Source organism: Aestuarium zhoushanense (assembly GCF_056431045.1).
The window spans coordinates 234,613-292,283 of record NZ_JBWKMA010000015.1 but is presented as its reverse complement, the minus strand read 5'-3'; the positions used below and the strand labels follow the sequence as shown (position 1 = coordinate 292,283).

Below are 57,671 nucleotides of genomic sequence, written 5' to 3'. Positions count from 1 at the left end.
CGTTGTTCGCCGCGAGGAATTTGGCCTGTGAGCCGACATTGGCAAACGGCGCGGGCTTTTCTTCGCAATATTCGACGACGAACTCATCGAACGTAATGCCGCGCGTGCTGTTCTTGCTTCCAACCAAATCGTCGCGATTGCGGTAGCGATACCAACTCGAAAGCCAATCAATCGGATGACGGACGACGGCAACGGTTTGCAGACCTTCGGCACCAGCCTTTTCCAGCATCGGAAGAACGAACCGTTTGTAGCGGTAGTAGGGCGTATGTTTGAGAATCGGTGGATCGCGGAACACGGCTTGGGCACGCGGCGCGAGTGCCCCCTCAATCGCCGTTGTGCCCGTCTTGGGCACGGCCAGAAAAACAAGCTTTTCGTTCCAGAAAACAAGCATATCGATGCAAAATCCCACTCTCGGTTTGGATGTAAACTACTCTTTAATCTCTCGCGAATGAAAGTAGCCCAAGAAAATAATTCTTGAAATGTTCTCTTTTTGATCTCATAACGAATGAGAACAAGAGGCGAACAAAGGCAATGATTGCCGCACCCCTTACGGTGTGAAATAAGGATCGCAAAGATGGCAATGGCAGATATTTTGAGCATGACTGACAAGAAAACCGCCGACAAGCAAAAGGCGTTGGAATCCGCACTGGCCCAGATCGAACGTCAGTTCGGCAAAGGGTCTATCATGAAGCTCGGCAAGGATAGCCCTGTCCAAGAGATTGAGGCGACATCGACAGGCTCGCTTGGCCTCGATATCGCGCTCGGGATCGGCGGTTTGCCCAAGGGCCGGATCATCGAAATCTATGGTCCTGAATCGTCTGGTAAAACCACGCTGACCCTTCATGCGATTGCGGAAGAACAGAAAAAGGGCGGTGTTTGTGCATTCGTCGACGCCGAACATGCTCTGGACCCGATCTACGCGAAAAAACTCGGCGTTGATCTGGACGAACTTCTGATTTCGCAGCCTGACACGGGTGAACAAGCACTGGAGATCGTCGATACCCTCGTACGTTCTGGCGCTGTGTCGATGGTCGTCGTCGATTCGGTTGCGGCTTTGACGCCGAAGTCCGAACTCGAAGGTGACATGGGCGACAGCAACGTGGGCGTTCATGCGCGTTTGATGTCGCAGGCGATGCGCAAACTCACAGGTTCGATCTCAAAATCGAATTGTATGGTGATCTTCATCAACCAAATCCGGATGAAGATCGGCGTCATGTTCGGCTCGCCCGAAACCACAACTGGTGGTAACGCGCTCAAATTCTACGCCTCCGTTCGCCTCGACATCCGTCGTATTGGCGCGATCAAAGACCGTGATGAAGTGGTCGGTAACTCGACCCGCGTTAAAGTCGTAAAAAACAAGGTAGCTCCGCCGTTCAAGCAGGTCGAATTCGACATCATGTATGGCGAGGGGATTTCTAAAACGGGCGAACTTCTGGACCTCGGCGTAAAAGCTGGCGTTGTTGAAAAGTCTGGTGCGTGGTTCTCATACGGGGATGAGCGGATCGGCCAGGGCCGTGAAAACTCTAAAACCTTCCTCAAGGAAAATCCGCAGATCGCTCTCGAAATCGAAGACAAAATTCGCGCCGCGCATGGTCTCGATTTCCACATGGATGACAATGACAGCGATGATGATCTCGTCGAGATGTAATGGATCAAATTCTGACGAAAGGCCGCTCTTTTGGGCGGCCTTTTTCATTGGGCTTTACGCGGAGTAGATGGAGGGGTATTCCACCACGGACACTTTGAATTCAAGGACCGCCATGACGAGCCTTTCTGATATCCGCTCTACCTTCCTCAGCTATTTCGAACGGAATGGTCACACCATCGTTCCGTCGTCTCCGCTGGTTCCGCGCAACGACCCGACCCTGATGTTCACGAACTCGGGCATGGTGCAGTTCAAGAACTGTTTTACCGGCGTTGAAAAGCGCGATTACGTGCGTGCGACGACATCTCAAAAATGCGTGCGGGCAGGGGGCAAACACAACGACCTTGATAACGTTGGCTACACGGCACGCCACCACACGTTCTTTGAAATGCTCGGGAACTTCTCCTTTGGTAACTATTTCAAGAACGAAGCTATTCCGTTCGCTTGGGAACTGATCACCAAAGATTTTGACATCGATCCCAAACGTCTTTTGACGACCGTCTACCATACCGACGACGAAGCGTTTGAAATCTGGAAGAAAGTCGGCGTTCCTGAGGATCGCATTATCCGCATTCCGACGTCGGATAACTTCTGGCAGATGGGGCCGACTGGTCCGTGCGGTCCGTGCACCGAGATTTTCTACGATCACGGCGATCACATCTGGGGTGGCCCTCCGGGTTCGCCCGAGGAAGATGGCGACCGTTTCATCGAAATCTGGAACGTCGTTTTCATGCAGAACGAACAGTTCGAAGACGGCTCGATGAAAGCGCTGGACATGCAGTCCATCGACACGGGCATGGGTCTGGAACGTATTGGCGCGTTGCTTCAGGGCAAGCACGACAACTACGATACCGACCTGATGCGCGCTCTGATCGAAGCGTCGGCCAACGCCACCAGCGTTGACCCGGATGGCCCAGGTAAAACGCATCACCGTGTGATTGCAGACCACCTGCGTTCGACCTCGTTCCTGATCGCGGATGGTGTGATGCCGTCCAACGACGGTCGTGGCTATGTTCTGCGCCGCATCATGCGCCGCGCGATGCGCCACGCGCACCTTCTCGGTGCGACTGACCCGCTGATGCACCGTTTGGTTCCTGCGCTCGTTCGCGAAATGGGCGCTGCTTATCCAGAACTCGGTCAGGCTCAGGCCTTGATCGAAGAAACGCTCCGCGCGGAAGAAACCCGTTTCAAGCAAACCTTGGATCGCGGCCTGAAACTGCTGGATGACGAATTGTCTGATCTGCCAGAAGGTGCCAACCTACCGGGTGAGACCGCGTTCAAACTCTATGACACCTACGGCTTCCCGCTCGATCTCACTCAGGATGCGCTGCGTGAAAAAGGCCGCGCCGTAGACACCGACGGTTTCGACGCTGCGATGGAAGAGCAGAAGGCCAAAGCGCGTGCTGCTTGGTCTGGCTCTGGCGAAGCAGCTGATGCGACCGTTTGGTTCGAAATGGCGGATAAATTCGGCGTAACCGAATTCCTCGGCTATGACACCGAAACCGCCGAAGGCCAGATCCTCTCGGTCGTCAAAGTCTCTGACGTCGTCGAAACCGCAGCGACGGGCGAAACCGTTCAGATCGTGGTCAACCAAACGCCATTCTATGGTGAATCCGGCGGTCAGGTTGGCGATACGGGCTTTATCCGCACCGAAACGGGCACGGCTAAGGTCACTGACACGAAAAAGTCTGCTGGCATCTTCATCCACTTTGCGGAAGTCACCGAAGGCTCGATCAGCCGCGGTCAGGCTGCAAAGCTTGAGGTGGAACACGAACGCCGTGGCGACATTCGCGCGAACCACTCCGCAACCCACCTTCTGCACGAAGCCCTTCGTGACGCGCTCGGTGATCATGTGGCGCAGCGTGGATCGTTGAACGCGCCAGACCGTCTGCGTTTCGACTTCAGCCACGGCAAGGCGCTATCCGCCGAAGAGCTGTCGCAAGTCGAAGCCGATGTAAACGCGATGATCCGTCAGAACACGACCGTCGAAACCCGTATCATGACGCCAGACGACGCACGTGCCCTCGGTGCGCAGGCTCTGTTCGGTGAAAAATACGGTGACGAAGTGCGCGTTGTGTCGATGGGCCGCTTGCTTGGTTCGGGCAAGGGTGCGGACGGTAATGTCTATTCGCTCGAACTCTGCGGCGGTACGCATGTTCGTCAAACGGGCGATATCGGTGCGTTTGTTGTGCTCTCTGACAGCGCATCTTCCGCTGGTGTTCGCCGCGTTGAAGCCCTGACTGGTCAGGCGGCAATCGCTTACCTCAAAGACCAAGAGGCGCGTCTGAACGCTGTTGCCGCAGTGCTCAAAGCGCCAGCAAGCGAAGCCGCTGATCGCGTCAAAGCGCTCATGGATGAACGCAAGGCACTCGCAAACGAAGTCGCGCAACTGCGTCGCGAACTTGCGATGTCCGGCGGTGCAAAAGCCGAAGAGCCTGCCAAAGAAATCAATGGTATGGCGTTTAAGGCTCAAGTGCTTTCTGGCGTAACAGGCAAAGACCTTCCTGGCATCATCGATGAGATGAAAGGCCAGATGGGGTCGGGCATCATCCTCCTCATCGCAGATGCGGACGGTAAAGCTGCCGTTGCGTGTGGCGTCACCGCTGATCTGACAGGCAAGGTTTCGGCCGCAGATATCATTCGTGCGGTCACACCAGAGCTTGGCGGCAAAGGTGGCGGCGGTCGTCCTGACATGGCGCAGGGTGGCGGTGCATCGGTTGAAAATGCGGAGGCTGCAATCAAAGCAGCTGAAGCCGTAGTTGCAGGAGCATAATCATGGCTGGAGCCTATTGGATCGCACACGTCAACGTAACGGACGAGGCGGCGTATAGCGAGTATGCCAAACGCGCGACCGTCGCGATTGCGGACCACGGCGGGAAATTCCTCGCACGTGGTGGCAAGTATGAAATCCTCGAAGGCAAAGAGCGCGCACGCCACGTCGTCGCGTTCTTCCCAAGCCTCCAGATTGCTCATGATTGCTACTATTCGGACGCGTACCAAGAGGCGCTCAGCTACGCCAAAGGTGCCAGCGAACGCGATCTGCTGATCGTTGAAGCAGCCGAATAAGCACCTAAAATATTTTTAAACAAAGGGCGCGGCGTTTCTAAACGTCGCGCTCTTTGCCTTTGTGCCTCAAATATCCTGGGGGAGCGCGGAACGCGCGGGGGCAAAGCCCCGAAATGAAAAACGGACCCCGGAGGGTCCGCTTTTTTATCCGTATTATGCGGAGCGCGATTGGCGCTTCCGCTCATGCGGATCGAGGTAACGTTTGCGAAGGCGAACAGCGTTCGGGGTCACTTCCACCAGTTCGTCATCGTCGATGTAAGCAATTGCTTGCTCGAGCGACATAACGGTCGGCGGTGTCAGCTTAACCGCTTCGTCGGTGCCGGAGGCACGAACGTTGGTCAGCTTTTTACCTTTGAGCGGGTTCACTTCCAGATCGTTGTCACGGCTGTGTTCGCCGATGATCATGCCAGTGTAGACAGGATCTTGCGGGTTGATGAACATCTTGCCGCGATCTTCGAGGTTCCAGAGTGCATAGGCCACAGCGGTGCCGTTCTCCATAGAGATCAGAACGCCCTGACGACGGCCTGCGATTGGGCCTTTGTGAGCAACCCAACCGTGGAAGAGGCGGTTCATGACGCCCGAACCACGGGTGTCCGTCAGGAATTCGCCGTGGTAGCCGATCAGGCCGCGCGAAGGGACGTGAGCCACGATGCGGGTCTTGCCGTTGCCACCTGGGTTCATCTCGACCAGATCGCCTTTGCGCGGGCCAGTGAGTTTCTCTACGACAACGCCAGTGTATTCGTCATCAACGTCGATGGTGACTTCTTCAACGGGTTCCATACGAACGCCGTCTTCGTCTTTAAAGATAACCTGCGGACGCGAGATCGACAGCTCAAAGCCTTCACGACGCATGTTCTCGATCAGAACGCCCATCTGAAGTTCGCCGCGGCCCGAAACGATGAACGCTTCACCGCCTGGGGTGTCTTCGATTTTGATTGCGACGTTGGTTTCAGCTTCTTTCGACAGGCGGTCACGGATGACGCGCGACTGAACTTTCTTACCGTCACGACCGGCGAGAGGGGAGTCGTTGATGCCGAACATGACAGAGATGGTCGGCGGATCGATCGGCTGCGCAGGGATCGCTTCGTTCACCGAGGTGTCAGCCAGCGTATCAGCAACGGTCGCTTTGGTCATACCAGCGATGGTCACGATGTCGCCTGCTACGGCTTCATCGATCGGCTGCTGGGACAGGCCACGGAACGCGAGGATTTTGGTGCAGCGGAAGTTTTCGATCTTCTTACCGTCGCGCGACAGTGCGTGCAGAGAGTCACCTGTTTTCAGGGTACCAGCTTCAACGCGGCCCGTCAGAATACGACCGATGAACGGGTCAGCAGACAGGGTGGTCGCAAGCATGCGGAACGGTTCGTCTTTTGCGGCCAGCTGCTTTGGCGGCTCAACGTGTTTCACAACCAGTTCGAACAGAGCGGTCAGGTCTTTGCGCGGACCGTCGAGTTCGGTGTCACACCAGCCCGAACGGCCAGATGCGTAGAGGTGCGGGAAGTCCAGCTGTTCTTCGTTCGCGCCGAGGTTCGCAAAGAGGTCGAAACATTCGTCGAGCGCGCGATCCGGCTCTGCGTCTGCTTTGTCGACTTTGTTCAGAACAACAATCGGCTTCAGGCCGAGAGCCAGCGCCTTGGAAGTTACGAATTTGGTCTGTGGCATCGGGCCTTCAGCCGCGTCAACCAGCAGAACAACGCCGTCTACCATGGACAGGATGCGTTCAACTTCACCGCCAAAGTCTGCGTGGCCGGGGGTGTCAACGATGTTGATCCGTGTGCCGTTCCATTCGACGCTGGTTGCTTTTGCAAGGATGGTGATCCCGCGCTCACGCTCAATGTCGTTCGAGTCCATTGCCCGTTCAGCAACAGCCTGATTTTCACGGAACGCGCCGGATTGCTTTAGAAGTTCGTCTACCAGCGTCGTTTTGCCGTGGTCAACGTGCGCGATAATCGCGATATTACGGATATCCATAGTGCAGCCTTAAAAGGAGAGTTGGCTGCGCCTTACCGTGCAATCGCAGCAAAAGCCACCCCTAAAGGGCTTAATGCGTGCCCGTTGTGTTGGAAAAGACGTTAATCACCACAATTCCGCCTAAGATCATCGCCAGCCCAAGGATTGCGGGGAGGTCGAGGTACTGTTTGAACCAAACCCAGCCGATGATCGACACAAAGATAATACCCATGCCCGACCACAGCGCATAGACGATGCCCACGGGCATAAAGCGCACTGTATAGGCCAACAGATAGAACGAGATCGCGTAGCCAATCACGACGACTGCCGTCGGACCGAGCTTTGTGAATTGGTCTGATGCTTTCAATGCAGAGGTAGCAACGGTTTCCGCCATAACAGCAAAAACCAGCGCGATAATATGGGTTGGCATGAACGGGCCTTTAGGTGGCTATATAGCGATCTTTGCGATGGTTAATGGCGATCACGAGGTTCACAACCAGTGCGCCTAAGAAACTGTAGGCGACTGTCGGCAGATCGCGCAAGCCTAGGGCCACGATAAAGAGTGCGGCATCAAACAGTAGTTGTGTCCATCCCGCACGGAAGCCTGTCTTCTCTTGGATATAGAGCGCGAGAATACCGATCCCACCAAGGCTCGATCCATGACGAAAGAGCGCCATAAGCGCCGCGCCTGTGACAAACCCAAAGAGGATCGCGCCAACCGCCGGCGTAAGAGTGGCGAAAACGATATGCGACGGCAGGATGGTCGTCAGAACAGAGAGCGAGGCCACCGCCACAAAGGTCTTGATCATAAACCGCAGGCCCATTCGTTTATACCCGAGCCAATAAAACGGCAGGTTCACGGCAAAGAACACGGGGCCAAAACCCCAGCCCGTTGCATAAGAAATCAGAATGGCGAGGCCCGCCGTTTGCCCCGTGACAAAGCCGAGGTGCGTCAGGACCAAAACACCGAACGACGCCATAGAGACGCCGAACGCGATACCTTGTGCGTCTTCGATGAGAGAGTGTTTTTCGGTGGCAGTCATAATTTACGTTCCAATGTAGCGGTCACGGCGGTGGTTGAAGGCGATCACACCGTTCAAAACCAGAGCGCCGAGAAGCGAAAACCCAACGACCCGTAGCGGGAGGAGTGCCGCAGCCGTAGCGAAAATGAGGATGTCAGCGGCGATCTGCACATAGCCTGCGCGAAACCCCGTTCGGTCTTGGACCATCAGCGCAATCACGCCCAAACCGCCCAGTGATGCATTGTGGCGAAACACGCCCAAGAGGCCGAACCCGCAGAGCACACCAAAGGCAATCGTGCCGAACAGCGGGTCCAGGTGATCAAAGGTCATCAGGTGCGGGATGTAGGCCACCATCACCGATAGGGCGGTCACGCAAATCAAGGATTTGATGGTAAACGCAGCGCCCATTCTGAACCAAGCAAACACGTAGAATGGGAGGTTGATCAGGAAAAACGCCCAGCTGAAACTGATACCTGAAATGTAGCTGACGATCAGTGCGACGCCTGCCGTTTGTCCCGTCACGAACCCCAAAGATTTGAGCATTGTCAGCGCAATAGAGGTGGTAATTAAACCAATCGACAGCCCTTGAAGGTCTTCGAGCGGGGTATGTGGGACACTATTTTGCGGGACAGGAATCGGTGCTGGCATGACCGATATATAGGTCAGTAGTGCTTACCTGTCCATCAGGCGCGTGATCTGCACCACGCGCCTGACCTTTGGTTACCCGATGAGGGCTTTGTTCAGGTATTCGTCGAGCTTTTCGAGGAAGCCAATCGTTGTCAGCCAGCCCTGATCAGGACCAACAAGCAGGGCGAGGTCTTTGGTCATATGACCATCCTCAACGCATTGAACCGTCACACGTTCCAGCGTCTCGGCAAAGCGCATCAGTTGCGCGTTCTCGTCCAGCTTTGCACGGTGTTTCAGCGCGCCAGTCCACGCATAGATCGTCGCGATAGAGTTGGTCGACGTGGCTTTGCCCGCCTGATGGTTGCGGTAGTGGCGGGTGACGGTGCCGTGCGCGGCCTCGGCCTCAACGATCTTGCCATCGGGTGTCATCAGCTGCGACGCCATCATGCCCAGCGATCCATAGCCCTGCGCCACGGTATCGGACTGCACATCGCCGTCGTAGTTCTTACACGCCCAGACAAAGCCGCCATTCCATTTCAACGCACAGGCCACCATGTCGTCGATCAGGCGGTGTTCGTACCAGATACCAGCCTCTTTGAATTTCTCAGCGAATTCAGCCTCATAAATCTCTTGGAAGAGATCCTTGAACCGACCGTCATAGGCCTTGAGAATGGTGTTCTTCGTCGACAGATACACAGGCCATTTCAGAGAAAGACCGTAGTTGAACGACGCGCGCGCGAAATCGCGGATCGAACTGTCGAGGTTATACATCCCCATGTAGACGCCCGCAGACGGCGCATCATAGACGTCGCGTTCGATCACGGTGCCATCCTCGCCAACGAATTTCATCGTCAGTTTGCCAGCGGTTGGGAAGTGGAAATCTGTCGCTTTATACTGGTCGCCAAAGGCATGGCGGCCAACAACAATCGGGCGCGTCCAACCGGGGACAAGGCGCGGAACGTTTTTGCAGATGATCGGCTGGCGGAACACAACGCCGCCAAGGATGTTGCGGATCGTGCCGTTCGGCGACTTCCACATCTGTTTCAGACCGAATTCCTCAACACGGGCTTCATCTGGGGTGATGGTCGCACATTTGACACCAACGCCATGCTCTTTGATTGCGTAGGCCGCGTCGATAGTGATCTGGTCGTCGGTCCGATCACGCTCTTCGATGCCGAGGTCATAGTATTTCAGGTCGATATCGAGATAGGGCAGGATCAATTTCTGTTTAATAAAGTCCCAGATGATCCGTGTCATCTCATCGCCGTCGAGTTCGACAACGGGGTTAGCTACCTTGATCTTGGTCATGGGATGCTCCGCAAACTAAAGTGTTTGCGCGCACATTAGACGAAAGTCGGACGGAACTCCAGAACTGTATGCAATTGTATACAGTTATTTTTGAAATTCTTTCGCAAACCATGGATGGGCACGAATGCGGGTATCGACCTCAGCCCAAACTGCAGGCGCACCCTTTGCGATCTTATCGCCCACGCGTCCGACCAGCTGCGCATAGCTAACGTTATAGTCAGGCCATGACCCGCCGCCGTTCTCAAGGTTTGAGGCCAAAGGCTGCACGCGGTCGATAGACTTGGCAAAGATCGCGTCATCGCTTTCCGCCGCCTCAAACTCTTCCCAGAGCGCACGTAGTTTCGCACCTTGGGCGGGCGGCAAAAGGCCAAAGAGACGATCCGCCGCCAGTCGTTCGATCTGTTCTTGTTCGGCAGGGTCAAAGTCACCGTGGATCGGCGTATCACCTGCGTCGATCTCGACCAGATCATGGATCAGCAACATGCGGATCACGCGGCCGATGTTCACGGGCTTGATCGCATGAGAGGCCAGCGTCATCGCATAAAGCGCGATATGCCAACTGTGTTCGCCAGAGTTCTCGTGCCGCGATCCGTCGCAGAGTTTTGTCGCGCGGTAGACGGACTTTAGCTTGCAGGCCTCTAACAGGAACGCCAATCGCAGCAGGTAGTCAGTGGACGCGGTCGAGGCTGTCCCATCGAGCATCGATTTCGCATGGGAATAAGCCTCAGGCCAACTCTCGGCCAAGGGACGCGCCCGTCCGGTCGTCAGATTGCCGCGCACGACCTCAACATGATCAGGCACAGGGTTGGGCGCACAGAGCGTTTGATACATCGGCTGCGCTGTATCCAACCGTTTGGCAAACTTAGCCGTTGGGGTTTGGGCGGCTTCGAATTCGTCCCAGATGCCGCGAAACTCTTGGGCTTGGGGTAGGGGCAGCAGGCCAAAGATACGGTCGGCAGCTTTGCGTTCGGCCACGGCCACCGCGTCCCAATCGTGTGCCTCATGGATGGGGTGATCGCCAGCGTCGATCTCTACGATGTCATGAAGCAGCAGCATCGCAATAGCGCGGTCCACGTCCACATCGGGCGCGGTGGTATCGCCAAAGACCAACGCGTAAAGCGCAAGGTGCCAGCTATGTTCGGCGCTGTTCTCCGGTCGGCTGCAATCAATCAGCAGATTGGCGCGGTCTACGGATTTGAGCCTGTCCGCCTCGTTCAGGAAAGTAAACTGAGCGGACAGGGTTGATGTCATTGGGATGATGCCTCGAATTGGGCTTTGCGTTGCGCGAGAAGGTCGCGCGCTCGGGCTTCGGCGCGGCGCACACGGATGGCCGTGTTGAACGCTTCTTGAAGCGTCTGTGACGACGCTCCAAGGATTTCTGCCACTTTGCGAACGATCTGATCGTCCCCGCTGCGGGCCTCGTCTTCTAGCGCCAATTGCGCCAGTTCGTCGGCCATATCATCCAGTAAAGCCATGGATCAGCGCGTGTTTTCCGTCAGGCGACGGCGCACGTAGCCCTGAACAGAGTTGATCATCGTGTCCATGTGCGGGTCTTCAAAGAAGTGACCAGCGCCATCCACCACGTCATGCGTGATGGTGATGCCTTTTTGGTCGTGCAGTTTGTTCACAAAGGTTTCGGTATCTGCGGGCGGTGCCACGCGGTCAGCCGAACCGTTGATGACCAGACCCGACGACGGGCAGGGCGCAAGGAACGAGAAGTCGTACATGTTGGCAGGCGGAGCCACCGACACAAAGCCAGTGATCTCTGGGCGGCGCATCAAAAGCTGCATACCGATCCACGCGCCGAACGAGAAACCAGCGACCCAGCAGTGTTTTGAACCAGTGTTCATCGACTGTAGGTAGTCGAGGGCCGACGCCGCATCAGACAGTTCACCAATGCCCTGATCGTATTCACCTTGGCTGCGGCCTACGCCACGGAAGTTGAACCGCAGAACGGTAAAGCCGAGGTTATAGAACGCATAGTGCAGATTATAAACCACACGGTTGTTCATCGTGCCGCCAAACTGCGGGTGCGGGTGCAAAACGATTGCAATCGGTGCGTCACGATCTTTTTGCGGATGGTAACGGCCTTCAAGCCGGCCTTCGGGACCGGGGAAAATCACTTCGGGCATGGTGCTCCCTGCGCGTTATGTAGGGTGTCGGAATTCTTGACTATAATTCTCGGACACCTTAGAAGGATTCTAAATTATCAGGACGGACGTCCTGTGGGCTGTGTCGGAGTTAATGAGGCAGACCGCTTACGTCAATGATCTTGCGCATGAAATGGGCGTTCTGACAGGGGTATATGTATGAAACTGAGCACCAAAGGCCGTTATGCGGTGGTTGCACTGGCGGATCTGGCCCTTCAGCCCGAAGGATCGCTCGTCACTTTGGCCGAGATTTCCAAGCGTCAGGACGTGTCGCTGCCCTATCTCGAGCAGCTTTTCGTCAAGCTGCGCCGCGATGGATTGGTCGACTCTGTCCGTGGTCCAGGTGGCGGATACAAGCTGTCCCGTCCAGCCTCTGAAATCCGCGTGTCGGACATTCTGACCGCCGTCGATGAAACCGTCAGCGCCATGCACAAAGGGGCAGGGGCATCGGGTGCGAACTCTGGCAGCCGTGCGCAATCCCTGACCAACCGCCTGTGGGAAGGCCTCTCTGCCCATGTCTACGTCTTCCTTCATCAGGCGCGTTTGTCGGACGTGATCAACAACGGCCTTGCGCCGTGCCCTGCCGTTCCTGCCCTGTTCGAGGTGGTGGACGAGTGACCCGCACGTATCTGGATCATAACGCGACGGCGCCATTACGTGCTGAGGCCAAAGAGGCCATGATTGCCGCGATGGATATCGTCGGCAATCCGTCGTCTGTGCATTCAGAAGGTCGTGCGGCGAAGGCTTTGCTTGAAAAATCCCGTCTGCAGATTGCTGAGGCTTTGGGTGCAGGCAATGCTGATCTGGTGTTTGTCTCTGGCGCGACAGAGGCGGCGGCGCTGGCCTGTGCCGGTCGCACGCTTAAAGGTGCGCAGATTGAACATGACGCGGTTGGCGCATGGCTCGATATGTCGTTGCCTGTTAATGCAAACGGCATTGTAACTGTCGACGATCCCACGAATAGCTGTCTGCAACTGGCAAACTCCGAAACGGGAGTCATTCAGAGCCTCCCTAATGGTTTGGCGGTATCTGATGTGACCCAAGGGTTCGGCCGCATTCCGTTTGCCTATAGCTGGGCGGGCGTTGAGATGGTCTTTGCCTCCGCGCATAAAATCGGCGGGCCCAAAGGCGTCGGTGTTCTCGTGATCCCGCAAGGTCACGACCTCAAGGCGCAGTTGTTGGGCGGTGGTCAGGAAATGGGACGCCGTGCTGGGACTGAGAACCTGATCGGCATCGCGGGCTTTGCGGCTGCTGCGGTGGCGGGGCAGAAAGACCTCGCTGATGGGCGCTGGGACGAAGTCGCAGAATTGCGGAATTTGTTAGAGGCACGTATTGCCGATGCCTCAAAAGAAACTATTTTTGTCGGGAATGCCGTTACGCGGTTGCCCAACACCTCGTGCTATGTGACACGGGGCTGGAAAGGCGAAACCCAAGTAATGGCGATGGACCTCGCCGGATTTGCGATTTCAGCAGGATCAGCGTGTTCATCCGGCAAGGTAAAAGCCAGCAGAGTTTTGCAGGCGATGGGATTGGACGAAGTCGAAGCCGCTAGCGCGACGCGGATTTCGCTTGGTCTGGAAACAACGAAGGCCGAAGTGCTGGCATATGCCGATGCTTGGGCTGATCGATACAAAAAGATGCGCGCACGCGCCGCTTAAGAGAGGAAAGGTCATGGCTGCACTAGACCGCCCCGAGTTGGACGTAAAAGAAGGTGTCGATCAAGACACCGTAGATGCCGTTGCAAAGCTTTCGGGCAAATATAAATACGGTTGGGAAACCGAGATCGAGATGGAATACGCCCCCAAGGGCGTAAACCCCGATATCGTGCGCCTGATCTCTGAAAAGAACGAAGAACCAGAGTGGATGACCGAATGGCGTCTGGCTGCGTTTGAGCGTTGGGAGACGATGACTGAGCCCAAATGGGCGATGGTCAACTATCCCGAGATCGATTTTCAGGACCAGTATTACTACGCCCGTCCGAAATCGATGGCTGAGAAGCCCAAGTCGCTCGACGACGTCGATCCGAAACTCCTTGAGACCTACAAAAAGCTCGGTATCCCGCTCAAAGAGCAGATGATCCTTGCGGGCGTTGAGGGCGCTGAGGACTACAAAGAAGGCGAACGTAAGGTCGCCGTCGATGCGGTCTTTGACTCTGTGTCGGTCGGTACAACGTTTAAGAAAGAGTTGGAAAAGGCTGGCGTCATTTTCTGCTCGATCTCTGAAGCGATCAAAGATCACCCTGAGCTGGTCAAAAAATACCTCGGCTCTGTGGTTCCTGTGTCTGATAACTACTATGCCACGCTGAACTCTGCCGTGTTCTCTGACGGGTCGTTTGTCTATATCCCGCCGAACACCCGCTGCCCGATGGAATTGTCGACCTATTTCCGTATCAACGCGGAAAACACGGGCCAGTTCGAACGCACGCTGATCATCGCGGATAAGGGCTCTTATGTGTCTTACCTCGAAGGCTGCACCGCGCCGCAACGCGATACCGCACAGCTCCATGCTGCGGTCGTTGAGATCATCGTCGAAGAAGACGCAGAAGTGAAATACTCCACCGTTCAGAACTGGTTCCCAGGTGATGAAAACGGCAAAGGCGGCATCTATAACTTTGTGACCAAACGCGCAGACTGCCGCGGTGATCGGTCCAAAGTGATGTGGACGCAGGTCGAAACAGGCTCTGCCGTCACTTGGAAATACCCGTCCTGCATCCTGCGTGGTAACGATAGCCAAGGCGAGTTCTACTCGATCGCGATCGCCAACAACTACCAGCAGGCCGATACGGGCACAAAGATGATCCACCTTGGCAAAAACACCAAGAGCCGGATCGTGTCCAAAGGCATCTCGGCAGGTAAGGCGCAGAACACCTACCGTGGTCTGGTGTCGATGCACCCGAAAGCTAAAAACAGCCGCAACTACACCCAATGTGACAGCTTGCTGATAGGCTCTCAGTGTGGCGCGCATACCGTGCCTTACATCGAGGTTAAAAATAACTCGTCCCGCGTGGAACACGAGGCAACCACCTCCAAGGTTGATGACGATCAACTCTTCTACTGCCGCCAGCGCGGTATGGACGAAGAAGAGGCCGTTGCTCTGGTGGTGAACGGGTTCTGTAAGGAAGTGCTTCAGGCGCTGCCGATGGAATTCGCTATGGAAGCCCAACAGCTCGTCGCGATCAGCCTCGAAGGCTCCGTCGGTTAATCTTAACGTTAATTGGTTTTACAGGTAGGCATTCTCATGATCATCACAACCACACCCAGCGTCGAAGGACATAAAATTGTGGCCTACAAAGGCTTGGTTGTTGGTGAAGCGATCATGGGTGCAAACATTGTGCGCGATTTCTTTGCTAGTATCACCGACATTGTGGGCGGACGATCCGGAGCCTATGAAGCCAAGCTCCAAGATGCACGTGACACTGCGATCAGCGAACTTAAAACACGTGCGCTTCAGATGGGGGCAACGGCTGTCGTCGGCGTGGATCTAGACTACGAGGTGGTTGGTGACTCGATGCTCATGGTATCCGTTTCCGGAACCGCAGTTGTTTTGGAGTAGGGTGAGATCATGTCACGACAACCAAGGCAAATGCGGCGTCGCCTCGCGTATCTCAGTAAGATACTGAATACCGAGCGCATGACAGAGATTGTTGATATCGGTTCAAACCCGATGAACACTCCTGATTACGATCAGATGGCCAAGGCTGGCATCGTTCGGGTCACTGGTTTTGAACCGCAGCCTTCAGCTTTTGAAAAACTGAAAGAACAAGAAACTGAAATTGAACGTCATTTGCCATACGCGATAGGTGATGGGGAAGCGTCAGTTCTGAATGTGTGTCGTTCTCCGGGCATGACCTCTTTGTTGGAGCCCGACCCAATGTCGTTTGCCTTTCTGAACCGTTGGGCGCGCGCAAGCCGCGTCATTGAGAAGTTCCCAATGTCGACACATCGTTTGGACGACTTGGATGAAATCGTACATATGGATCTGCTTAAGATCGACATTCAGGGCGGAGAACTGACTGTTTTTCAACATGGCAGAAAGAAACTAAAGACAGCCTTGGCGGTAATGACTGAAGTGGGATTTATGCCGCTGTATAAAGATCAGCCATTGCTGGACGATCAGATGGCTGAACTGCGTGAACAAGGTTTCATGCTCCACAAGTTTGCCTTCGCAAAACAGGTGCCTCTGGGGTCGGGTTTTGAAATTCCACTTCGTCCGAGCGCTCTCAGCAGCCAGCTGGTTGACGGTGATGCAATTTTTATCAAGGACCTTCGTGACCCAGAGAAATGGGAGACTGAAGACCTCAAGCACTTAGCTCTCTTGGCTGACGGTTGTTTCTTCAGCTTCGATTTGGCGGTGCGCTGTTTGTCCATCCTGATGAAGCGTAATGTCATAAGTCGACAGAACATCATCGATTATATTGACCACCTGCAGGTAGCGGAGGTCGTTCAATGACGTCTGCAGCTTTTGGGGTCCGCGAGGCAACTTTGACCAAGAATATGGTCAAAACTAAACACTACTCCGCTGCGTACTTCAAAGAAGTAAACTACGCGGCATGTTCAAGCTATATGTCGGTCGCGCTGCAAGTGGCCGGAAACAAGATGTGGAAGGAAATTTAATGCTGGAAATCAAGAACCTGCATGTCAAACTTGAAGACGAGGACAAGCAGATCCTCAAAGGTGTGAACCTCACGGTCGAGGCTGGCAAGGTCCACGCGATCATGGGTCCGAACGGGTCGGGTAAATCGACGCTGTCTTATGTCCTTTCGGGCCGCGATGGCTACGAGGTCACCGACGGTGAAGCAACGCTTGATGGTGCTGACCTGCTCGATCAGGAACCCGAAGAGCGCGCCGCTGCAGGCCTGTTCCTCGCGTTCCAATACCCCGTAGAAATCCCGGGCGTTGGTAACCTCACCTTCCTGCGCACCGCTGTGAACGCACAGCGCAAGGCACGCGGCGAAGAAGAACTGTCCAGCGCAGATTTCCTCAAGGTCGTGCGTGAACGTGCAAAGACCCTGAAAATCGATGCGGATATGCTGAAACGCCCTGTGAATGTTGGTTTCTCGGGTGGTGAGAAGAAACGCAACGAAATCCTGCAGATGGCGATGCTCGAGCCGAAAATGTGCATCCTCGATGAGACCGACTCTGGTCTCGACGTGGACGCGATGAAACTGGTGTCCGAGGGCGTGAATGCGCTGCGCTCTGAGGGACGTTCGTTCCTCGTGATCACGCACTATCAGCGTCTCCTCGACCACATCAAACCAGACGTTGTGCACATTATGGCGAATGGCCGTATCATCAAAACGGGTGGCCCAGAGCTAGCGCTCGAAGTTGAAAACAACGGTTACGCCGACCTCTTGGCGGAGGTGGAATAATGGCTCTTCCCAAGATCAAGGCCGACGCGACCGACGCGCGTCTAGCGGCCCTGACCTTGCCGGATGGGGCAGGTTGGGCGACCGAGGCGCGTCAGTCCGCACTCTCTCGTGTGGCGGCGATGGGTCTGCCGATCAAACGTGACGAATATTGGCGCTACACCGATCCGAACTCGCTGACGTCGATTGACGCGCCCGAGGCTGCGGTATTTGAGAACGACGAGGCACCTGTTTTCAACGATCTCGACCGCCTGAAAATCGTTTTCGTTGATGGCGTATTCGATGCCGAGGCGTCAGACGATCTGTCGCTCGAGGGTGTAGAAATCGAACGTCTCTCGGATGCGATGGGCCGCGATATTCACTGGGCCAAAGACCTCTACGGTGTTCTGGAAACCCGTGGTCAAACACCGGTTCAGCGTCCGCTGGCCGCGTTGAACACCGCCTTCGCGACCGATGGGATCGTGATCCGTGTGACCAAAGAGGTGAGCAAGCCGATCAACCTGACCTACTTGCACAAAGACGTGTCCTCTGACGCGATCCTCCACAATTTGGTAAAGGTCGAAGAGGGCGCATCGGTCACTCTATTGGAAAACGGCCCTGGGGCTGCGCGTTTCAACAAGGTGCTTGAGGTCGAAGTCGCTGATAAAGCGTCCTTCCACCATGTCCGCGCCCAAGGTCGTGACCACGAACGCCGTGCTGTGACTGGCATCTTTACCCGCCTCGGCACAGAGTCCGCGTTTAAGTCCTTCACCCTGACCGTGAACGGCGTTCTGACTCGCAACGAGACCGTGATTGAACTCACAGGCGATGACGCGATTGCGCATGTTGCTGGTGCCTGCGTTGGCGATGGCCACGATTTCTTGCACGATGATACGGTGTTCATCACCCACGATGCAGAACGTTGTGAAAGCCGTCAGGTGTTTAAAAAGGTGCTCCGCAACGGAGCGACGGGCGTGTTTCAGGGCAAAATTCTTGTCAAAGACGGTGCTCAGAAAACCGACGGTTACCAGATTTCCCAAGGTCTCTTGCTGGATGACGATTCAAACTTCCTCGCGAAGCCTGAATTGGAAATCTATGCCGATGACGTGGCTTGTTCGCACGGCTCGACCTGTGGCGCACTCGACGATACAGCGCTCTATTACCTGCGCTCGCGCGGTGTTCCAAAGGGCGAAGCCACGGATATGCTGACGCTCGCGTTCCTCGCCGAAGCTCTGCAAGAGATCGAAAACGAGGAAATCGCGGATGAGCTTGGCCAACGTCTTGAACAATGGTTGGGGCGTCGTCGGTGAGCGTCACCCGCGATATGGTCGCCACATGGCGCGGACCGCGTGCGGTGATGGACAAACTTCTGTCCATGGGTCACCGCGAGGACCGCGCCTTGGCTTTCCTCATGGGGGGCTGTGCGCTGAACTTCCTCGCCACATGGCCCTACGCCGTGCGGGTCGAGGAAATTACGGGCGTCAGCTCGCGTGAACAGATCACGGGGGCGCTGTTCCTCTGGGTCTTTATCGCGCCGCTGTTTTTCTACGCCCTCGCCGCTGTCAGCCATCTGGTCGCTAAGGCAATGGGCGGCAAAGGCAGCTTCTACTCTGCCCGCGTTGCGCTGTTTTGGTCCATCCTCGCGACCACACCGCTCGCGCTCTTTTACGGGCTGCTGCGTGGCTTTAACGGTGATGTGGCTGCGACCAATATCATTGGTGGACTTTGGGGACTGTCGTTCCTCTTTATCTGGGTCAAGAGCCTGATTGAGGCTGAAAAGGACGTCTGACATGTATGACGTGAATGCCATCCGCAAGGATTTCCCGATCCTCTCGCGCACGGTCAATAATAAGCCGCTGGTCTACCTTGATAACGGTGCCTCTGCGCAAAAGCCGCAGGTGGTGATTGATGCTGTGACCCGCGCGTATTCCGAAGAATATGCGAACGTCCACCGCGGTCTGCATTTCCTGTCGAACCTCGCCACCGACAAATACGAAAGCGTGCGTGGCGTTGTGGCAAAGTTCCTGAACGCCGCTGATGAGGACGAGATCATCCTAAATTCAGGCACGACCGAGGGTATCAATATGGTGGCCTACGCTTGGGCTGCGCCGCGCCTTCAGGCGGGGGACGAGATCGTTTTGTCGGTCCTCGAACACCATGCGAATATCGTTCCATGGCATTTCCTGCGCGAACGTCAGGGTGTTGTCCTGAAATGGGTTGAACCTGATGCCGACGGCAACCTTGACCCGCAAGCTGTGATTGACGCCATTTCGCCCAAAACCAAACTCGTCGCAATTACGCAATGCTCCAACGTGTTAGGCACCGTTGTTGATGTGAAAACCATCTGCCATGCGGCCCGCGAGAAAGGCGTTCCCGTTCTCGTCGATGGCAGCCAAGGCGCGGTTCACATGCCTGTCGATGTCCAAGACATCGGCGCGGATTTCTATCCGATCACAGGGCACAAACTCTACGGCCCGTCAGGCTCTGGCGCGATCTATGTGCGCAAGGAACGTCAGGCGGAAATGCAGCCCTTTATGGGCGGGGGCGACATGATCCGTGACGTGACCCGCGATGCGGTGACCTATAATGACCCACCGATGAAGTTTGAGGCGGGTACTCCAGGTATCGTGCAAACCATCGGCATGGGCGTCGCGCTCGACTATCTGATGCAAATCGGGATGGAGAATATCGCGGCCCATGAACGTGACCTTCGTGATTATGCGAACGAACGCCTGCGCGGTTTGAACTGGCTGAAACTTCAGGGCAACCCGAAGGACAAAGCAGCGATTTTCTCGTTCACGTTGGACGGTGCAGCCCACGCGCATGACATCTCGACTGTGCTTGATAAAAAGGGCGTCGCCGTCCGTGCGGGCACCCATTGCGCCATGCCCTTGATGGAGCATATGGGCGTTGGCGCGACCTGCCGTGCGTCGTTTGGCATGTATAACACCAAAGCCGAAGTCGACGTTCTCGTGGATGCGCTAGAGTTCTGTCACGAACTTTTCGGTTAAGATTTGCCAAGTGGCGATTTCGCATTGCGACCAGAAATCGCCACGGCTATAGAACGCCCTAGGCACCCGTAGCTCAGCTGGATAGAGCGCTGCCCTCCGAAGGCAGAGGCCACAGGTTCGAATCCTGTCGGGTGCGCCATTTACCTCTGAATATCGAACTCTGGCGGCGCGAGGGTGAAGCCTTCGAACTGGAACGCGGGCGATACCGTGCAGCCGACGAGCGTCCAATCACCAGTTGTTTTCGCGGCCTGCCAGTGATCTTTGGGCACGACGATTTGCGGGGCTTCACCAGCGAGCAGATCAGGGCCGAGGATGTGATCAACGGCTGGTCCATCATCATCCGCAGCCATCGACAGAACGATCGGGGCACCCGCGTAGTAGTGCCAAATCTCAACCGCATCGACCTTGTGCCAATGACTGCTTTCGCCTGATTTAAGCAGGAAATAGATGCACGTCCCCTCGGGACGGCCTTCACCATCAGCAATCCACGTTTCACGGTAATACCCGCCTTCGGGATGCGGTGTCAGGTCCAGGTGCGCAATGATTTCGTCGGATGTCATGTCCTTAGCCTATGACGCAACCAGTCGTCCTACAACGAAAAAGCCCCGCACAAGGCGGGGCTTCTCAATCAGTTGTCGACCTGATTACTTCAGGATCGAACGACCTGCGTATTGAGCGGTCGCACCCAGCATTTCCTCGATACGGATCAGCTGGTTGTATTTTGCCAGACGGTCAGAGCGCGAGAGCGAACCAGTTTTGATCTGGCCACAGTTGGTTGCAACTGCGAGGTCAGCGATTGTCGCGTCCTCGGTTTCGCCCGAACGGTGCGACATTACGTTGGTGTAACGTGCACGATGCGCCATATCGACGGCCTTCAGGGTTTCGGTCAGCGAACCGATCTGGTTCACTTTCACCAGCATGGAGTTCGCAACGCCCTGAGCGATACCATCTGCCAGACGGGCAGGGTTGGTCACAAAGAGGTCGTCGCCAACCAGCTGAACCTTGTCGCCGAGCTTTTCAGTCAGCAGTTTCCAGCCAGCCCAGTCGTCTTCTGCCATGCCGTCTTCGATCGAGATGATCGGGTAGTCAGCGCAAAGAGCGGCGAGGTAGTCAGCGTTCTCTTCAGAGGTCAGCGATTTGCCTTCGCCTTTCATCTCGTATTTGCCATCGATGAAGTATTCGGTCGATGCACAGTCGAGAGCGAGGTAGATGTCTTCGCCAGCTTTGTAGCCTGCTTTTTCAATCGCGGTCAGGATGAAGTCGAGAGCCTTACGGGTCGATTCCAGTGCAGGTGCGAAACCACCTTCGTCGCCGATACCAGTGTTGTAACCAGCAGCAGAGAGTTCTTTTTTCAGGGTGTGGAACACCTCAGAACCCATGCGGATCGCTTCTTTCACGTTCGTTGCCGAAACTGGCATGATCATGAATTCTTGGATGTCGATTGGGTTGTCTGCGTGCTCACCGCCGTTGATGATGTTCATCATCGGAACGGGCAGAACGCGTGCAGAGGTGCCGCCAACGTAGCGGAACAGCGGCTGGCCAGTGTATTCTGCCGCAGCTTTCGCAACGGCGAGCGATACGCCGAGGATCGCGTTTGCGCCCAGACGACCTTTGTTCGGGGTGCCGTCGAGTTCGATCATCGCTTCGTCGATCTCAACTTGTTCCAGAACGTCGTAGCCGACGAGTGTCTCAGCGATTTCGCCGTTGACTGCAGCAACCGCTTCGAGAACGCCTTTGCCCATGTAACGGGATTTGTCGCCGTCACGCTTTTCTACGGCTTCATGTGCGCCGGTCGATGCGCCCGAAGGAACCGCAGCGCGGCCCATGGTGCCATCTTCGAGGATGACGTCGACTTCGACAGTCGGGTTGCCGCGGCTATCAAGGATTTCGCGGGCGTGGATGTCGATGATTGTGCTCATGAAGACAGGTCCTGTGCTGAAATGTCGTTATTTTCGTCCGCTCTATAACCGTCAACTTGACGAAGGGGAAGCGGAACGAGAGCGGGATTCGCGGTAGAACGTATAAATCCCCGATGTAATGACAATAAGAACGCCCAAGAGCATGACGCCATTGATCGAGTCACCTTCGTCAAACACGATCAGACCAACGGCCAGCGCAAAGACAATTCGCGTGTAACGGAACGGTGCGATCACCGCCATGTCACCAAGCCGCGAGGCCATGATCAAAAGATAATACGCGCCCGTGCCGATCAGAACGCCCGCAACGATATAGACCCATTGCAGCGTCGTTGGACGGACGAAGCTCTCGCCGGAATAGAGCAGAATGGCCCAACCCAACGGAACGATGGTCAAAAACCCCCAAGCGGCAAGCTGGAGCGAATGTAGGTGTCCCTTAAGCGCTCGTGTGGTCACATCGCGCATCGCCATACCGAGAACCCCGATAAACGCGAGGATCAGCAGCGGATCGTAGTTCGAACTCCCTGGTTGGATCACGAGGAGAACCCCGAAAAAGCCCACGCCAATCGCGGTCCAACGCCGCCAGCCGACCTTCTGACCAAGGAACAGCGCAGCCCCCATCGTCACAAACAAGGGCAGGGCCTGCATGACCGATGAGGTCGCCGCCAATGCACCGCTCGTGAAGGCAAGGACATAGGCCCCCGTGCCGATGAATTCGCCAATGTTGCGGATCACCACGCCTTTTTCGATCAGTTTGGGCGAGAGGAGGCGAATCCCCTTAGGCAACATGAACGCCCAATAGGCCATCGTGCCGAGTGCGCCGAGGATGATTAGAACCTGACCGGTCGGCATGCCGTTCTCGCTGGCCAGCTTGATAAACATATCCTCAAGCGCAAAGCCTGCCATCGCGATGGTCATCAATATCGCGCCGCGGATGTTTTCCATGGTCTCGCCCCAAATATGTTCGCGCTATCGACTTAACTGGAAATTTGATCAAACGGAATAGAGTGTCGCAACTTAACCACGAAAAAGGGCGGCCCACTGGACCGCCCCGTTATTCGGTTCTGTCAGATCGTTTAACCGATCATCACCAGCGCATGGCGTTTCTTACCAGCCGAGAGCTTGAGCGGCTCGGCCAGATCAGCCGCGCTGAACATACGACCCGCATCCGAGCAAGGCTCATCGTTCACGCGCAAGCCACCTTCAGAGATCAGGCGCTTGCCGTCCTTACCCGTTTTGGCGAGGCCCGAACGGACAACGAGTTGCGCTAGCGAAATACCATCGGCCAATTCGCCCGCGTCGAGCGTCAGCGTCGGTAGATCGTCACCTACGCCGCCTTTTTCGAATACTTCGCGTGCGGTGGCCTCAGCCGCAGCCGCAGCCTCAGCCCCATGCAGAAGGGTCGTGACTTCGTTTGCGAGGATGATCTTCGCCGCGTTGATCTCGGACCCTTCAAGAGCACCAAGGCGTTCGCACTCTTCCACTGGAAGTTCAGTGTAGAGCTTCAGGAAACGACCCGTGTCCGCGTCGGTGGTGTTGCGCCAGAACTGCCAGAATTCGTAGGGCGACTTCATGTCAGCGTTCAGCCAGACTGCACCGTCCTGCGATTTGCCCATCTTCTTGCCGTCCGAGGTGGTCAGAAGCGGCGAGGTCAGGCCAAAGATCTGTTCGTCCACAACGCGGCGCGTCAGGTCGATACCGTTGACTATGTTGCCCCACTGGTCCGATCCGCCCATCTGCAACAGACAGCCATAACGGCGGTTCAGTTCGAGGAAGTCGTAAGCCTGAAGGATCATATAGTTGAATTCTAGGAACGACAGCGATTGTTCACGGTCGAGGCGCGATTTCACCGATTCAAACGACAGCATTCGGTTGACCGAGAAGTGGCGACCGATATCGCGCAGGAACTCGAGGTAATTCAAACCATCGAGCCACTCTGCGTTGTTGAGCATCAGCGCTTTGTTCGGCGCGTCTGTATCGTAGTCGATATAGGCCGCGAACACCTTCTTGATGCCTGCGATGTTGTCGTTGATCTGGTCTTCGGTCAGCAGCGGGCGTTCGTCCGCGCGGAACGACGGGTCGCCCACCTTTGTCGTGCCGCCGCCCATCAGGGTGATCGGCTGGTGACCGGTCTTCTGCAGCCAACGCAGCATCATGATCTGGATCAGCGATCCGACGTGCAGCGACTTCGCCGTTGCGTCAAAGCCGATATAGGCCGGTACCACGCCCTTGCTCAGTGCCTCATCGAGGCCTTGATAATCCGTGCAGTCCGAAAGGAAGCCGCGTTGCATCATGACAGCCATGAAATCGGATTTGGGATGGTAGGTCATCGTCTTGTCCTTGGTTTTCGTTCGCGGCACTCTATAAGCGGCTCAACGGGTGAGGGAAAGCGTATGTTGAAGTCTGGGGCAATTCGGGCGCTAGGTGCGATGTCTGGGACATCGTTAGACGGCGTGGATGCGGCTGTTTTGGTGACAGATGGCGTCACGATCACCGAATTCGGCCCCTCCGATTTCCGTCCCTATTCCAAAGAGGAATCAGCGGTGCTCCGCGCGGCCTTGGGGAAATGGGACGGCGCAGAGGTCGAAGCCGCCGCTGAAGTCATCGAAACCGCCCATGCGCAAATCTTGTCAGGGTTCGAAGATGTCGACCTGATTGGCTTCCACGGCCAAACCGTTGCCCATGACCCAGCGAACCGTGGCACGCTCCAAATCGGGGACGGCGCGCTGTTGGCCGAGGTGCTGGAGCGGCCCGTCGTTTGGGACTTCCGCAGCAACGATGTGAAACTGGGCGGGCAGGGTGCGCCACTCGCGCCGTTCTATCACTTCGCGCTCGCGAAATTCATCGGCGCCACCGCGCCCGTTGCATTCCTGAACCTCGGCGGCGTAGGCAACATCACATGGGTCGACCCATCAAAGGCAAAGCCAGAGGACGCAGGTGCGCTGATCGCCTTTGACACTGGGCCAGCGAATGCGCCTATTAACGATCTGATGGTTAGGCGATTGGGCGTGGATCGCGATGAAAACGGTGAGCTTGCCGCCAAAGGTAACGTGGATGAGGACATCCTGAACCGCTTCCTCGACCACCGCTATTTTTACAAAATCCCGCCCAAATCCCTCGACCGAGATGATTTCGCAGCTTTGGCGACTGAGGTCGAAACCCTCTCTGACGCCGACGCCGCAGCGACCTTAACGGCTTGTGCGGCGATGGCGGTCGTCAAAGGCATGGAACACTGTCCTTCAGTCCCCGCAAAATTGCTCGTCACAGGGGGTGGGCGGCACAATGCGACCCTCATGGCGATGCTCGCCGCTGGCCTCGATTGCGAGGTTGCGCCTGTCGAGGATGCCGGCCTCGATGGGGATATGCTAGAGGCCCAAGCCTTTGCCTTTCTCGCCGTCCGCGTGGCCCGTGGATTGCCGACTTCTTGTCCTTCGACAACGGGCGTTGGTGCGGCGGTCGGGGGCGGCACGGTCAGCCACCCCATACGCTGATCTATAGACAGCCTCGTATTCCAGTGCTAACGATAGCCGCATGAAGAGCAACGCAATCATTATCAACTGCATTATTACCTGCTGACAAACGTCACGCGGGCCGCTCTTTCACGTTTCATTCGGATCAGTAAGTTGCTAAGCCCGCAGGCGAAAACCCTGTGTGAGAGGCCGTATGACCACGATCAAACTCCATAACTCGAAGACCCGCAAAAAAGAGGTCTTTGAACCGATCGACCCACAGAACGTGCGTATGTATGTCTGCGGCCCGACCGTCTATGACCGCGCCCACCTCGGGAATGCGCGGCCAGTTCTGGTGTTTGATATTCTCTACCGCCTTCTTCGCCATGTTTATGGTGCAGAGGCAGTGACTTACGTGCGGAACTTCACCGACGTTGATGACAAAATCAACGCCCGTGCCGCCCGCGATAATCGCTCGATCCGTGACATCACCGATGAAACGATCGCGTGGTATCATGACGACATGGATGCCCTCGGCGCGATGCGTCCGAACCATGAGCCTCGCGCGACCGAATGGATCGGCGCGATGGTGTCGATGATCGAGGACCTCATCGCCAAAGGCCATGCCTACGAAAAAGAAGGCCATGTGCTGTTCCGCGTGCGGTCCTATGAAAACTACGGCGCACTGTCGGGTCGCTCGGTTGACGACATGATCGCAGGCGCACGGGTTGAGGTCGCACCGTTCAAAGAGGACCCGATGGATTTCGTCCTCTGGAAACCCTCGGACGCGCAGACACCAGGTTGGGACAGCCCTTGGGGGTATGGTCGCCCTGGCTGGCACATCGAATGTTCTGCCATGTCTTACGAACTCTTGGGCGCATCGTTCGATATCCATGGCGGCGGCAACGACCTCCAGTTCCCGCACCACGAAAACGAAATCGCCCAAAGCTGCTGCGCCCACCCAGAAGGTGGCTTTGCGAACGTCTGGCTGCACAACGAAATGCTTCAGGTTGAGGGCAAGAAGATGTCCAAATCCTTGGGCAACTTCTTTACCGTCCGCGACCTCTTGGATCAGGGCATCCCGGGCGAGGTCGTGCGGTATGTGATGTTGGATACACGTTATTCAAAGCCGATGAACTGGACCGAAAAGAAAAAAGATGAGGCTAAAGCAACTATTAGGCATTGGCATGGCCTAACTGCAGACCTGTTTCCCTCCATTGATTTTCAGCCCGACGAAAAATTTATTAACTCTTTAGCGGATGATCTGAATACCCATTTGGCACTCGTGTATATCAATCAGCTTCAATGGAATCCTCAATCTCTGTTGGATCATGCGCGTTGGTTCGGTTTCCTTTCTGATGCTACGAGAAATCAGTTCATTAATGAAATGGCGAGCAGCAGCTTTGGGATAGGAAATAGTCCTGAAGAAGCTGAAATTGCGCGTAAGTTAGACGCTTTTCGCAATACGCTGGTAGCGCTCCGTTACGCCGCGATGGAAACCAAAGATTTCAGCGCCGTTGATGCGATGAAAAACGCACTAATGGAAGCGGGCGTTGAGGTCCGCATGTCCAAAGCTGGAGTGGAACTTCTGCCCGCTGCAGGGTTCGATGCCGCGAAACTGGAGGGTCTATGATGACCAAAGAACGTCTTTACCTTTTCGACACCACGCTGCGCGACGGTCAACAGACCCAAGGCGTGCAGTTCTCAACGGGTGAAAAGCAAAAGATTGCGACCGCTCTGGATATGCTCGGCATCGACTACATCGAAGGCGGCTGGCCGGGGGCGAACCCGACCGACAGCGATTTCTTTGATGCGGTGCCTGCGCTGAACAACGCGACGATGACGGCCTTTGGGATGACCAAACGGGCAGGGCGTTCGGCTGAAAATGACGATGTTCTGGCGGCGGTGATGAACGCGAATACGCCTGCAGTGTGCCTTGTTGGTAAGACGCATGATTTCCATGTGACGACCGCACTTGGCATCACGTATCAAGAAAACACTGAAAACGTCCGCGCCTCGATCGCACATATCGTGGCCTCGGGCCGTGAGGCGCTGTTCGATGCGGAACACTTCTTTGACGGCTACAAGTCGAACCCTGAGTATGCTCTCGAAGTGGTAAAGGCCGCTTATGATGCAGGCGCTCGGTGGATCGTGCTCTGCGACACCAACGGCGGCACACTGCCGTCCGAGGTGAAGGCGATCGTTGGCAAGGTGATCGAGGCTGGCATCCCAGGCTCCCACATCGGCATCCATTGTCATGACGACACGGGCCACGCCGTCGCGAACTCTCTCGCGGCAGTGGATGCGGGTGCGCGTCAAATTCAGGGCACGCTGAACGGTCTGGGCGAACGCTGCGGCAACGCGAACCTGACGACGATCATCCCGACGCTCTTGCTGAAAGAGCCGTATAAGTCGACGCTCGACACGGGCATCTCGACCGAGGCTTTGGCGGGGATACGCAAACTTTCGCGTCTGCTCGACGATATCCTGAACCGCGTGCCTGCGAAACAGGCGCCCTATGTGGGCGCCTCGGCCTTTGCCCATAAGGCGGGCCTCCATGCGAGCGCGATCCTCAAGGATCCATCGACCTATGAACACATCGACCCCGCTTTGGTCGGCAACAGCCGCATCATCCCGATGTCGAACCAAGCAGGCCAGTCGAACCTGCGCCGCCGTTTGGCAGAGGCTGGGTTTGAAGTGGACGACAAAGACCCCGCTCTGCCGCGTCTCTTAGAAGAGATCAAAGAGCGCGAGTCCCGTGGCTATTCCTACGACACCGCTCAGGCATCGTTCGAACTGCTGGCCCGTGAAACGCTGTTCCAACCGCGTCCGTTCTTTGACGTGGACCGTTACCGCGTGATCACCGAACGCCGCCGTAATGCTAAGGGCGAAGTGATCAGTGTATCCGAGGCCGTCGTCTCCGTCTGGATCGGTACACAACGCGTGACGTCCTTCTACGAGAACGAACATGCGGACCAACTTACTGACGCGGGTCCTGTGAACGCATTGTCGATGGCGCTGGCCAAAGACCTCGGTCCGTATCAGTCGTTGATTGAGGATATGGAGCTTGTCGACTTTAAGGTCCGTATCACAAATGGCGGCACCGAGGCTGTGACCCGCGTGATCATCGACAGCGAGGACAGCACAGGCCGCCGTTGGTCCACCGTTGGCGTGTCCGCGAACATAATCGACGCGTCCTTTGATGCGCTCCTCGATGCGGTGAACTGGAAACTCGTCCAAGACGGAGCCGAACCCGTATGACCCTGAACGCCTGCGCTGAACTGGTTCGTCAGGGCGACCCTGATCGTTTTCTCGCGACAATGGCCGCCCCACCAGAGGCGCGGGCGAAACTCTTTCCGCTCTATGCCTTTAACCTAGAGGTCGCAAAGGCCCCTTGGGTGACGCGCGAACCTATGATCGCGCAAATGCGGTTGCAATGGTGGCAGGACATCGTGACCGAAGTGGTCGAGGGCAAACCGCCCCGTGCGCATGAAGTGGCGGGTCCTTTTGCAGAGGTCGTGAAATCCACCGCTCTGCCGCCCTCAGTCATTTCGACCATGATCAATGCGCGGTATTGGGACATCAACGGCGACCACTTCGAAAACGAAGAGGCCGTGATAGCTCATATCGACCGTGGTGCAGGGAGCTTGACTGTTCTGGCGGCTTTGGCGCTCGGTGCTGATGCGGAAAAAGAAGAAGCGATCCGCGAGGCCGCTATCGCCTCTGGCATCGCCAATTGGCTCTTGGCCGTTCCCGCGATCAAGGCCGCGGGCCGCAAACCTCTGGCCCATGAAACCCTCGCAGAGGTAAAGAACCTCGCCGACTACGGCCTTCGGATGCTTGCGAAACATCGCGGCACCGATTTTGGTCCCGCAGTTCCAGCCTTGCGCGCTGGATGGCGGGCCAAGGCGATCCTCTCAGCCGCTATGGCCGATCCACAATCCGTCCCCGACGGACGCCTGACCACGTCGGAGTTCCGCCGCAAGGGTACGCTCATGCTGAAACAGCTAACGGGCCGTTGGTGATCAGAGGTCTTTTGGACGCAGCGCCAACCAGATCAGCGATCCACCGGCAAGCGCGAGGAATGGCACCATCGCCACGTTGACAGCCGTCCAGCCGTCAATCGGCGACCCGCCCGAACAGTTCATCAGACCGCCCGACGCCAGCGACGCCACCGTCACGCCGCCAAAGACCAACAGGTCGTTCAGGCCCTGAATGACACCGCGTTCATGCGGCTCGTGCGCCTGTGCCAACATCGTTGTCGCGCCGATAAAGCCAAAGTTCCAGCCGACACCTAGTAGGATCAAACCTGCGTAAAAGCTCAACAGCGACGGTGACGATGCTTCATCTGCGAGCTGAACCCCAGCTAGAGCGGCAATGCCAGCAAAGGCGAGGATCACAAGGCCCGTCGCCATGATCGTCTTTACGCCAAAGCGTGCAATCAGGTGACCTGTAAAAAACGACGGAATGAACATGGCCAGAACGTGCGCGGTGACGATATCGTTTGAACTATCAACGCCGTAACCGCAGCCCACAACCGCCAGTGGGGTCGAGGTCATCACAAGGTTCATCAGCGCATAGCTGACCATACCAACGATGATTGCCACGATGATGGGCGGATGTGCGAGCAGCGCTTTACGTGTCCGCGCAATTGGCGCATCCAGAACTTTCGGCGCCGATTTGCTGCCCTTTGGCAGGTCGAGCGCGAGGAAAAGAAACAGACCGAACAGGTTGATCGCCACGATCGCGAGGTAACTGCCAAGGAACGGAATGACAGGATTGATGTCACCGACCACTTTGTTCAACTGCGGTCCGACAATCGCGGAAATCAGACCACCCGCCATTACATAAGAAATCGCCTTGGGCTTGAACGTGTCAGTCGCAGTGTCGGTGGCAGCAAAGCGGTAGAAGCCCTGCGCCGACATATAGATACCCGTGATATAGGACCCCACGAGGAACAACGGGAAGTTCGCGAAATAGAGGCCAGCCGCCGAAATCATCGCGCCCAGCATCCCCGCAAAAGCACCGAGCATGAACCCAAACTGACGGCCATTGCGCTGCATCAGCGGCGATAGCCACGGTGCAGTGGTCATTGATCCGAACACGATCATCGAAATTGGCAAGGTCGCCCAGCAAGGGTTCGCCGCCAATTGTTTGCCTGCAAGACCCCCAATGGCAAAGATCATCGGCATTTGCGCGCCCAAAATCGCTTGGGCCACCACCAGCACTGCTACGTTGCGTTTCGCGCGGCGGTCGTCGGTATAGATCGTATCCATGGGAAGTCCTAAATTCGTTACCGCCTTTGTGACGGCCTTAACACATGGCGTCAATCACATGTGCAAACGATCCGTAGGCGCGGCCGAGCCGCAGTCCCATCGCGGGCAGGTCGGTGCCTTCGGCATCTTGGGCAGTAAACAGCGCGTCACCTTCGGCCTTAATCGTGGTCGCATAGTGGAACTCATGCGCGGCCCAATGCCCAGCAAATGGACCCTGTGTGCCCGTCACCGTCCGATACCCAAGGTGCAGTTTTCGTTGTGCAAACGAGGTTTCCAACCGCAACAGCCCAGCCATCTCGTGTCGCGTGCCATCGGCATCAATCAGACCGTCACCCATGACCATATAACCACCACATTCTCCATAAATATCAGTGGTTAATGCGGTGTCCTTTAGGTTCTGGATAAAGCCCGATCCGACAATCTGACCCGCGTAAAGCTCTGGATAACCACCGGGTAGATAAACCAGATCAGCCTCCGGGATAGGATCACCATTGAGCGGTGAAAACGGAATGACTTCGGCCCCATTGCGTCGCCAATCTGCAATCATATGCGGATAGGAAAAGGCAAAGGCGCGGTCTTGGGCCAATGCGATATGCTGTGCGGGTGGAGTGAGGCCCACGTGGGTGCTTGTCGCCACAGGGCGCATCAACTTCCGCAGCGCGTCAATGTCCACATGACGACGGACAAGAGCGGCAGCACTATCCAGAAACACATCCAAATCATCGCGCTCGTCGGCTTGAACTAGGCCGAGGTGGCGGGATGGCTGAACGATCTGCGCATCACGTGGAACGGCCCCCAAAACGGGAATGCCTGTCGCAGCTAGTGCGCGGCGTAGAATGCCCTCGTGTCGCGGCGACCCGACTTTGTTCAGGATCACGCCCGCAACGGTCACGTCCGACGCAAAGCCCGTAAAGCCAGCGACCAGTGCTGCGATCGAACCCGCCATCCGCGCCGCATCGACCACCAAAACGACCGAGAGGCCCAGCGCACGGGCCAAATCAGCGCTCGACCCACGGTCATCAGGCGGCGCGCCGTCAAAGAGGCCCATTGCGCCTTCGACGATGAGGGGCCCATCACCAGCGGCGAGCGACCGAATACGATCAGGCGTCATCGCCCAAGCGTCCAAATTCACGCAAGGTTGCCCGCTGGCAACCGCATGAAATCGAGGATCAATGTAATCAGGCCCAGATTTCGCACCGCGTACGTTCAGCCCATCTTGGGCCATGGCGCGCAAAAGGCCCAAGGTGATCGTCGTCTTGCCCGATCCCGAAGCGGGTGCAGCAATGACGATCCCTGTCATGCGCTCTCTGCCGGACGACCACGCCCAAGGGGATCGAGGTTGCGCGGTTCAATGCCCGCCGCAAGGCTCTGCCAATCGAGAACCTGACGCATCAGAACCGAACGGCCCACGCAAATAATCGCAGGTGGTTCTAGCCCAGCGGCCGCGATATCGGCCTCTAGCGTGCCCAAGGTGGACTCCAAAACCTGCTGGTTCGGCGTTGTAGCATTGGTCACGACAGCAACAGGTTCCGACAGTGGACGACCCGCCTCAATCAGGCTACCTGCGATCTGAGCGATATGCTTCATCCCCATATAGATCACGAGGACTTGCGACCCCTTGCTGATCGCCGCCCAATCGAGCGACTGCGGGGTTTCGCCCGACTGGTCGTGACCCGTGACAAAAGTCACCGATTGGTTCACGTCGCGGTGGGTGACTGGAATACCTGCGTAGGCCAAACCGCCGATACCTGCCGAAATGCCGGGTATAATCCGCACAGGAACGCCATGCTGGATCAGGGTTTGCGCTTCTTCGCCACCGCGGCCAAAGACAAACGGATCGCCGCCCTTGAGGCGCAAAACCTTTTTGCCCTCTTTCGCCATATCGACGAGCTGGAGCGAGATGTCGCGCTGCTTTGCCGACGGTTTGCCGCCGCGCTTGCCCGCGTAAATATGTTCCGCATTCGAGGCGAGCGCGAGGATCGCCTCATCCACGAGCGCGTCGTAGATCACCACATCCGCTTGCTGCAGGCCGTTGACAGCATGCAAAGTCAGCAGCCCGGGATCACCAGGGCCAGCACCACAGAGCCATACCCAACCGGGTTTCAAAACGGGCCATGTCTGGCCGGAAAAGGGAAGCGAGTCGATCATGGGGTGGTTATGCCCCGTAAGTGGGCCTGAATAAAGGCGACAAACGACGCAGTTTGCTGGATTGGCGGCACGGATAACCCGTTCTATAGTCACGCCATGACGCGCAAACCCGACACCCCTTTGCGCCGTGGCTGGACCACGGGCGCTTGTGCCACCGCCGCCACCAAGGCGGCGTTGCTGCGTTTGTGGGGTGGGGCGTGGCCTGAAATGGTCTCGATCACTTTGCCCAAGGGCGAAACACCTGTGTTCGAACTGGCCTATATGGACGTAGGCGACGGTTATGCCGAAGCTGGAATCATCAAGGATGCAGGCGACGACCCTGACGTGACCCACGGTGCCTTGATCCGTGCGCGGGTCGAACGGTCGGCAGGGGGCGTCACGTTCCATGCGGGCGTCGGTGTCGGGATGGTGACCAAAGCGGGATTGCCGATCCCTGTGGGTGAGCCCGCGATCAACCCGGTGCCGCGTGCCTTAATGGATGAGGTTGTCGCCGAATTGGCCAGCGAATTTGGCCAATCCCCCGATATCGCGATCACGATCACCGTGCCCAATGGGGCAGAGCTCGCGCAGAAAACATGGAACCCGCGATTGGGGATCAAAGGCGGTTTGTCGATCCTTGGCACGACAGGCGTTGTGCGTCCGTTCTCTTGTGCGGCGTGGATTGCGTCGATCCACCGTGGCGTCGACGTGGCGCGGGCAGGGAACACGACCCATGTTGCGGGCTGCACAGGTGCGACGTCAGAGCGGATCGTGCAGGGGCTCTATGATCTGCCCGATCACGCGATGCTCGACATGGGGGATTTCGCGGGTGGTCTGCTGAAATATCTCCGCCAACATCCCGTGCCGCGCCTGACGATCGGTGGTGGCATCGGTAAGCTGGCAAAGCTGGCGCAGGGCGCGATGGACCTTCATTCGGGGCGGTCGCAGGTGGATTTCGACATCCTTGCCGATTGGATGGGGCACGACAGGTTGCGCGGTGCGAATACCGTCCTTGAGGCCTTTGAGATTTGCGGCGCGCCTCTGGCCGATCTTATTGCCGTCAAAGCCCGTGAACAGGCGTTGTCGGTGGTGCGCGATGCAGGTATCGACATCGACATCGTGGTTATCGACCGCGCAGGCAAGATTTTGGCGAGGACAGGCGCGTGATCCTTTTATTGGCTGGTACGACAGAAGCCCGCAAAATGGCGTGGCTCCTCCATGATTACGGGATCAAAGCGATTGCCTCTCTTGCGGGTGAAACCGCTTCCCCCGCGGCCTATCCGATCCCAACCCGTATCGGTGGGTTCGGTGGCGAGGATGGCTTTATCCAGTATCTGGACGATAACGGCATCTCGGCGGTCATCGACGCCACGCACCCCTTTGCAACTGCGATCACCGAACGGACGGCGCGTGTCTGTGCCCAGCGCCGATTGCCCTATATCCAACTGATCCGCGCCGAATGGGAGCCTGAGCCAGAGGATAAATGGATCATGGTTCCCGACATGGCGAGCGTGTCTGCTGTTGTCCCTGATGGCACCCGTGTTTTTGCGGCTGTCGGTCGCAAAGGTGCGGCAGATTTGAATTTGCCGAACTGTCACCTCGTGATCCGCACTGTTGATCCGCAGCCTGCAGAGGATGGCGTGACCTATATTACGGGCCGTCCGCCATTCCCCGAGGCGGATGAGGTGGAGCTGCTGAAACAGCATGAGATCGACATCGTTGTTGCCAAAAACGCGGGCGGAATGACCGAAGGCAAACTCCTCGCTGCGAGGCAATTGGGGATACCTGTTGTTATGGTTCAGCGCCCGCCGATGGCGGATGCCTTGCGGCGCGAACGGGTTCAGGATGTCTTGGACTGGGTCATGGACCTATGATCGGGCGGATCATCGAAACCGATGATTGCATCCTCGAAGGGATCGCGTGGTTGTCAGCCGCCCATCCCGAATTCAAAGCCGCCTATGACTTGACTGGTCCTCTGCCGCTTCGCCGCACCAAAGACGGGTTTGATCGGCTTTTGTCTGCGATTGTCAGCCAGCAGGTAAGCGTCGCAGCCGCTAGTGCGATCTGGTCACGGGTTGAGGCGGCGGGCATGACGAACCCTGAGAATGTCCTAAACGCTACTGAGGACGACCTTCGCGCCTTGGGCATGAGCCGCCAAAAAGTGCGTTATGCAAAGGCACTTGCGGGGGCTGGAATTGACTTTAACAATTTGCGGCAACTCCCTGATTTAGAAATCATTAAGGAGTTGACAGCTGTCAACGGAATAGGTGTTTGGACGGCTGAAATTTACGCGATGTTCGCGTTGGGTCGGGCGGATGTATTCGCCCCCGGCGATCTGGCTCTGCAAGAGGCCGCGCGGATGTTGTTCAACCTCGACGCCCGACCGACAGAGCGGGCACTGCGGAAAATGGCCGAAGACTGGAGCCCGTGGCGTGCGGTTGCGGCTCGGCTCTTGTGGGCCTACTACAAGGTAGCGAAAGACAGGGAAGGTATCCTATGACACGTGCTCTTCAGGCGGACCGGCGCGAACCGGTATCGGGCGATCTGCGCTCTGCTGTTGTGTTCCTGCATGGCTACGGTGCCAATGGGGCCGACCTTTTGGGGCTGGCAGACGTGCTCGGCGAACACCTCCCCGACACGATGTTCATTGCTCCTGATGCGCCCGAGGCCTGCGCAGGTGCGCCGATGGGGTTCCAGTGGTTCCCGATCCCGTGGATCGACGGGTCAAGCGAGGAGGAATCGCGTCAGGGTCTTGATCGTGCGTCTGATGACCTGAACGCGTTCTTGGACGGTGTGATGGTCGATTACGATCTGCTGCCTGAACAGGTTATGATCTTTGGCTTTTCCCAAGGCACGATGATGTCGCTGCATGTCGCACCTCGCCGCGAAGATGCGGTCGCGGGGATCTGTGCGTTTTCTGGTCGTCTGCTTGAGCCAGAGTTGCTCGCCGACGAACTGTCCTGCCGCCCGCCAGTTCTATTGGTCCATGGCGACCAAGACGATGTCGTCCCCGTGCAATCGCTGCCCCAAGCCGCAGAGGCGCTTCAGGCCGCTGGGTGGAAAGAGGTCTATGCGCACATCATGAAGGGCACAGGCCACGGCATCGCGCCTGATGGACTGTCGGTCGCCCTCGCGTTCATGCGTGAGCGGTTGGGCTACTGACCAAAGACAGGGCAATTTGCCTATTGTCGCGTCACTCGGCTGTTACATCGCTGCGGTTATCTGCGGGCACGTGTTGACGATATCGTGAGGCTTGATCCGTTCGGGCTACGATATATAGTTAACGCTATGCTGGGGCGGGTTGCTCCCGCTCTGGTGCCTAGAGCAGACAGAGTAGTGGAGATATGCTCCGATGGATGGCGATTTTAGGATAAATTTTGTTAGAGATCAGGCTGGGCCACGGTCGCATCCCGCGCTGGTGTTGAACGCGGACTATCGACCGTTGTCGTATTACCCGCTTTCGCTTTGGCCTTGGCAAGAAGCGGTAAAGGCGGTCTTTCTCGATAGGGTGGATATCGTTGCCACCTACGATGAAGTGGTCCGCAGCCCATCGACAGAGTTCCTGATCCCGTCGGTTGTCGTCCTCAAAGATTATGTTAAACCTCAAAAGCGCGTGGCCTTCACGCGCTTTAATCTTTTCTTGAGGGACGAATTTCAGTGCCAATACTGCGGTGGACATGGCGATCTGACGTTCGACCATGTGGTGCCACGAGCGCGGGGCGGGATTACCAGTTGGGAAAATGTGGTAGCTGCCTGTTCGCCTTGTAACCTCGCCAAAGGGTCAAAGAGCCTGCGTCAGACGGGGATGCATCTGCGAAAGCCACCGCGTCAGCCCAGCGCCGAGGAATTGCGCAACCTTGGGCGCAAATTCCGACCGAACCACCTCCATGAAAGCTGGTTGGATTACCTCTATTGGGACACCGAATTGGACGCATAAGCTGAGGAAGGTTTCAATTCTGTGCTAAGCCGCTAGACTTTATCCGTAGAGAATTGTAAGTCGCGAGCGTTAACGCTAACATAGCTAGCGTGATGTGATCTACGAGAGAGAAGCGGAGAACAGCATGGTATCGCGTGTCATTCCGGTCGAACCCTTCGACCTAGTGATTTTTGGGGGCACGGGCGATCTGGCCCGCCGTAAAATCCTGCCTGGCTTGTTCCGCCGTTATCTGTCGGGGCAAATGACCCCTGAATCGCGGATCATTGGTGCTGCACGCTCTGAGATGGATACCGAAGGGTTCCGCCAGCTTGTGGCAGACGCGATCCAAGAATTTGGCGGTGCCGAGAAGTCTGAAAAGAAATCGATCGCAGAGTTCCTTGCGCGTCTCGACTATGTTGCGATTGACGCCAAGGGAGAGGGCGGTTGGGCGCAGCTTGCTGGTCTGATGCGGGACGGCGTTGTGCGCGCGTTCTATTTCTCTGTCGCGCCGAGCCTCTTTGGCGATCTCGCAGAACGTCTTCACCTGCATGGCATCGCAAACAGCGAAAGCCGTATCGTTGTTGAGAAACCGTTCGGTCGCGATCTGGCATCGGCCAAGGAACTCAACGCGGTGCTCGCAACGCATTTCGACGAAACACAGATTTACCGCATCGACCACTATCTGGGCAAAGAAACCGTTCAGAACCTCATGGCCGTCCGCTTTGGTAACGTGCTGTTTGAGCCGCTGTGGAACAACCACTACGTCGATCACATCCAGATCACCGTGGCGGAAACCGTGGGTGTTGGCGGTCGCGGTGCATACTACGATAAATCAGGTGCGATGCGCGATATGGTGCAAAACCACCTGATGCAGCTTTTGTGCCTCATCGCGATGGAACCGCCGAGCAAGTTTGAGGCCGATGAGGTCCGCAACGAAAAGCTCAAGGTTATCCGTGCCTTGCAGAACGTTGATCACCACCACATCGTGCGTGGTCAATATGATGCAGACGGCAAAAGCCCGTCCTATCGTGACGACGCGGAAAACCCGCGTTCGTTCACCGAGAGCTTTATCGCGATGCGCTGCCATATCAACAACTGGCGTTGGGCTGGCGTGCCGTTCTACCTGCGCACAGGTAAAAAGATGAAAGCGCGATCGTCCGAGATCGCCGTGGTGTTCAAAGACCTTGGTCACTCGATCTTTGAAGGGGACGAAGCGCGTCACCGCAACATCCTCGCCATCCGTTTGCAGCCGAACGAAGGCATCGACCTGCAAGTGACGATCAAAGAACCGGGTCCGGGTGGTATGCGTCTGATTGACGTGCCGCTGGATATGACGTTCTCTGAGGCCCTTGGTGATGACGCAGAGGATGTGACCGATGCTTACGAGCGTCTGATCATGGACGTGATCCGTGGCAACCAGACCCTGTTCATGCGTGGCGACGAGGTCGAGGCGGCTTGGGCTTGGACTGATCCGCTGATCAATGATTGGGAACGTCGCAACGATGTGCCTAAGCTTTACGATCAAGGCTCTGCTGGTCCAGATGATGCGCTGATGCTGATGCATCGTGACGGTCGTCGCTGGCGCGATATCAAAGGTTAAGCAAACGACGGCGGGCTGGTCCCGCCGTTGATCTGAAAGGACAAAACGATGGATTTCATCGAATACGCCGACGCGGAACTTATGATGATGAATCTGGCGGATAAGATCGCCAGCGAATTACGCGAAACGCTCCAGCATGATGAGTTTGCGACCTTGGCTGTTCCGGGTGGCACGACCCCTGGTCCGATTTTTGACTCGCTCTGTGCAGTTGATCTGGACTGGGCGCGGGTCAATGTGATGCTGACCGATGAACGCTGGGTACCTGAAACCTCTGAACGGTCGAATACCCGCCTGATCAAAGAACGCCTGCTGATCAATCACGCTGCCGCCGCGACGTATCTGCCGCTGTTCAAAGAGGGCGGTTCGGCTGAGGAAAAACTGCCTGAACTGTCGGCCGTGATCGCGCCAAAGCTGCCGATTTCGGTCTGTGTGTTGGGTATGGGCGCGGACATGCATACGGCGTCGATCTTCCCTGAGGCGGATCGTCTGGCGGATGCGCTGCATGGCACTGACATCCTTTATCCGATGCGGGCACCCGGTGCGCCTGAGCCGCGGATCACACTCTCTGCGCATGTCCTCAAAGACGCGATGCGCCGTCATATCGTAATCAAAGGTGCCGACAAACGTGAGGCGCTGGAAAAGGCTCGTCATCTGAGCGCGGATGACGCACCCGTCGCCGCTGTTCTGTCGGGCGCAACTGTTCACTGGGCTGAAGCATGACCATTTTTGACGACCTGAAATCCCTCTACGCGTCTATCAAAGACCGCCGTATCGAGAGCATGTTGGACGCACGTCGAGCCGATGATTTCTCGGCGCAGGCAGGGGATATGCTGTTCGATTATTCGAAAACGAACATCGACACAGATGCGCGGGACATGCTGATCGGTCTGTTGGAGACAACAGGCGTTGCCGCACGGCGCGATGCGATGTTTGCGGGCGAAAAGATCAACGAGACCGAAGGACGTGCGGTGCTGCATACCGCGCTGCGGAACCTCGACGGTGGTGCGGTAAAGGTCGATGGTGAGGATGTGATCCCTGCCGTTCGCGACACGCTTGCACGGATGGAGGCGTTTGCCTCTGATGTCCGCGAAGGCCGTTACACGGGGCAGGGTGGCAAGATCACTGATGTGATCAATATCGGCATCGGTGGATCTGACTTGGGCCCTGCGATGGCGTATCGTGCGCTGGCGCCTTACGCTGATGGTCCGCGGTGCCATTTCGTATCGAACGTTGACCCTGCGGATATAGCGCAAGTTCTGCGGTCCTGCGATCCCGCGACGACATTGGTGATCGTCGCGTCCAAGACCTTTACCACGATTGAAACCATGACCAACGCTCGCACTGCAAAGGCGTGGATGAGCGAACAGGTTACCGACCCCGCGGCGCAATTCGCGGCTCTTTCGACGGCGATGGATAAGACGGCGGCCTTTGGCATTCCTGCGTCTCGCGTGTTTGGGTTCGAGGACTGGGTCGGTGGTCGTTATTCCATGTGGGGGCCGATTGGCCTGTCGCTGATGATCGCGATTGGCGCTGATGCGTTCCGTGCGTTCTTGCGCGGTGGTCAGGCGATGGACACCCACTTTCGCGCTGCAAAGTGGGAAGAAAACCTGCCTGCATTGCTGGCTCTGGTTGGGATTTGGCACAATCAGGTTTGCGGTTTCGCAACCCGTGCTGTGCTGCCCTATGACAACAACCTTGCGCGTCTGCCTGCCTACCTCCAGCAGCTCGAGATGGAGAGTAACGGCAAAGGCGTCAGCATGGATGGCGCTGACCTGCCGTTTGAAAGCGGTCCTGTTGTTTGGGGTGAGCCCGGCACCAACGGTCAGCACGCGTTCTATCAGTTGATCCACCAAGGCACGCGAGTAATCCCCTGCGAATTCCTCGTTGCTGCGACGGGTCATGATGAAGAGCTACACCATCAGCATCAGTTGTTGGTGGCGAACTGCCTTGCGCAGTCTGAGGCCCTGATGAAGGGTCGGACGCTGGATGAGGCGCGCGCAAAGAACGCGGATAAATTCGAGGGCGCAGAACTGGAACGCCAAGCGGCCCACCGCGTGTTTACGGGGAACCGTCCCTCGGTGACGATTGCCTATCCAAAGCTGGATCCATTCATGCTCGGCCAGATTATCGCGCTGTATGAACACCGTGTGTTTGTTGAAGGCGTGGTTCTGGGCATCAACTCTTACGACCAGTGGGGCGTTGAGTTGGGTAAGGAGCTAGCCACCGCGCTTCAGCCGATTGTGGAGGGCAAAGCGGATGCCGCATCCAAAGATGGATCGACGGCGCAGCTCGTTGGGTTCTTGCGGACCAACGGCCTATAATAAAAAGGGCCGCTGCGACATTGATCGCAGCGGCCTCATCGTAGTCCCTGGGAGGGATTACATCGCAGGCAGCATCACCGCGTCGATCACATGGATCACGCCGTTCGACTGCTTCACATCCGCAATCGTGACAGTCGCAACGTTGCCGTTTTCATCGGTCAACGACATGACGCCGTCAGCGTAGCTTGCCTTGAGAACGCAACCGCCGAGGGTCGGCACGTCATGCACGCCGCCGTCATCGTCGATCATGCCCATCATTGCGTCCGACATGACTTCTTTGCCGACCACATGGCAGGTCAGGATTTTCACCAGCTGATCTTTGTTTTCAGGCTGGAGGAGCGTTTCAACAGTGCCGTCTGGCAGGGCGGCAAAGGCGTCATTCACTGGGGCAAATACGGTAAACGGGCCGTCACCTGCGAGGGTATCAACGAGGCCTGCAGCCTGAACTGCAGCAACTAGCGTGGTGTGATCGGCCGAGTTCACCGCGTTTTCCACGATGTTCATAGTCGGGAACATTTCAGCGCCACCCACCATCGGGTTCGCAGCCGAGTGGCCATCAGCAAAGCTAGCAATAGGAGCAGCGAAAAGCGTTGCGGTGAGTGCGGTTACAGAAAGAATGTTTTTCATGATGTCCTCTACATCGGGGTTAAGATGTGAGGGATACGGGTTGGAGGCGGTTTTAGTTCTCGCGTTTTGTTCACAAGTACTAAACATAAACGTGTGTGGTTTGTGTTTGCCAAAACCAAAGGGCGACCTACTGGCCGCCCTTTTAAATTCCGTATGTGTGATGTGGATTACATCAGTTGCAGCAGCAAGTAGGGCAACCCAAGCATCCCTGCGGTGGTCAGCACAATTGACAGAAACAGGCCTTTAAACATCGTCATCCTCCATAGTGTTTGGAGGGAGATAGGGGGTTAAAATCCCTATTCAAGATACGAAATTAAAGAGAATTTGGAGCGGGTAGCGGGAATCGAACCCGCACGTTCAGCTTGGGAAGCTGACAGGCTACCACTACATCATACCCGCAGCCCTGCGCGACGAAGTAGTCGCGAGGTCAGCCAGCGTCAAGGGGCATTTAGCCCCTCCGACGACGGCGTCCGCCAGCCTCACCGCCACTGCTAGCCGTGTTAAAGGACACGTCGGGCAGGTCGACAATCGATAGCAAGTTCGGGAACGGATCCGTCGCGTGCGGGATCGCGTTCGCGTTGACGAAGTGTTCTTGGAACTTTGGCTCGATCGCGGTTTCGATCTTGGTGATCTCGCGCACCGTGTGTTCGATGCTGGACCGCGCAGCCTTGGAACAAAGCGCGATACGTGCGCCTGTGCCCGCGGCGTTGCCCGCGGACGACACTTTGTCCAGCGGCACGTCAGGGATCATGCCCAGAACCATCGCGTGTTTTGCGCTGATATGCGCACCAAAAGCACCTGCGAGTACCACGCGATCCACGGTATCGACGCCCATTTCATCCATCAGCAACCGTGCGCCCGCATAGAGCGCGGATTTGGCGAGCTGGATGGCGCGGATGTCGCCTTGGGTCACGGTGATGCGCGGGCCGCCCTCGGCGGTGGCGTCATGGATCAGGTAGCTGTTGGTGCGGCCCGTGGCCTCGCAGCGTGCGGTTCCTGTTTGTTCAGCGCTGCCGATCAGACCTTTGGGGTCCAAGAGGCCCGCGATGCGGAGTTCAGCGACGGCCTCAATGATGCCAGAGCCACAGATGCCCGTGATGCCAGAGCCAGCGGTCGCCTCGGCAAAGCCTTCCTCGTCCGACCAGAGGTCGCAGCCGATGACACGGAAGTGGGGCTCTTTGGTGACGGGGTCAATTTCGATCCGTTCGATGGCACCAGGTGCTGCGCGTTGACCGCTGCTGATCTGGGCGCCTTCAAATGCGGGGCCAGTGGGCGACGAACAGGCGAGAACCCGTTCGGTGTTACCGAGGAGGATTTCCGCGTTGGTGCCCACGTCTACGATCAGTGCGAGGTCTTTGGACTTTTGCGGCTCCTCTGACAGGGCGACCGCGGCGCAGTCCGCACCGACGTGGCCAGCAATACATGGAAGGATGTAAACGCGGCCTGCTGGGTTGAGCGCGTTCAGGTCCAGATCGCGGGCGTCGAGTGTCATGCTCTCTGCTGTGGCGAGAGCAAAGGGCGCCTGACCCAGTTCAACAGGATCAATGCCCAGCAAGAGGTGGTGCATTACGGGGTTACAAACGAACACGGTTTCCATGATCCGCGCCGCGTCAATCTGCGCCTCAGATGCGAGTTCGGAGGCCAGCGTATTGATCGCCTCACGCACGACGGTCGTCATTTCCACATCGCCGCCCTTGTTCATCATCGAATAGGACACGCGGGACATGAGGTCTTCGCCAAAGCGGATTTGCGGGTTCATGATGCCCGACGATCCGATCACAGCACCTGTTTTCAGGTCGCACAAATGCGCTGCGATGGTGGTCGAGCCAAGGTCAATAGCGAGACCAAAGATCGGCGTTTCGTCAAAGCCCGGGAAGATATCGATGAGGCGATGTTTGCCACCGTGGTGATCGCGGTTCAGGGCAACGGTTGCCTTGAACGCGCCTTTGCGCAGGACGGGCTGAAGTTTGCGCAACACGCTGAGAGGTGCCGTGATCCCGTCGATGTCCCATTGTTCGCGCAGCGCGGTTTCCAGACGTTCGAGGTCGCCCGACGGGTCGTGCATATCTGCTTCGGCCACTTCGACGTAGTAAAGCGCGGTTGCAGGGTCCATCACGATGTCGCGGTCGGTGGCGGCTTTGCGCACGACCTGACGGTGGACTTGGCTCTCTGGTGGGACGTCGATGACCACATCAGACTGAATGCAGGCCTGACAGCCCAAGCGACGACCCGTTTTCAGGCCGCGCACACGGTCATAGCGTTCTTCGACCGCGTTGAATTCGGTGAGCGCATCATCCGCGACGGTCACGCCATGTTTCGAAAACTCGCCATAGGACGGTTGGATTTGGCATTTAGAGCAAATGCCACGGCCACCGCAGACAGAGTCCAGATCAACACCCAACTGACGTGCAGCCGTCAGAACGGGGGTGCCGACCGGAAAACGGCCGCGTTTGCCAGAGGGTGTGAAAATCACAAGAGGATCGGTCATGGTGTGGTCCTGTTCGCTATCGCAAAAGGTATAGCCCGATTGGGTCCAGTAAAAAGCCGGATCGCGTCATTTGGCGCACCGGAAACGGCATTTGATCAAAGGTCAAAGCCCAACCATCGCACGGATATCGTCGGGCGTCGCACCTTCGGCACGGAATTTCGAAATTGCCTTAGCGTCTGTGCGTTTGGCGAGCCGTTTGCCATCGGCGTCACGGATCAGATCGTGGTGATGATAGAGCGGGGTGGACAGGCCCAGAAGGGATTGGAGCAGGCGGTGAATAACGGTCGCTTCAATGAGGTCTGCACCGCGCACGGCCTCTGTCACGTTTTGGGCGGCGTCATCGACAACGACGGACAGGTGATAGGCCGCCATGCCTGTGTCTTTGCGAAAGAGGACGATGTCGCCCACGTTTTCGATAAGGTGTTGTGCGGAAAGTGCGTGAATACCCGTTTCGAACGGACCTGTTTCGGTATAAAACAGGTGCGATACGTCACCAAGGTGAGCAATGGCAGCGGCCATGTTCAGGCGGATCGCATCGTTTGAGGAAGCCTCGGACATGTGTTTGCCGCGACAGATACCCGGATAGACGATGCCGTCAGGTCCTATTGGCACGCCTTCTTGCGGGGCGGAAAAGGCCGATTGGATGTCCTTGCGGGTGCAGGAACAGGGATACAGTAGGCCTAGGTTTTGAAGGCGGTCACGGGCCGCATCGTATAGGGGGATGCGATCCGTCACCCGCGCAATCGGTTCGGGCCACGAGAGGCCAAGCCAGTGCAGGTCCTCGTAGATCAAAGCCTCCCATTCTGGACGGCAGCGAGTGGTGTCGCCATCCTCGATCCGAAGGAGGAATTGACCGCCGTTGGCCTGTGCGCGGTCCCATGCGATCAGCGCAGAATAAGCGTGACCCAGATGCAACGGACCTGTTGGGCTCGGTGCGAAGCGGGTCACGTAATCCATTAGCTTTGCGCCGCAAGCCATTGATTGAAATATTCTTTGGCGCGATCTGTGTAGCCTTTGTAACGCTCTTTGCGGCCTTTACGACCACCGCGCATACCGTCGAGCGGCGGGAACAGGCCGAAGTTCACGTTCATCGGCTGGAAGGTCTTTGCCTCGGCCCCGCCAGAGATATGGGTCACAAGTGCCCCCATCGCCGTGGTGTTCGGGATTGGATCGACGCTGCGGCCTTGGATCTCGGCAGCGGCCAAACGGCCCGCCAAAAGACCCATTGCGGCACTTTCAACATAGCCTTCAACGCCCGTGATTTGCCCCACGAAACGGATGTTCGGTCGGGATTTCAAGCGCATTTCAGCATCAAGAAGCGTGGGCGAGTTGATAAAGGTATTACGGTGAATACCACCAAGCCGCGCAAATTCAGCGTTCTCCAGACCGGGGATCATAGTGAAGACTTCTTTTTGTGCGCCGTATTTCATTTTGGTCTGGAAGCCGACGATATTATACAGCGTTCCCAATGCGTTATCGCGGCGAAGTTGAACCACGGCATAGGGTTTGTTGTCGGGGTCGTTGGCGTTGGTGAGGCCCACGGGCTTCATGGGACCAAAGCGGAGGGTTTCACGACCACGTTCCGCCATCACCTCGATCGGGAGGCAGCCGTCAAAATAACCAGCGGTTTCACCCTCGTGGAATTCGGTTTTATCCGCGGCCAAAAGCGCGTCAATGAAGGCCTCATATTGGTCTTTGGTCATCGGGCAATTGAGGTAGGCGGTGCGCTCTTCCTCGGTTTCGCCTTTGTCGTAGCGGGACTGCATCCATGCCACATCCATGTTCACGCTGTCGAAATAGACGATGGGCGCGATGGCATCAAAGAAAGCGAGCGCTTCAGCGCCAGTCTCTGCCTGAATGGCTTTGCCTAGGCCCTCGGACGTGAGCGGACCTGTTGCGATGATCCAGTGACCTTCGGAAGGAAGTTCTGTAATCTCTTCATAAGACACAGAAATATTTGGATGCGCCATCAGTGCGGCAGTCACGCTTTCAGCAAATGGATCACGGTCAACGGCCAGAGCGCCGCCTGCAGGGAGACGGTGTTTCGCAGCCATTTCCATGATGATCCCGCCGGCCTGACGCATTTCCCAATGCAAAAGACCCACGGCGTTTTGTTCGTGATCATCTGAACGGAACGAGTTCGAACAGACCATCTCGGCGAGGTTGCCCGTGCGATGCGCAAAGGTTTCGACCTTGGGGCGCATTTCGTGAATGACCACCTGAACGCCTGCGTTTGCAGCCTGCCAAGCAGCCTCTGATCCGGCCATTCCGCCGCCGATGATATGAAGTGTCTGTGTCATGGTCGGGGATTTAGCTGTGGTGGGGGCAAAAGAAAAGGGCCGCGAGTTGCGGCCCTGTCCTTATTCTTCGGTTGCCGGTGTTTCGGCTTCGCCCGTATCTGGCGCTTCTTCTTCGGCCTCTTCGATGCGGGCCACGGAAACGACCGTTTCGTCGGCTCGGGTGTTGAACACCTTTACGCCGCCAGCAGAACGTGAGCGGAAGCTGATGCCCTCGACAGGGACGCGGATCGATTGGCCAGTCGAGGTGACGAGCATGATCTGGTTGTCCATGTCGATCGGGAAGCAGGACACAATCTCGCCGCCGCGCATCTGTTTTTCAAACGCGGTGACACCCATGCCGCCACGACCCCGAACAGGGTAATCGTGGGACGAGGTGATCTTACCGATGCCTTTGGCGGTGATGGTCAGGATCAGGTTTTCCGCCGCCGACATCTCTGCATAGCGTTCGGTGGACAGTTCGCCTGCTGGAACGTCATCCTCATCCGTCGCGTCATCCTCTGTCACGCCAGCCATAGCGCGGCGCATTTTGAGGTAAGCGGCGCGTTCTTGCGGATCGGCCTCAAAGTGGCGGATGACCGACATGGACACCACACGGTCGTCGCCATTCAGACGGATACCGCGCACACCAGTGGAGGCACGGGAGTTAAACACGCGAACATCAGTCGATGGGAAGCGGATCGCACGGCCAGAGTTGGTGACGAGCATGACATCGTCATCCTCGGACGCGATGCGTGCGTTCACCAGCTCGACACCGTCAGGCAGTTTCATCGCGATTTTACCGTTCCGCATCACGTTGGTGAAATCCGAGAGACGGTTGCGGCGCACATCACCTGCGGAGGTCGCAAAGACGATTTGCAGGTTGTCCCATTCTTCATCCGGACGGTCGACGGGCATGATCGCCGCGATCGAGACGCCTTGCGGAATTGGCAGAATGTTGATGATCGCTTTGCCTTTGGCGGTGCGGCCACCTGCGGGCAGGCGCCAAGTCTTGAGCTTGTAGACCATACCGTCGGTCGTGAAGAACAAGAGCTGCGTGTGGGTGTTGGCCACAAAGAGGGTGGTGACCACGTCCTCTTCTTTGGTTTGCATACCCGACAGGCCTTTGCCGCCGCGACGCTGCGAGCGGAATTCAGCGAGCGGGGTGCGTTTGATGTAGCCACCCGAGGTCACGGTCACGACCATATCCTCGCGTTCGATCAGATCCTCGTCGTCCATATCGGCGGCCCATTCGACAATCTCTGTGCGGCGCGGAACGGCAAAGAGTTCACGCACTTCACGCAGTTCGTCGGAAATGATGCCCATGATCCGTTCGCGAGAGGCGAGGATTTCGAGGTATTCTTTGATCTTCTTCGCCAGCTCTTGCAGTTCGTCGGTAACCTCTTGGACACCGATTTGGGTCAGACGCTGGAGACGCAGTTCGAGGATCGCACGGGCCTGCGCCTCGGAGAGGTTATAGGTGCCGTCGTCGTTCACAGGGTGAAGCGGATCGTCGATCAGTTTGAGGTATTCGATGATCGAGCCAGCGGGCCAGCGACGGGTCATCAGCTTTTCGCGTGCATCCGCTGCGTCGGCAGAGGCGCGGATGGTTGCAACAACTTCGTCTACGTTGGTCACGGCAACGGCCAGACCGCAGAGAATATGCGAACGGTCACGTGCCTTGCGCAGCTCAAACGCGGTGCGGCGTGCGACGACTTCTTCGCGGAAGGTCACGAAGGCCGAAAGGAAGCCGTAAAGCGTCAGGGTTTCAGGCTTACCACCGTTTAGCGCGAGCATGTTGCAGCCAAAGCTGACTTGCATCGGCGTGAAGCGGAACAGTTGGTTCAGCACGACCTCGGCGGTGGCATCGCGTTTGAGTTCGACAACAACGCGAACACCGTTACGGTCGGATTCGTCCTGAACGTGAGCGATGCCTTCGATCTTTTTGTCACGGGCGCATTCGGCGATCTTTTCGATCATCGACGCTTTGTTCACCTGATAGGGGATTTCGTCGACGACGATGGCCCAGCGATCTTTGCGGATTTCTTCGACGTGGGTTTTGGCGCGGAGCACAACAGAGCCACGCCCCTCAAGATACGCTTTGCGCGCACCAGAGCGGCCCATCATGACGCCGCCCGTCGGGAAGTCAGGACCCGGAACATATTCGATAAGGTCAGCCGACGACATGTCGGGGTTGTCGATCAGCGCAAGGGTCGCATCCACAACTTCGCCAAGGTTATGCGGCGGAATGTTGGTTGCCATACCCACCGCGATACCGCCCGCGCCGTTGACCAGCATGTTCGGGAAGCGCGATGGAAGAACGGTCGGCTCTTTATCTTTGCCGTCGTAGTTGTCGACGAAATCAACGGTGTCTTTGTCGATATCAGCCAGCATATAGGCTGCTGGTTTGTCCATGCGCACTTCGGTGTAGCGCATCGCAGCAGCGCGGTCGCCGTCCATCGAACCAAAGTTACCCTGACCATCGAGCAAGGGTAGGGACATCGAGAAATCCTGCGCCATGCGGACCAAGGCGTCATAGATCGCAGAGTCGCCGTGCGGGTGATATTTACCCATCACGTCGCCGACCGGACGCGCCGATTTGCGGTAGGGTTTATCGTGCCCGTTGTTGGTCTCGTGCATCGCGAAAAGAATGCGACGGTGCACGGGTTTTAGACCGTCCCGAAGGTCGGGAATAGCACGGCTTACGATCACGCTCATCGCGTAATCGAGATACGAGGTCTTCATCTCGTCGATGATAGAAATCTGCGGTCCGTCGTGGTGCATACGCACGATCGCGGTTTCTTCTTCGTTTTCAGGGGTTTCCGGAGTATCGGTCACGTTGTCCGCCTGTCTGCCTGTTGGCTTCTATATCTTGTTTGGGTTCTTATACCGCAGTCAGGATATAGGGTGCAATGGCGGAAGGCGGAAAACGTCACCTGATTGGAAATACGGCCTATTTTGCCCGTTGTAGCATACCGAAAAGGTCACGTGGATCATCGGGGTCGGCGAGCATATCGAGGTTCGTATAATAAGGCGTTCCTACGATAGCGCGGTGGACGTAACGCAGGGCGCTGAAGTCCTCGATCGCGAAGCCGACGCTGTCAAATAACGTGATCTGATCGGCGCTGGTGCGGCCTGCCGCGGTCCCTGACATGACTTTCCAAAGTTCGGTCACGGGGTGATCCGCGTCGAGTTGCTGAATTTCGCCTTCGATGCGTGTTTGCGGTGGGTATTCCACAAAGATCGACGACCGATGAAGGATCGCGGCTGCCAATTCCGTCTTGCCGGGGCAATCGCCGCCGATGGCGTTGATATGCACGCCTGGGCCGACCATGTTGTCCGAGAGGATCGTCGCGTATTGTTTGTCCGCGGTGCAGGTCGTCAGGATCTGCGCGCCCTCAATCGCCGCTTCGGCACTGGTGCAAGGGGTGACATTGAGTCCAGACGCCCCGAGGTTGCGGGCGCATTTGGCGGTGGCGTTCGCGTCTTTGTCATAGAGACGCACGTCGGTGATGCCGCAGATTGCCTTGAACGCGATGCACTGAAATTCGGACTGAGCACCATTGCCGATCATGGCCATCGTCGTCGCCCCTTTGGGCGCGAGGTGTTTGGCTGCGAGGGCTGACATTGCTGCCGTCCGTAGCGCGGTGAGCAAAGTCATTTCAGTGAGTAAAACTGGATAACCTGTCGCTACATCTGCCAAGAGGCCAAAGGCAGTGACGGTTTGCAGGCCTTCGCTCGTGTTCTTTGGGTGGCCGTTGACGTATTTGAACCCGTAATTTTCGTGGTCAGCGGCGGGCATGAGTTCAATCACACCAACATCAGAGTGGGACGCCACGCGCGGGGTTTTGTCAAACTCTTCCCAACGTTTGAAATCGCTTTCGATCTCGTCCGCGAGGTCACGCAGGATGGTCTCGAGGCCGATATGATGGACCAGTCCCATCATGTGGTCGACGGAGACAAACGGCACGAGGGCTTTGTCAGAGGGTAGGGTCATGCATAGCTCCGTGTGGGTCGGTCAAAGACGCGGCGACCAAGGAGAGAGGCCGTCAGGTCCACCATGAGGGACGCGGTTTTGCCGCGATCGTCGAGGAATGGGTTGAGTTCTACGAGGTCGAGCGAACAGACCGCGCCGCTGTCGCAGAGCATCTCCATCACGAGGTGTGCTTCGCGGACGGTTGCGCCGCCGGGGACGGTTGTTCCGACTGCAGGAGCGACCGAGGGGTCAAGGAAATCAACGTCGAGCGAAACGTGAAGGATGCCGTTCGCGGCGGCGACCTTATCAAGGAAAGATTGCAGCGGTTTGACGATGCCGACCTCGTCGATGGTGCGCATATCAACCAGCGTCGCGTCCGTGTCCGAGAGTGCATCATGTTCGGCAGGATCAACGGACCGCAGGCCGATCATGCAAAGGCGATCTGCGGGAATGGGAGCGGCAAGCGGCGGGAAGTCGTCAAATCCCTCACGGCCCGACACATAGCCCAGAGGCGTGCCGTGTAAGTTGCCCGTCGTTGTGGTGTTGGGCGTGTGGTAATCGGTATGCGCGTCGAGCCAGAGCACGAACAAAGGGCGGCCAATCTCCTGCGCATAGTCCGCCATGCCTGCGACAGAGCCGAGCGACAGAGCGTGGTCGCCGCCCAGAAACACTGGCATCCCGTTTGGTGCATGGTCGACTGCCGCCTTGGCCAAGGTCCGTGTCCAGCCGACCGTTTCGTCGAGCTTGTAAACCTCGGGGTTTGAATGCGCGGGCAGGGGCCGCGTATCGGGCGTCAGGTTCCCGATGTCTGTGACGCTATGGCCGAGTTCGGTGATCGCTTCGGCAATGCCAGCGGTGCGAAAGGCGTCAGGCCCCATAAGGCAACCCCGACGGCGTTTTCCGCAGTCGACTGGTGCCCCGATTAAGATAAGGTGTTTCTGTGTCATAGGCCGAATATCCTTGCGAAATGGGGATGACAGAAGCGATCAAAATGTGCGAAATGAGCCAGCACTGATCAAATTGGAAAGCTAAGATGGACGAACTGGATCAACGCCTCATTGTCGCATTGAAACGTGACGCTCGTGCGAGCCTGTCCGAACTGGCTGCTGATTTGAACGTCACGCGCACGACTATCCGGTCACGGCTCGCGCGGCTTCAGGACAGCGGGGAAATCGTAGGCTTTACCGTGTTGACCCGCAACGACGTGGCGACGAGCCCCGTGCGCGGTCTAATGATGTTAGAGATTGAGGGGCGCGGGACAGAGCGGATCATGTCCCGCCTCTCTGCCATGCCAGAGGTAATGGCGGTTCATTCAACCAACGGTCAGTGGGATCTTATCGCTGAGATCGGCACGATGACCCTCGAGAAATTCGACGAAGTGCTGTTTGCCATTCGCCGATTGGACGGGATCAACAGCAGTGAAACAAACCTACTTCTTTCAACCCGCCGTGGGGCGCGACGCTAGGACTGCTTTGATCCAGATGACCGCGAGGATGAAGGAAATAATCGCGTTCCAGCCTGGCATCGAAATACCCAAAAGCTCCCAGCTGATCTGATCGCACATCACGAGCTTTGGCCCGCTATCAACCGCGAGAAGGTCGTTGACGTTCATTCCTGAAAGGCCAGACCCCGTGCAAGAGGCTGGGCCATCCCAGTATTTGTGCTCAACGCCGAAGTGGTAAACGCCAATTGCACCAGTCGTCAGCGCGGCGAGAGCACCGAGTGCCGGCAAGAGGCGACCTTGGATCAATAGTGCGAGGAGGCCAATGGCAACAGCAGCCGCATGGGGCCAACGTTGCCAGATGCACATTGCGCATGGCGGCAGGTCCATCAGCCGTTGAAACACGACCATCGCACCAAAGAGCATCGCGGCCGAACCGCCAGCAGCCAAAAGAACGTAGGTTTTGCGCGATGTGGTCATAGGTATTTCACCAGATAGAAGCCGCCGAACAGAAGAACGCAGCAGATTGTAAAGACGAGGCCGAGGCGCTTTTCGATAAAGTCACGGATCGGTTCGCCGAATTTCCACAGGAGGCCCGCAACGATAAAGAAGCGCAGCGCACGTGCCACGATGGCCGAGAGGATAAACGGGATCAGTGCGAATTGCAGCACGCCCGACGCGATTGTGATGACCTTGAACGGGAAGGGGGTCACACCTGCGACGAGGACGGCCCAGATACCGAAGCTGTCGAACTTGGCCTTGAACACCTCAAACTCGGCGCCTTTGCCGTAGAAATCGAGGATCGGTTTGCCGATGACGTCAAAGAGGCCGTAGCCAATATAATAGCCGAGAAGGGCGCCAAGGACCGAGGCAATGGTCGCGACACCTGCAATAAGGAACGCGCGGTTCGGGCGCGCCATGATCATAGGGATCATCAGGACATCAGGCGGAATTGGGAACACGGACGATTCAATGAACGAAAGAAACGCCAGAACCCAGAGCGCATGCGGATGATCCGCCAGCGACATGGTCCAAGAATAAAGTTTGCGAAGCATATGCGCCGTGCCTGTGTTGTTTCGCGCTTTAGGCCACGCAGGACCATCGGCGTCAAGCTTGCAGACGAACACGTTTTTGTTCAGAAACGCATGAGTTGAGTTGCGACGGGCGGGTGCATCATGAAATGGCAAGGACGGCGACAGAGTAAGAATATTGTTGATCGGCGTCGCGGCGGGGCCACGGGTGCCGTCGGTGGTGTGGGAGTCGTCATGGTGCTACTGATCGGGTGGGCGCTGGGTGTGGATGTCACGCCGCTCTTGTCAGAGCTCGAAGGGCAGGGTGGGACAACACAACTTTCGGCTGCCGATGAACGTGCGGCCGAGTTTGTTGCCGTGACTCTCGCGGACACCGAAGAGATTTGGGCCGATATTTTGCCCGATCAGGCTGGGCAACAGTATGCAGAGCCTGCCTTGGTTCTGTTTTCGGGCGCAACGCAGTCTGCTTGTGGTGGGGCTTCGGCGGCGACGGGGCCGTTTTATTGTCCCGCGGACAAACAGATTTACCTCGATACTGATTTCTTTGTGACGATTGACCGTCAGTTGGGCGCGGGCGGTGATTTCGCTGCAGCCTATGTCGTCGCGCACGAGGTCGCACATTCTGTTCAGGATCAGCTTGGCATCTTGGGCGAAGCAAATCGAGTTCGTGCGCAGGTGAGCGAGGCGCAAAGCAATGCCATCTCTGTTCGGATTGAGCTTCAAGCGGATTGCTATTCGGGGATTTGGGCACGTGCCGCGTCTCGAACATTGGGTACCGTTGAACGGGGTGATTTGGATGAGGCACTGAATGCGGCGCGGCAGATCGGCGACGATACATTGCAGCGCAATGCAGGGCGGAGCGTGCAGCCGCATACCTTTACGCACGGAACATCCGATCAACGCGAACGTTGGTTCGAAAAGGGGTATCAGAGCGGCGACATGCGCCAATGCGATACATTTTCAGTTCAGCGACTTTGAGCGTTGACGACCCTGAAACAGCAGGATAAACGACCGCCACTGGCCGGTGTGGCGGAATGGTAGACGCAGGGGATTCAAAATCCCCCGACCCTAGGTCGTAAGAGTTCGAGTCTCTTCACCGGCACCAGTATTCTCTCATCAAAACGATCTACCTAGAACCTCATGTGCGGTCGCGCTGCAGGTATTTTGAGCCGTTTGGCAAGTTGCTTGCCTCTGCCTTGGCCACCTACGAATCAAACTCACCAAAGGGTGATGATTTGTATCCTTTCGAGACGATTTTTCGCCTAGATTCTTCAAAATATGCCTCCAATTAGAGCAAAATGTTCAAAATGTTTCTTTTTGGGAAACGATGGGGCGACTTTGTCAGGATTTTTTTCGTGCTCAAATGAGGAAACTTTGTGTCGGGATGGTTGATCACCAAGTCGAACCAATTTTCCACTATAGCGTTAGTTGGCAGGGCACTTTCTGATTTAAAATAAAGGAAAAATTCAGAATTTGGATTTTGGCGCTGTTGCGGTGAGATAAACAATAGCGTGTTTTTATGCGTCATCTTTCACGCATAAGGACGCAGAAACGCCACAGGTCTTTCTGTTAGGTTAAGGCGTTCATTACATTTTTCTCTTTGTTTGACCTATCCAATAGAATATCCAGACATAGCCTAACTGGGGGGGGCAAATGACCGATTGGGGCGGTCATGGTGAGTGTCGGTTGCCGACATGAGCCGAATTGTGTCTGCGAAAGGGTTTTCCTTTTTGCCGATTTTTGGATCAACGCGCTGGAGGTGACTCTAGCGTGCGGGGTCCGAGTGTGTGCCCCTTGCAGGGCAGTGCACCGGAACTCGCATTTCCGGTCGGTTTTACCGATCGGGTGGGCAAATGGAGTTATAAGGTATGTCACTGTTCCTGCTGGATTGGACAAAGTGTCTTTTTGGTTCGACAAACACATTTACGGGTAGCTGGGGCAGCTTTGACTGCTACACCTCGTCAACATCAGGCTGCCATACGGTGTCGTATAACAACGACGACTGTTTAAAGCTCGATAACCATTATTCGGGTAACACCTACGACTTCGGTTTTGGGTGCGATGTTCAGAACGTTAGCTTTAACCTCTACGACATCAGCCTGAGCAAGTGTGGCACAGGCAACCTCTGTGACGTGGTGTTTAAGAACGCTCTCGGTGAGATTGTTGCAGCGAAATACGAATGGATCAACAATTGCGTGCGCGTAACCTGCGCCGAGCCGATTGAAACGATCAAAATTTGCTACGATCCGAGCTGGCTCAATCACTGTGACCTGAAAATCGGTACTATCAGCTGCGCCCCCGTGCCCACCGAGGATGGCGTTGTTGAAGGCACTGCAGGCGATGATCTGATCGACGTAGCTTACGTTGGTGATCCTGACGGCGACAAAATCGACAATAACGATGCGATCCTGGCTGGTGAAACAGGCAATGACGACATCGTTGTTGCAGGTGACGGCGACGACACCGTGATCGCGGCTGATGGCAACGATGAAGTGTATGGCGGTGCTGGAAATGACGACCTCTACGGTGGGGCTGGCAACGATGTTCTGATTGGTGATCGTGAGAGCGCTGTTTACGGTTCGCCAAGCACGACAACGACTGTCCGCGAGGGCTTTAACTGGTCGCAAGCACCCGACCCGCATGACAATACGTCGATCGATAATGACGATGATCTGAACACATTTACCCAGAACACAGGTTCGGTAAATGTGACCTTCTCGACCATTGCGTCGGTCTATAGCCCCGACACGAACTTTGCGACCGATCAGCAGAAGGTTCACTCGATCGACAGCGGTACTGAGACGGTTAACGCTTATTCCTCGCTGGAATCTGAGTTGAACGCGAAGGGCGAAAGCGCGACCTACCAGTGGAGCTTTGACACCTCGGTCGAGAATATCTCGTTCCGTATCAACGACGTCGATTTTGACTCGACCGTTCAGGTTTATGCCTATGACGCGAACGGTGTTGCAGTTCCTGTCGATATCTCGGCTGGCGGCGGTGTAACGCTCAAGAACCTCGATGGCGTTGCTGGCTATGAAACAGGCGTCTCAAACGGTGGCGGTTCTGCAGATACTGACCCGTATTATTCGATGCTGGTAAATGTTGCTGGTCCCGTGACCAAGTTGGTCGTGAAGCACCTACAGGACGGCTACGACAATGCGGGCGTGAACATCACCGACCTGTTCTATGACGTAACGGTCAGCACAGACGATGGCGTCCCAGGTGACGATTTCATCGACGGCGGTGCTGGCGATGACATCATTGAAGGCAATGAAGGTAACGATACCCTTATCGGTGGTTCTGGCGACGACACGATCCACGGTGGTAGTGGTGACGACACCATTCAGGGTGACGGCGATAGCACAGGCAACGTGAGCCCCCAACCAGCTGTTCTGGATTGGAGCGATTTCGGTAGTGCAGGTGCGACCGTTGCTAACGGCGCAACCCAAGATCTGGGCGGCGTCACTGTGACCTTTGGTTTTGATCCAGCAGTATCGGGTGCGACTGCGACTGTTTCGGGTGCTGCTCAATACGTCGAAACTGGCGAGAACTTTGACAACCACTCTGGTCTGCAACTTTACGGTCCGACCACGGGTCACGCTGGTGATACCTCGACTGTTACGCTTGATTTTGCATCGAACACAGGCGGTCACTCTGACGAAGTTCAGAACGTAGCGTTCCGTATCAACGATATCGATGTCGGTACATCCTCCGATCCTCACCAAGATATCCTGACCATCCACGCCTATGACGCGAACGGCGTTGAGGTTCCTGTGACCTTTGTGGCCGAAGGTGGTCAAACCATCTCTGGCAACACGATTACCGCGCATGATCTGGACAACGGCACGATCAACACGGGCACTGCGAAAGGCTCGGTCCTGATCCAAATCGCGGATCCTGTGGCCCGCATCGTGATCGACTACGGTAACGGCGCGACCACGGACCAAGCAGTCACGATCACCGATATGTCGCTGGAAACCATTTTGGCGGATGACGATGCTGGTAATGACTACCTTGACGGTGGCGACGGCAACGACTTGATCGAAGGCAACGAAGGCGATGACCGTCTCATCGGCGGCGACGGCAATGACACCCTTTTGGGTGGCGACGGCAACGACATCATCGACGACGTGCGCGGCACCGACAATGACGGCAACGGCGATGACTACGCTGACGGCGGCGCAGGCAACGATGAAGTTTGGACTGGCAAAGGCAACGATACGCTTCTGGGTGGTGACGGCGACGATACCCTGGGCGGTGAAGCTGGCGACGACATCCTTGATGGTGGCGAAGGTGCGGACATCATCCTTGGCGGTGATGATGCTGACGTTATCTATGGTGGCGCTGGCGACTACGTTGACGGCGGCGCTGGTGGCAACGATTTCGACGTTCTCGACCTGACGGGCAAAGGCCCGTTCTACCTCGAGAATGTGACACCTGACAGCAACGGCAACGGCACCAACGGTACCGTCGTCTTTGTGGACGCCAACGGCGTGCCGACGGGTGAAACCCTGAACTACGTCGAAATCGAACAGATCATCGGTGATGAGTTCAATCGCGCTCCGGAAGCCAATGATGACACGATTGCCACGGATGAAGATACAGCCGTTACCATCAATGTGCTGGCAAACGATACGGACCCAGATGGCGACACGCTGACCATCACAGAAGCGACGGTGCCTGCAGAGCAGGGCTCGGTCGAGATCGTGAACGGCCAGCTGGTGTTCACCCCTGCCGATGACTTCAACGGTGAGGCGACGATCAGCTACACCGTGTCCGATCCCGATGGGAACACGGACACCGCCAATGTGGTTGTCGCCGTTAACCCTGTTGACGATGCACCTGAAGCGTTGGACGACACCGCGACCACCGATGAGGACACCGCTGTCACCATCGATGTGCTCGACAACGATAGCGATCCAGACAACCAGCCGCTGACGATCACGGAAGCAACGGTTCCTGCAGAGCAGGGCTCGGTCGATATCGTGAACGGCCAGCTGGTGTTCACCCCTGCCGATGACTTCAACGGTGAGGCGACGATCAGCTACACCGTGTCCGATCCCGATGGGAATACGGACACAGCGAATGTTGTGGTCACCGTTAA

53 protein-coding genes and 3 tRNA genes (1 of these 56 running past the window's edge) are annotated in these 57,671 nt (G+C 56.7%); 30 read left to right on the top strand and 26 right to left on the bottom strand.

Annotated features, from left to right (window positions below; genetic code table 11):
• Positions 1-391, bottom strand: partial view of a gamma-glutamyl kinase gene (locus AC07ED_RS07205; RefSeq protein ID WP_105235165.1) — the 5' portion only. It extends 206 nt beyond the left edge of the window; the window shows 391 of its 597 coding nt (coding positions 1-391); its start codon is at positions 389-391; its stop codon lies off the left edge, out of view.
• Positions 392-574: 183 nt separating this feature from the next.
• Between AC07ED_RS07205 and recA the strand changes: the two genes are divergently transcribed.
• The 3 genes from recA to AC07ED_RS07190 all read left to right on the top strand — a co-directional run bounded on the left by recA (position 575) and on the right by AC07ED_RS07190 (position 4,711).
• Positions 575-1,648 carry a recombinase RecA gene (gene recA / locus AC07ED_RS07200; RefSeq protein ID WP_105235164.1) on the top strand — a complete coding sequence of 358 codons (1,074 nt, stop codon included), beginning with the start codon at positions 575-577 and terminating at the stop codon, positions 1,646-1,648.
• Between the two features lie 112 nt (positions 1,649-1,760).
• Positions 1,761-4,418 carry an alanine--tRNA ligase gene (gene alaS / locus AC07ED_RS07195; protein WP_105235163.1) on the top strand — a complete coding sequence of 886 codons (2,658 nt, stop codon included), beginning with the start codon at positions 1,761-1,763 and terminating at the stop codon, positions 4,416-4,418.
• 2 nt (positions 4,419-4,420) lie between these two features.
• Positions 4,421-4,711: a DUF1330 domain-containing protein gene (locus AC07ED_RS07190; protein WP_105235162.1), complete on the top strand. Its 291-nt coding sequence runs from the start codon at positions 4,421-4,423 to the stop codon at positions 4,709-4,711.
• Between the two features lie 153 nt (positions 4,712-4,864).
• Here AC07ED_RS07190 and typA read toward each other — a convergent pair whose 3' ends face one another.
• The 8 genes from typA to AC07ED_RS07150 form a co-directional block, all read right to left on the bottom strand.
• Positions 4,865-6,682, bottom strand: a complete 1,818-nt coding sequence (typA, locus tag AC07ED_RS07185) for a translational GTPase TypA (RefSeq protein ID WP_074038980.1) — start codon at positions 6,680-6,682, stop codon at positions 4,865-4,867.
• Positions 6,683-6,752: 70 nt separating this feature from the next.
• Positions 6,753-7,091, bottom strand: a complete 339-nt coding sequence (locus tag AC07ED_RS07180) for a DMT family transporter (protein ID WP_105235161.1) — start codon at positions 7,089-7,091, stop codon at positions 6,753-6,755.
• Positions 7,092-7,101: 10 nt separating this feature from the next.
• Complete coding sequence (locus AC07ED_RS07175) at positions 7,102-7,704, bottom strand: YitT family protein (protein WP_105235160.1); 603 nt, start codon at positions 7,702-7,704, stop codon at positions 7,102-7,104.
• Between the two features lie 3 nt (positions 7,705-7,707).
• Entirely contained in the window at positions 7,708-8,331 is a 624-nt protein-coding gene (locus AC07ED_RS07170; protein WP_105235159.1) for a YitT family protein, read from the bottom strand.
• 72 nt (positions 8,332-8,403) lie between these two features.
• Positions 8,404-9,618, bottom strand: a complete 1,215-nt coding sequence (locus AC07ED_RS07165) for an NADP-dependent isocitrate dehydrogenase (protein WP_105235158.1) — start codon at positions 9,616-9,618, stop codon at positions 8,404-8,406.
• 84 nt (positions 9,619-9,702) lie between these two features.
• The gene (locus AC07ED_RS07160; protein WP_211096393.1) at positions 9,703-10,869 is read right to left on the bottom strand and encodes an HD domain-containing protein; all 1,167 of its coding nucleotides are present in this window, start codon (positions 10,867-10,869) and stop codon (positions 9,703-9,705) included.
• Complete coding sequence (locus AC07ED_RS07155) at positions 10,866-11,093, bottom strand: hypothetical protein (RefSeq protein ID WP_067547758.1); 228 nt, start codon at positions 11,091-11,093, stop codon at positions 10,866-10,868. The genes AC07ED_RS07160 and AC07ED_RS07155 overlap by 4 nt, the downstream gene beginning before the upstream one ends.
• 3 nt (positions 11,094-11,096) lie before the next feature.
• A complete protein-coding gene (locus AC07ED_RS07150) occupies positions 11,097-11,750 on the bottom strand; it encodes an alpha/beta hydrolase (RefSeq protein ID WP_067547760.1) in 654 nt (217 codons plus the stop codon).
• Between the two features lie 177 nt (positions 11,751-11,927).
• On the opposite strand from AC07ED_RS07150, the gene iscR reads away from it, so the two are divergent.
• The 11 genes from iscR (at position 11,928) to AC07ED_RS07095 (ending at position 20,262) form a co-directional block, all read left to right on the top strand.
• On the top strand, positions 11,928-12,386 hold the full coding sequence (gene iscR / locus AC07ED_RS07145) for a Fe-S cluster assembly transcriptional regulator IscR (protein WP_067547762.1): 459 nt from the start codon (positions 11,928-11,930) through the stop codon (positions 12,384-12,386).
• Positions 12,383-13,426, top strand: a complete 1,044-nt coding sequence (locus AC07ED_RS07140) for a cysteine desulfurase family protein (protein WP_105235156.1) — start codon at positions 12,383-12,385, stop codon at positions 13,424-13,426. The genes iscR and AC07ED_RS07140 overlap by 4 nt, the downstream gene beginning before the upstream one ends.
• A gap of 13 nt (positions 13,427-13,439) precedes the next feature.
• A complete protein-coding gene (sufB, locus tag AC07ED_RS07135; RefSeq protein ID WP_105235155.1) occupies positions 13,440-14,969 on the top strand; it encodes a Fe-S cluster assembly protein SufB in 1,530 nt (509 codons plus the stop codon).
• 36 nt (positions 14,970-15,005) lie between these two features.
• Positions 15,006-15,320 carry a heavy metal-binding domain-containing protein gene (locus tag AC07ED_RS07130; RefSeq protein WP_105235154.1) on the top strand — a complete coding sequence of 105 codons (315 nt, stop codon included), beginning with the start codon at positions 15,006-15,008 and terminating at the stop codon, positions 15,318-15,320.
• Between the two features lie 78 nt (positions 15,321-15,398).
• Positions 15,399-16,217: an FkbM family methyltransferase gene (locus AC07ED_RS07125; protein ID WP_158664513.1), complete on the top strand. Its 819-nt coding sequence runs from the start codon at positions 15,399-15,401 to the stop codon at positions 16,215-16,217.
• On the top strand, positions 16,214-16,381 hold the full coding sequence (locus AC07ED_RS07120) for a hypothetical protein (RefSeq protein WP_158664512.1): 168 nt from the start codon (positions 16,214-16,216) through the stop codon (positions 16,379-16,381). Before AC07ED_RS07125 ends, AC07ED_RS07120 begins: the two co-directional genes overlap by 4 nt.
• A complete protein-coding gene (gene sufC, locus AC07ED_RS07115; protein WP_105235152.1) occupies positions 16,381-17,136 on the top strand; it encodes a Fe-S cluster assembly ATPase SufC in 756 nt (251 codons plus the stop codon). The genes AC07ED_RS07120 and sufC overlap by 1 nt, the downstream gene beginning before the upstream one ends.
• Entirely contained in the window at positions 17,136-18,422 is a 1,287-nt protein-coding gene (locus AC07ED_RS07110; protein WP_105235151.1) for a SufB/SufD family protein, read from the top strand. Before sufC ends, AC07ED_RS07110 begins: the two co-directional genes overlap by 1 nt.
• Positions 18,419-18,901 carry a YIP1 family protein gene (locus AC07ED_RS07105; protein ID WP_105236354.1) on the top strand — a complete coding sequence of 161 codons (483 nt, stop codon included), beginning with the start codon at positions 18,419-18,421 and terminating at the stop codon, positions 18,899-18,901. The genes AC07ED_RS07110 and AC07ED_RS07105 overlap by 4 nt, the downstream gene beginning before the upstream one ends.
• Position 18,902: 1 nt before the next feature.
• Positions 18,903-20,123: a cysteine desulfurase gene (locus AC07ED_RS07100; RefSeq protein WP_105235150.1), complete on the top strand. Its 1,221-nt coding sequence runs from the start codon at positions 18,903-18,905 to the stop codon at positions 20,121-20,123.
• A gap of 62 nt (positions 20,124-20,185) precedes the next feature.
• A tRNA-Arg gene (locus AC07ED_RS07095) sits at positions 20,186-20,262 on the top strand.
• Between the two features lies 1 nt (position 20,263).
• Here AC07ED_RS07095 and AC07ED_RS07090 read toward each other — a convergent pair.
• From AC07ED_RS07090 to tyrS, 4 genes are all read right to left on the bottom strand, one after another.
• On the bottom strand, positions 20,264-20,683 hold the full coding sequence (locus tag AC07ED_RS07090) for a cupin domain-containing protein (protein ID WP_105235149.1): 420 nt from the start codon (positions 20,681-20,683) through the stop codon (positions 20,264-20,266).
• An 84-nt stretch (positions 20,684-20,767) separates the two neighbouring features.
• Positions 20,768-22,042, bottom strand: coding sequence for a phosphopyruvate hydratase (gene eno / locus AC07ED_RS07085; RefSeq protein ID WP_105235148.1), 1,275 nt, complete (start codon positions 22,040-22,042; stop codon positions 20,768-20,770).
• 51 nt (positions 22,043-22,093) lie between these two features.
• A complete protein-coding gene (locus AC07ED_RS07080) occupies positions 22,094-22,984 on the bottom strand; it encodes a DMT family transporter (protein WP_105235147.1) in 891 nt (296 codons plus the stop codon).
• A 131-nt stretch (positions 22,985-23,115) separates the two neighbouring features.
• The gene (gene tyrS / locus AC07ED_RS07075; protein WP_105235146.1) at positions 23,116-24,369 is read right to left on the bottom strand and encodes a tyrosine--tRNA ligase; all 1,254 of its coding nucleotides are present in this window, start codon (positions 24,367-24,369) and stop codon (positions 23,116-23,118) included.
• A gap of 63 nt (positions 24,370-24,432) precedes the next feature.
• Here tyrS and AC07ED_RS07070 point away from each other — a divergent pair, with 63 nt between their 5' ends.
• The 4 genes from AC07ED_RS07070 to AC07ED_RS07055 all read left to right on the top strand — a co-directional run bounded on the left by AC07ED_RS07070 (position 24,433) and on the right by AC07ED_RS07055 (position 29,513).
• The gene (locus AC07ED_RS07070) at positions 24,433-25,530 is read left to right on the top strand and encodes an anhydro-N-acetylmuramic acid kinase (protein ID WP_105235145.1); all 1,098 of its coding nucleotides are present in this window, start codon (positions 24,433-24,435) and stop codon (positions 25,528-25,530) included.
• A 172-nt stretch (positions 25,531-25,702) separates the two neighbouring features.
• Positions 25,703-27,121 carry a cysteine--tRNA ligase gene (gene cysS, locus AC07ED_RS07065; protein ID WP_105235144.1) on the top strand — a complete coding sequence of 473 codons (1,419 nt, stop codon included), beginning with the start codon at positions 25,703-25,705 and terminating at the stop codon, positions 27,119-27,121.
• A complete protein-coding gene (cimA, locus tag AC07ED_RS07060; protein ID WP_105235143.1) occupies positions 27,121-28,749 on the top strand; it encodes a citramalate synthase in 1,629 nt (542 codons plus the stop codon). Before cysS ends, cimA begins: the two co-directional genes overlap by 1 nt.
• Positions 28,746-29,513 carry a squalene/phytoene synthase family protein gene (locus AC07ED_RS07055; RefSeq protein ID WP_105235142.1) on the top strand — a complete coding sequence of 256 codons (768 nt, stop codon included), beginning with the start codon at positions 28,746-28,748 and terminating at the stop codon, positions 29,511-29,513. Before cimA ends, AC07ED_RS07055 begins: the two co-directional genes overlap by 4 nt.
• Here AC07ED_RS07055 and AC07ED_RS07050 read toward each other — a convergent pair whose 3' ends face one another.
• From AC07ED_RS07050 to cobA, 3 genes are read right to left on the bottom strand one after another with little or no spacing between them, the layout of a single operon-like run.
• Positions 29,514-30,764, bottom strand: coding sequence for an MFS transporter (locus AC07ED_RS07050; RefSeq protein WP_105235141.1), 1,251 nt, complete (start codon positions 30,762-30,764; stop codon positions 29,514-29,516).
• Between the two features lie 37 nt (positions 30,765-30,801).
• A complete protein-coding gene (locus AC07ED_RS07045; RefSeq protein ID WP_105235140.1) occupies positions 30,802-32,064 on the bottom strand; it encodes a cobyrinic acid a,c-diamide synthase CobB in 1,263 nt (420 codons plus the stop codon).
• Entirely contained in the window at positions 32,061-32,912 is an 852-nt protein-coding gene (cobA, locus tag AC07ED_RS07040; protein WP_105235139.1) for a uroporphyrinogen-III C-methyltransferase, read from the bottom strand. Before cobA ends, AC07ED_RS07045 begins: the two co-directional genes overlap by 4 nt.
• Before the next feature lie 96 nt (positions 32,913-33,008).
• Between cobA and AC07ED_RS07035 the strand changes: the two genes are divergently transcribed.
• From AC07ED_RS07035 to pgi, 8 genes are all read left to right on the top strand, one after another.
• On the top strand, positions 33,009-34,058 hold the full coding sequence (locus AC07ED_RS07035; protein ID WP_105235138.1) for a cobalt-precorrin-5B (C(1))-methyltransferase: 1,050 nt from the start codon (positions 33,009-33,011) through the stop codon (positions 34,056-34,058).
• Positions 34,055-34,765 carry a cobalt-precorrin-6A reductase gene (locus AC07ED_RS07030; protein ID WP_105235137.1) on the top strand — a complete coding sequence of 237 codons (711 nt, stop codon included), beginning with the start codon at positions 34,055-34,057 and terminating at the stop codon, positions 34,763-34,765. Before AC07ED_RS07035 ends, AC07ED_RS07030 begins: the two co-directional genes overlap by 4 nt.
• Positions 34,762-35,391 carry a DNA-3-methyladenine glycosylase family protein gene (locus AC07ED_RS07025; protein WP_105235136.1) on the top strand — a complete coding sequence of 210 codons (630 nt, stop codon included), beginning with the start codon at positions 34,762-34,764 and terminating at the stop codon, positions 35,389-35,391. The genes AC07ED_RS07030 and AC07ED_RS07025 overlap by 4 nt, the downstream gene beginning before the upstream one ends.
• Positions 35,388-36,053, top strand: a complete 666-nt coding sequence (locus tag AC07ED_RS07020; protein WP_105235135.1) for an alpha/beta hydrolase — start codon at positions 35,388-35,390, stop codon at positions 36,051-36,053. Before AC07ED_RS07025 ends, AC07ED_RS07020 begins: the two co-directional genes overlap by 4 nt.
• A 190-nt stretch (positions 36,054-36,243) precedes the next feature.
• Complete coding sequence (locus AC07ED_RS07015) at positions 36,244-36,828, top strand: HNH endonuclease (protein ID WP_105235134.1); 585 nt, start codon at positions 36,244-36,246, stop codon at positions 36,826-36,828.
• A 124-nt stretch (positions 36,829-36,952) separates the two neighbouring features.
• Positions 36,953-38,407 (top strand): glucose-6-phosphate dehydrogenase, encoded by a 1,455-nt coding sequence (zwf, locus tag AC07ED_RS07010; protein ID WP_105235133.1) that lies wholly within the window; start codon positions 36,953-36,955, stop codon positions 38,405-38,407.
• Between the two features lie 48 nt (positions 38,408-38,455).
• Positions 38,456-39,127: a 6-phosphogluconolactonase gene (gene pgl / locus AC07ED_RS07005; protein WP_105235132.1), complete on the top strand. Its 672-nt coding sequence runs from the start codon at positions 38,456-38,458 to the stop codon at positions 39,125-39,127.
• A complete protein-coding gene (pgi, locus tag AC07ED_RS07000; protein WP_478242001.1) occupies positions 39,124-40,728 on the top strand; it encodes a glucose-6-phosphate isomerase in 1,605 nt (534 codons plus the stop codon). The genes pgl and pgi overlap by 4 nt, the downstream gene beginning before the upstream one ends.
• Before the next feature lie 57 nt (positions 40,729-40,785).
• Here pgi and AC07ED_RS06995 read toward each other — a convergent pair whose 3' ends face one another.
• The 8 genes from AC07ED_RS06995 to rocF form a co-directional block, all read right to left on the bottom strand.
• A complete protein-coding gene (locus AC07ED_RS06995; RefSeq protein ID WP_105235131.1) occupies positions 40,786-41,355 on the bottom strand; it encodes a fasciclin domain-containing protein in 570 nt (189 codons plus the stop codon).
• Between the two features lie 325 nt (positions 41,356-41,680).
• Positions 41,681-41,754, bottom strand: a tRNA-Gly gene (locus tag AC07ED_RS06990).
• A 49-nt stretch (positions 41,755-41,803) separates the two neighbouring features.
• Positions 41,804-43,843, bottom strand: coding sequence for an ASKHA domain-containing protein (locus AC07ED_RS06985; protein ID WP_105235130.1), 2,040 nt, complete (start codon positions 43,841-43,843; stop codon positions 41,804-41,806).
• A gap of 102 nt (positions 43,844-43,945) precedes the next feature.
• Positions 43,946-44,800 carry a tRNA glutamyl-Q(34) synthetase GluQRS gene (gene gluQRS / locus AC07ED_RS06980; protein ID WP_105235129.1) on the bottom strand — a complete coding sequence of 285 codons (855 nt, stop codon included), beginning with the start codon at positions 44,798-44,800 and terminating at the stop codon, positions 43,946-43,948.
• A complete protein-coding gene (gene trmFO, locus AC07ED_RS06975) occupies positions 44,800-46,143 on the bottom strand; it encodes a methylenetetrahydrofolate--tRNA-(uracil(54)-C(5))-methyltransferase (FADH(2)-oxidizing) TrmFO (protein WP_105235128.1) in 1,344 nt (447 codons plus the stop codon). The genes gluQRS and trmFO overlap by 1 nt, the downstream gene beginning before the upstream one ends.
• Before the next feature lie 60 nt (positions 46,144-46,203).
• The gene (gene gyrA / locus AC07ED_RS06970; protein ID WP_105235127.1) at positions 46,204-48,957 is read right to left on the bottom strand and encodes a DNA gyrase subunit A; all 2,754 of its coding nucleotides are present in this window, start codon (positions 48,955-48,957) and stop codon (positions 46,204-46,206) included.
• Between the two features lie 115 nt (positions 48,958-49,072).
• Positions 49,073-50,116, bottom strand: coding sequence for an ornithine cyclodeaminase (locus AC07ED_RS06965; protein ID WP_105235126.1), 1,044 nt, complete (start codon positions 50,114-50,116; stop codon positions 49,073-49,075).
• Positions 50,113-51,042, bottom strand: coding sequence for an arginase (gene rocF / locus AC07ED_RS06960; RefSeq protein ID WP_105235125.1), 930 nt, complete (start codon positions 51,040-51,042; stop codon positions 50,113-50,115). Before rocF ends, AC07ED_RS06965 begins: the two co-directional genes overlap by 4 nt.
• An 86-nt stretch (positions 51,043-51,128) precedes the next feature.
• Here rocF and AC07ED_RS06955 point away from each other — a divergent pair, with 86 nt between their 5' ends.
• Positions 51,129-51,560 carry an Lrp/AsnC family transcriptional regulator gene (locus AC07ED_RS06955; RefSeq protein ID WP_105235124.1) on the top strand — a complete coding sequence of 144 codons (432 nt, stop codon included), beginning with the start codon at positions 51,129-51,131 and terminating at the stop codon, positions 51,558-51,560.
• Here the strand turns inward: AC07ED_RS06955 and AC07ED_RS06950 are convergent.
• Positions 51,534-52,016, bottom strand: a complete 483-nt coding sequence (locus tag AC07ED_RS06950) for a disulfide bond formation protein B (RefSeq protein ID WP_105235123.1) — start codon at positions 52,014-52,016, stop codon at positions 51,534-51,536. The genes AC07ED_RS06955 and AC07ED_RS06950 overlap by 27 nt on opposite strands.
• Positions 52,013-52,591, bottom strand: a complete 579-nt coding sequence (locus tag AC07ED_RS06945) for a YqaA family protein (RefSeq protein WP_105235122.1) — start codon at positions 52,589-52,591, stop codon at positions 52,013-52,015. Before AC07ED_RS06945 ends, AC07ED_RS06950 begins: the two co-directional genes overlap by 4 nt.
• Positions 52,592-52,711: 120 nt before the next feature.
• Here AC07ED_RS06945 and ypfJ point away from each other — a divergent pair, with 120 nt between their 5' ends.
• The 3 genes from ypfJ to AC07ED_RS06930 all read left to right on the top strand — a co-directional run.
• Entirely contained in the window at positions 52,712-53,545 is an 834-nt protein-coding gene (gene ypfJ / locus AC07ED_RS06940) for a KPN_02809 family neutral zinc metallopeptidase (protein WP_105235121.1), read from the top strand.
• A gap of 42 nt (positions 53,546-53,587) precedes the next feature.
• A tRNA-Leu gene (locus tag AC07ED_RS06935) sits at positions 53,588-53,672 on the top strand.
• Positions 53,673-54,435: 763 nt separating this feature from the next.
• On the top strand, positions 54,436-57,671 hold a 3,236-nt coding region (locus tag AC07ED_RS06930), incomplete at its 3' end, for an Ig-like domain-containing protein (protein WP_478241998.1).

What these genes read in the sequence shown, in the direction of transcription:
- AC07ED_RS07155 (WP_067547758.1), bottom strand. Translation starts at nt 11,093, where the DNA reads ATGGCTTTACTGGATGATATGGCCGACGAACTGGCGCAATTGGCGCTA.
- sufB (WP_105235155.1), top strand. Translation starts at nt 13,440, where the DNA reads ATGGCTGCACTAGACCGCCCCGAGTTGGACGTAAAAGAAGGTGTCGAT.
- AC07ED_RS07020 (WP_105235135.1), top strand. Translation starts at nt 35,388, where the DNA reads ATGACACGTGCTCTTCAGGCGGACCGGCGCGAACCGGTATCGGGCGAT.
- AC07ED_RS07165 (WP_105235158.1), bottom strand. Translation starts at nt 9,618, where the DNA reads ATGACCAAGATCAAGGTAGCTAACCCCGTTGTCGAACTCGACGGCGAT.
- pgi (WP_478242001.1), top strand. Translation starts at nt 39,124, where the DNA reads ATGACCATTTTTGACGACCTGAAATCCCTCTACGCGTCTATCAAAGAC.
- AC07ED_RS06950 (WP_105235123.1), bottom strand. Translation starts at nt 52,016, where the DNA reads ATGACCACATCGCGCAAAACCTACGTTCTTTTGGCTGCTGGCGGTTCG.
- AC07ED_RS07180 (WP_105235161.1), bottom strand. Translation starts at nt 7,091, where the DNA reads ATGCCAACCCATATTATCGCGCTGGTTTTTGCTGTTATGGCGGAAACC.
- AC07ED_RS07150 (WP_067547760.1), bottom strand. Translation starts at nt 11,750, where the DNA reads ATGCCCGAAGTGATTTTCCCCGGTCCCGAAGGCCGGCTTGAAGGCCGT.
- iscR (WP_067547762.1), top strand. Translation starts at nt 11,928, where the DNA reads ATGAAACTGAGCACCAAAGGCCGTTATGCGGTGGTTGCACTGGCGGAT.
- ypfJ (WP_105235121.1), top strand. Translation starts at nt 52,712, where the DNA reads ATGAAATGGCAAGGACGGCGACAGAGTAAGAATATTGTTGATCGGCGT.
- cobA (WP_105235139.1), bottom strand. Translation starts at nt 32,912, where the DNA reads ATGATCGACTCGCTTCCCTTTTCCGGCCAGACATGGCCCGTTTTGAAA.
- zwf (WP_105235133.1), top strand. Translation starts at nt 36,953, where the DNA reads ATGGTATCGCGTGTCATTCCGGTCGAACCCTTCGACCTAGTGATTTTT.
- AC07ED_RS06985 (WP_105235130.1), bottom strand. Translation starts at nt 43,843, where the DNA reads ATGACCGATCCTCTTGTGATTTTCACACCCTCTGGCAAACGCGGCCGT.
- AC07ED_RS07090 (WP_105235149.1), bottom strand. Translation starts at nt 20,683, where the DNA reads ATGACATCCGACGAAATCATTGCGCACCTGGACCTGACACCGCATCCC.
- sufC (WP_105235152.1), top strand. Translation starts at nt 16,381, where the DNA reads ATGCTGGAAATCAAGAACCTGCATGTCAAACTTGAAGACGAGGACAAG.
- eno (WP_105235148.1), bottom strand. Translation starts at nt 22,042, where the DNA reads ATGAGCACAATCATCGACATCCACGCCCGCGAAATCCTTGATAGCCGC.
- AC07ED_RS07055 (WP_105235142.1), top strand. Translation starts at nt 28,746, where the DNA reads ATGACCCTGAACGCCTGCGCTGAACTGGTTCGTCAGGGCGACCCTGAT.
- AC07ED_RS07100 (WP_105235150.1), top strand. Translation starts at nt 18,903, where the DNA reads ATGTATGACGTGAATGCCATCCGCAAGGATTTCCCGATCCTCTCGCGC.
- pgl (WP_105235132.1), top strand. Translation starts at nt 38,456, where the DNA reads ATGGATTTCATCGAATACGCCGACGCGGAACTTATGATGATGAATCTG.
- AC07ED_RS07170 (WP_105235159.1), bottom strand. Translation starts at nt 8,331, where the DNA reads ATGCCAGCACCGATTCCTGTCCCGCAAAATAGTGTCCCACATACCCCG.
- AC07ED_RS06995 (WP_105235131.1), bottom strand. Translation starts at nt 41,355, where the DNA reads ATGAAAAACATTCTTTCTGTAACCGCACTCACCGCAACGCTTTTCGCT.
- rocF (WP_105235125.1), bottom strand. Translation starts at nt 51,042, where the DNA reads ATGACACAGAAACACCTTATCTTAATCGGGGCACCAGTCGACTGCGGA.
- AC07ED_RS06965 (WP_105235126.1), bottom strand. Translation starts at nt 50,116, where the DNA reads ATGACCCTACCCTCTGACAAAGCCCTCGTGCCGTTTGTCTCCGTCGAC.
- recA (WP_105235164.1), top strand. Translation starts at nt 575, where the DNA reads ATGGCAATGGCAGATATTTTGAGCATGACTGACAAGAAAACCGCCGAC.
- AC07ED_RS07050 (WP_105235141.1), bottom strand. Translation starts at nt 30,764, where the DNA reads ATGGATACGATCTATACCGACGACCGCCGCGCGAAACGCAACGTAGCA.
- alaS (WP_105235163.1), top strand. Translation starts at nt 1,761, where the DNA reads ATGACGAGCCTTTCTGATATCCGCTCTACCTTCCTCAGCTATTTCGAA.
- AC07ED_RS07070 (WP_105235145.1), top strand. Translation starts at nt 24,433, where the DNA reads ATGTTGAAGTCTGGGGCAATTCGGGCGCTAGGTGCGATGTCTGGGACA.
- AC07ED_RS07025 (WP_105235136.1), top strand. Translation starts at nt 34,762, where the DNA reads ATGATCGGGCGGATCATCGAAACCGATGATTGCATCCTCGAAGGGATC.
- typA (WP_074038980.1), bottom strand. Translation starts at nt 6,682, where the DNA reads ATGGATATCCGTAATATCGCGATTATCGCGCACGTTGACCACGGCAAA.
- AC07ED_RS06955 (WP_105235124.1), top strand. Translation starts at nt 51,129, where the DNA reads ATGGACGAACTGGATCAACGCCTCATTGTCGCATTGAAACGTGACGCT.
- AC07ED_RS07015 (WP_105235134.1), top strand. Translation starts at nt 36,244, where the DNA reads ATGGATGGCGATTTTAGGATAAATTTTGTTAGAGATCAGGCTGGGCCA.
- AC07ED_RS07160 (WP_211096393.1), bottom strand. Translation starts at nt 10,869, where the DNA reads ATGACATCAACCCTGTCCGCTCAGTTTACTTTCCTGAACGAGGCGGAC.
- AC07ED_RS07130 (WP_105235154.1), top strand. Translation starts at nt 15,006, where the DNA reads ATGATCATCACAACCACACCCAGCGTCGAAGGACATAAAATTGTGGCC.
- cysS (WP_105235144.1), top strand. Translation starts at nt 25,703, where the DNA reads ATGACCACGATCAAACTCCATAACTCGAAGACCCGCAAAAAAGAGGTC.
- tyrS (WP_105235146.1), bottom strand. Translation starts at nt 24,369, where the DNA reads ATGACCTACCATCCCAAATCCGATTTCATGGCTGTCATGATGCAACGC.
- AC07ED_RS07110 (WP_105235151.1), top strand. Translation starts at nt 17,136, where the DNA reads ATGGCTCTTCCCAAGATCAAGGCCGACGCGACCGACGCGCGTCTAGCG.
- AC07ED_RS07190 (WP_105235162.1), top strand. Translation starts at nt 4,421, where the DNA reads ATGGCTGGAGCCTATTGGATCGCACACGTCAACGTAACGGACGAGGCG.
- trmFO (WP_105235128.1), bottom strand. Translation starts at nt 46,143, where the DNA reads ATGACACAGACACTTCATATCATCGGCGGCGGAATGGCCGGATCAGAG.
- cimA (WP_105235143.1), top strand. Translation starts at nt 27,121, where the DNA reads ATGACCAAAGAACGTCTTTACCTTTTCGACACCACGCTGCGCGACGGT.
- AC07ED_RS07175 (WP_105235160.1), bottom strand. Translation starts at nt 7,704, where the DNA reads ATGACTGCCACCGAAAAACACTCTCTCATCGAAGACGCACAAGGTATC.
- AC07ED_RS07125 (WP_158664513.1), top strand. Translation starts at nt 15,399, where the DNA reads ATGACAGAGATTGTTGATATCGGTTCAAACCCGATGAACACTCCTGAT.
- AC07ED_RS07035 (WP_105235138.1), top strand. Translation starts at nt 33,009, where the DNA reads ATGACGCGCAAACCCGACACCCCTTTGCGCCGTGGCTGGACCACGGGC.
- gluQRS (WP_105235129.1), bottom strand. Translation starts at nt 44,800, where the DNA reads ATGGATTACGTGACCCGCTTCGCACCGAGCCCAACAGGTCCGTTGCAT.
- AC07ED_RS07045 (WP_105235140.1), bottom strand. Translation starts at nt 32,064, where the DNA reads ATGACAGGGATCGTCATTGCTGCACCCGCTTCGGGATCGGGCAAGACG.
- AC07ED_RS07080 (WP_105235147.1), bottom strand. Translation starts at nt 22,984, where the DNA reads ATGGAAAACATCCGCGGCGCGATATTGATGACCATCGCGATGGCAGGC.
- AC07ED_RS06945 (WP_105235122.1), bottom strand. Translation starts at nt 52,591, where the DNA reads ATGCTTCGCAAACTTTATTCTTGGACCATGTCGCTGGCGGATCATCCG.
- AC07ED_RS07120 (WP_158664512.1), top strand. Translation starts at nt 16,214, where the DNA reads ATGACGTCTGCAGCTTTTGGGGTCCGCGAGGCAACTTTGACCAAGAAT.